This is a genomic window from Pseudomonas sp. CH61 (genome assembly GCF_059429415.1).
Map to the genome: position 1 here is coordinate 3552792 of NZ_CM182098.1, position 55690 is coordinate 3608481.

Annotated in this window: 59 protein-coding genes (2 of these 59 only partly in view); 16 read left to right on the plus strand and 43 right to left on the minus strand. The window is 57.1% G+C overall.

Annotation, left to right across the window (positions count from 1 at the left end):
• On the minus strand, positions 1 to 923 hold the 5' portion of the coding sequence (locus AC5SEM_RS15800) for an MFS transporter (RefSeq protein ID WP_495470768.1). The gene continues 211 nt to the left of window position 1, outside the view; the window shows 923 of its 1134 coding nt (coding positions 1-923); it begins with the start codon at positions 921 to 923; the stop codon falls past the left edge of the window.
• A gap of 99 nt (positions 924 to 1022) precedes the next feature.
• On the opposite strand from AC5SEM_RS15800, the gene AC5SEM_RS15805 reads away from it, so the two are divergent.
• The 3 genes from AC5SEM_RS15805 to AC5SEM_RS15815 all read left to right on the plus strand — a co-directional run bounded on the left by AC5SEM_RS15805 (position 1023) and on the right by AC5SEM_RS15815 (position 4582).
• Positions 1023 to 1787, plus strand: coding sequence for an AraC family transcriptional regulator (locus AC5SEM_RS15805; RefSeq protein ID WP_495470769.1), 765 nt, complete (start codon positions 1023 to 1025; stop codon positions 1785 to 1787).
• A gap of 96 nt (positions 1788 to 1883) precedes the next feature.
• Positions 1884 to 2993: an HlyD family secretion protein gene (locus AC5SEM_RS15810; protein ID WP_495470770.1), complete on the plus strand. Its 1110-nt coding sequence runs from the start codon at positions 1884 to 1886 to the stop codon at positions 2991 to 2993.
• The gene (locus AC5SEM_RS15815; RefSeq protein WP_495470771.1) at positions 2990 to 4582 is read left to right on the plus strand and encodes a DHA2 family efflux MFS transporter permease subunit; all 1593 of its coding nucleotides are present in this window, start codon (positions 2990 to 2992) and stop codon (positions 4580 to 4582) included. The genes AC5SEM_RS15810 and AC5SEM_RS15815 overlap by 4 nt, the downstream gene beginning before the upstream one ends.
• Positions 4583 to 4720: 138 nt before the next feature.
• On the opposite strand, the gene AC5SEM_RS15820 is transcribed toward AC5SEM_RS15815, so the two are convergent.
• Positions 4721 to 5161: a carboxymuconolactone decarboxylase family protein gene (locus tag AC5SEM_RS15820; RefSeq protein ID WP_495470772.1), complete on the minus strand. Its 441-nt coding sequence runs from the start codon at positions 5159 to 5161 to the stop codon at positions 4721 to 4723.
• 188 nt (positions 5162 to 5349) lie between these two features.
• Between AC5SEM_RS15820 and AC5SEM_RS15825 the strand changes: the two genes are divergently transcribed.
• On the plus strand, positions 5350 to 5649 hold the full coding sequence (locus AC5SEM_RS15825) for a hypothetical protein (RefSeq protein WP_495470773.1): 300 nt from the start codon (positions 5350 to 5352) through the stop codon (positions 5647 to 5649).
• Positions 5650 to 5791: 142 nt separating this feature from the next.
• On the opposite strand, the gene AC5SEM_RS15830 is transcribed toward AC5SEM_RS15825, so the two are convergent.
• The 3 genes from AC5SEM_RS15830 to AC5SEM_RS15840 all read right to left on the minus strand — a co-directional run bounded on the left by AC5SEM_RS15830 (position 5792) and on the right by AC5SEM_RS15840 (position 9031).
• Entirely contained in the window at positions 5792 to 7363 is a 1572-nt protein-coding gene (locus AC5SEM_RS15830) for a sensor domain-containing diguanylate cyclase (RefSeq protein WP_495470774.1), read from the minus strand.
• A gap of 177 nt (positions 7364 to 7540) precedes the next feature.
• Positions 7541 to 8314: an aldolase gene (locus AC5SEM_RS15835; RefSeq protein ID WP_123595098.1), complete on the minus strand. Its 774-nt coding sequence runs from the start codon at positions 8312 to 8314 to the stop codon at positions 7541 to 7543.
• A 12-nt stretch (positions 8315 to 8326) separates the two neighbouring features.
• On the minus strand, positions 8327 to 9031 hold the full coding sequence (locus AC5SEM_RS15840; protein ID WP_116030696.1) for a haloacid dehalogenase type II: 705 nt from the start codon (positions 9029 to 9031) through the stop codon (positions 8327 to 8329).
• A gap of 109 nt (positions 9032 to 9140) precedes the next feature.
• Here AC5SEM_RS15840 and AC5SEM_RS15845 point away from each other — a divergent pair, with 109 nt between their 5' ends.
• A complete protein-coding gene (locus AC5SEM_RS15845; protein ID WP_116030697.1) occupies positions 9141 to 9998 on the plus strand; it encodes a LysR substrate-binding domain-containing protein in 858 nt (285 codons plus the stop codon).
• Between the two features lie 16 nt (positions 9999 to 10014).
• On the opposite strand, the gene AC5SEM_RS15850 is transcribed toward AC5SEM_RS15845, so the two are convergent.
• The 4 genes from AC5SEM_RS15850 to AC5SEM_RS15865 all read right to left on the minus strand — a co-directional run bounded on the left by AC5SEM_RS15850 (position 10015) and on the right by AC5SEM_RS15865 (position 12566).
• On the minus strand, positions 10015 to 10536 hold the full coding sequence (locus AC5SEM_RS15850) for a hypothetical protein (protein ID WP_137218726.1): 522 nt from the start codon (positions 10534 to 10536) through the stop codon (positions 10015 to 10017).
• The gene (locus AC5SEM_RS15855; RefSeq protein WP_137218725.1) at positions 10536 to 11264 is read right to left on the minus strand and encodes an alpha/beta hydrolase; all 729 of its coding nucleotides are present in this window, start codon (positions 11262 to 11264) and stop codon (positions 10536 to 10538) included. Before AC5SEM_RS15855 ends, AC5SEM_RS15850 begins: the two co-directional genes overlap by 1 nt.
• Positions 11265 to 11267: 3 nt before the next feature.
• Complete coding sequence (locus AC5SEM_RS15860; RefSeq protein WP_495470775.1) at positions 11268 to 11765, minus strand: PAAR domain-containing protein; 498 nt, start codon at positions 11763 to 11765, stop codon at positions 11268 to 11270.
• 135 nt (positions 11766 to 11900) lie between these two features.
• Positions 11901 to 12566 (minus strand): ribonuclease T2, encoded by a 666-nt coding sequence (locus AC5SEM_RS15865; RefSeq protein WP_123595092.1) that lies wholly within the window; start codon positions 12564 to 12566, stop codon positions 11901 to 11903.
• Positions 12567 to 12731: 165 nt separating this feature from the next.
• On the opposite strand from AC5SEM_RS15865, the gene AC5SEM_RS15870 reads away from it, so the two are divergent.
• Positions 12732 to 13202, plus strand: coding sequence for a hypothetical protein (locus AC5SEM_RS15870; protein ID WP_495470776.1), 471 nt, complete (start codon positions 12732 to 12734; stop codon positions 13200 to 13202).
• A gap of 9 nt (positions 13203 to 13211) precedes the next feature.
• Here the strand turns inward: AC5SEM_RS15870 and AC5SEM_RS15875 are convergent, their stop codons facing one another.
• Positions 13212 to 14063, minus strand: a complete 852-nt coding sequence (locus AC5SEM_RS15875; RefSeq protein ID WP_495470777.1) for a LysR family transcriptional regulator — start codon at positions 14061 to 14063, stop codon at positions 13212 to 13214.
• 101 nt (positions 14064 to 14164) lie between these two features.
• Here AC5SEM_RS15875 and AC5SEM_RS15880 point away from each other — a divergent pair, with 101 nt between their 5' ends.
• Both AC5SEM_RS15880 and AC5SEM_RS15885 read left to right on the plus strand, forming a co-directional pair.
• Positions 14165 to 14806 carry an FMN-dependent NADH-azoreductase gene (locus tag AC5SEM_RS15880; protein ID WP_495470778.1) on the plus strand — a complete coding sequence of 214 codons (642 nt, stop codon included), beginning with the start codon at positions 14165 to 14167 and terminating at the stop codon, positions 14804 to 14806.
• 104 nt (positions 14807 to 14910) lie between these two features.
• On the plus strand, positions 14911 to 15702 hold the full coding sequence (locus tag AC5SEM_RS15885) for a transporter substrate-binding domain-containing protein (protein ID WP_495470779.1): 792 nt from the start codon (positions 14911 to 14913) through the stop codon (positions 15700 to 15702).
• Between the two features lie 3 nt (positions 15703 to 15705).
• On the opposite strand, the gene AC5SEM_RS15890 is transcribed toward AC5SEM_RS15885, so the two are convergent.
• Positions 15706 to 15918, minus strand: a complete 213-nt coding sequence (locus AC5SEM_RS15890) for a hypothetical protein (protein WP_016984584.1) — start codon at positions 15916 to 15918, stop codon at positions 15706 to 15708.
• 134 nt (positions 15919 to 16052) lie between these two features.
• On the opposite strand from AC5SEM_RS15890, the gene AC5SEM_RS15895 reads away from it, so the two are divergent.
• A complete protein-coding gene (locus AC5SEM_RS15895) occupies positions 16053 to 16463 on the plus strand; it encodes a DUF7079 family protein (protein WP_495470780.1) in 411 nt (136 codons plus the stop codon).
• A 76-nt stretch (positions 16464 to 16539) separates the two neighbouring features.
• Here AC5SEM_RS15895 and AC5SEM_RS15900 read toward each other — a convergent pair whose 3' ends face one another.
• The gene (locus tag AC5SEM_RS15900; RefSeq protein WP_495470781.1) at positions 16540 to 17040 is read right to left on the minus strand and encodes an Lrp/AsnC family transcriptional regulator; all 501 of its coding nucleotides are present in this window, start codon (positions 17038 to 17040) and stop codon (positions 16540 to 16542) included.
• Positions 17041 to 17159: 119 nt separating this feature from the next.
• Between AC5SEM_RS15900 and AC5SEM_RS15905 the strand changes: the two genes are divergently transcribed.
• From AC5SEM_RS15905 to AC5SEM_RS15915, 3 genes are all read left to right on the plus strand, one after another.
• The gene (locus tag AC5SEM_RS15905) at positions 17160 to 18194 is read left to right on the plus strand and encodes a histone deacetylase family protein (RefSeq protein ID WP_495470782.1); all 1035 of its coding nucleotides are present in this window, start codon (positions 17160 to 17162) and stop codon (positions 18192 to 18194) included.
• 50 nt (positions 18195 to 18244) lie between these two features.
• Complete coding sequence (gene ocd, locus AC5SEM_RS15910) at positions 18245 to 19297, plus strand: ornithine cyclodeaminase (RefSeq protein ID WP_495470783.1); 1053 nt, start codon at positions 18245 to 18247, stop codon at positions 19295 to 19297.
• Positions 19298 to 19425: 128 nt separating this feature from the next.
• Positions 19426 to 20841: an amino acid permease gene (locus AC5SEM_RS15915; RefSeq protein WP_495470784.1), complete on the plus strand. Its 1416-nt coding sequence runs from the start codon at positions 19426 to 19428 to the stop codon at positions 20839 to 20841.
• Positions 20842 to 20927: 86 nt separating this feature from the next.
• Here AC5SEM_RS15915 and AC5SEM_RS15920 read toward each other — a convergent pair whose 3' ends face one another.
• Both AC5SEM_RS15920 and AC5SEM_RS15925 read right to left on the minus strand, forming a co-directional pair.
• A complete protein-coding gene (locus AC5SEM_RS15920; protein ID WP_064120708.1) occupies positions 20928 to 21290 on the minus strand; it encodes a DUF6124 family protein in 363 nt (120 codons plus the stop codon).
• A 562-nt stretch (positions 21291 to 21852) separates the two neighbouring features.
• Positions 21853 to 22503: a hypothetical protein gene (locus tag AC5SEM_RS15925; RefSeq protein ID WP_495470785.1), complete on the minus strand. Its 651-nt coding sequence runs from the start codon at positions 22501 to 22503 to the stop codon at positions 21853 to 21855.
• Between the two features lie 198 nt (positions 22504 to 22701).
• On the opposite strand from AC5SEM_RS15925, the gene AC5SEM_RS15930 reads away from it, so the two are divergent.
• The 3 genes from AC5SEM_RS15930 to AC5SEM_RS15940 all read left to right on the plus strand — a co-directional run bounded on the left by AC5SEM_RS15930 (position 22702) and on the right by AC5SEM_RS15940 (position 26939).
• On the plus strand, positions 22702 to 23316 hold the full coding sequence (locus AC5SEM_RS15930) for a hypothetical protein (protein ID WP_495470786.1): 615 nt from the start codon (positions 22702 to 22704) through the stop codon (positions 23314 to 23316).
• A gap of 318 nt (positions 23317 to 23634) precedes the next feature.
• Positions 23635 to 25686 (plus strand): ATP-binding protein, encoded by a 2052-nt coding sequence (locus AC5SEM_RS15935; RefSeq protein WP_495470787.1) that lies wholly within the window; start codon positions 23635 to 23637, stop codon positions 25684 to 25686.
• A complete protein-coding gene (locus AC5SEM_RS15940) occupies positions 25683 to 26939 on the plus strand; it encodes a PP_RS20740 family protein (RefSeq protein ID WP_495470788.1) in 1257 nt (418 codons plus the stop codon). The genes AC5SEM_RS15935 and AC5SEM_RS15940 overlap by 4 nt, the downstream gene beginning before the upstream one ends.
• Before the next feature lie 6 nt (positions 26940 to 26945).
• Here AC5SEM_RS15940 and AC5SEM_RS15945 read toward each other — a convergent pair whose 3' ends face one another.
• Entirely contained in the window at positions 26946 to 28034 is a 1089-nt protein-coding gene (locus tag AC5SEM_RS15945) for a DNA cytosine methyltransferase (RefSeq protein WP_495470789.1), read from the minus strand.
• A gap of 868 nt (positions 28035 to 28902) precedes the next feature.
• Between AC5SEM_RS15945 and AC5SEM_RS15950 the strand changes: the two genes are divergently transcribed.
• Positions 28903 to 29118 carry a hypothetical protein gene (locus tag AC5SEM_RS15950; protein WP_495470790.1) on the plus strand — a complete coding sequence of 72 codons (216 nt, stop codon included), beginning with the start codon at positions 28903 to 28905 and terminating at the stop codon, positions 29116 to 29118.
• A 265-nt stretch (positions 29119 to 29383) separates the two neighbouring features.
• Here the strand turns inward: AC5SEM_RS15950 and AC5SEM_RS15955 are convergent, their stop codons facing one another.
• From AC5SEM_RS15955 to AC5SEM_RS16090, 28 genes are all read right to left on the minus strand, one after another.
• Positions 29384 to 30247 carry a hypothetical protein gene (locus AC5SEM_RS15955; RefSeq protein ID WP_495470791.1) on the minus strand — a complete coding sequence of 288 codons (864 nt, stop codon included), beginning with the start codon at positions 30245 to 30247 and terminating at the stop codon, positions 29384 to 29386.
• Positions 30244 to 33714: a P-loop NTPase gene (locus tag AC5SEM_RS15960; RefSeq protein WP_495470792.1), complete on the minus strand. Its 3471-nt coding sequence runs from the start codon at positions 33712 to 33714 to the stop codon at positions 30244 to 30246. The genes AC5SEM_RS15955 and AC5SEM_RS15960 overlap by 4 nt, the downstream gene beginning before the upstream one ends.
• Positions 33715 to 34051: 337 nt before the next feature.
• On the minus strand, positions 34052 to 34594 hold the full coding sequence (locus tag AC5SEM_RS15965) for a lysis system spanin subunit (RefSeq protein WP_495470793.1): 543 nt from the start codon (positions 34592 to 34594) through the stop codon (positions 34052 to 34054).
• A complete protein-coding gene (locus tag AC5SEM_RS15970) occupies positions 34576 to 35139 on the minus strand; it encodes a glycoside hydrolase family 19 protein (protein ID WP_495470794.1) in 564 nt (187 codons plus the stop codon). The genes AC5SEM_RS15965 and AC5SEM_RS15970 overlap by 19 nt, the downstream gene beginning before the upstream one ends.
• Before the next feature lie 48 nt (positions 35140 to 35187).
• Positions 35188 to 36237 carry a phage late control D family protein gene (locus AC5SEM_RS15975; protein ID WP_495470795.1) on the minus strand — a complete coding sequence of 350 codons (1050 nt, stop codon included), beginning with the start codon at positions 36235 to 36237 and terminating at the stop codon, positions 35188 to 35190.
• Between the two features lie 98 nt (positions 36238 to 36335).
• A complete protein-coding gene (locus tag AC5SEM_RS15980; protein WP_495470796.1) occupies positions 36336 to 36542 on the minus strand; it encodes a tail protein X in 207 nt (68 codons plus the stop codon).
• On the minus strand, positions 36517 to 37362 hold the full coding sequence (locus tag AC5SEM_RS15985) for a phage tail protein (protein WP_212621914.1): 846 nt from the start codon (positions 37360 to 37362) through the stop codon (positions 36517 to 36519). Before AC5SEM_RS15985 ends, AC5SEM_RS15980 begins: the two co-directional genes overlap by 26 nt.
• Before the next feature lie 9 nt (positions 37363 to 37371).
• Entirely contained in the window at positions 37372 to 40053 is a 2682-nt protein-coding gene (locus tag AC5SEM_RS15990; protein ID WP_495470797.1) for a phage tail tape measure protein, read from the minus strand.
• A 150-nt stretch (positions 40054 to 40203) separates the two neighbouring features.
• On the minus strand, positions 40204 to 40803 hold the full coding sequence (locus tag AC5SEM_RS15995; RefSeq protein WP_495470798.1) for a phage tail assembly protein: 600 nt from the start codon (positions 40801 to 40803) through the stop codon (positions 40204 to 40206).
• Positions 40804 to 40816: 13 nt separating this feature from the next.
• A complete protein-coding gene (locus AC5SEM_RS16000) occupies positions 40817 to 41320 on the minus strand; it encodes a phage major tail tube protein (RefSeq protein ID WP_102902301.1) in 504 nt (167 codons plus the stop codon).
• Positions 41321 to 41333: 13 nt separating this feature from the next.
• On the minus strand, positions 41334 to 42500 hold the full coding sequence (locus tag AC5SEM_RS16005) for a phage tail sheath subtilisin-like domain-containing protein (RefSeq protein ID WP_495470799.1): 1167 nt from the start codon (positions 42498 to 42500) through the stop codon (positions 41334 to 41336).
• 103 nt (positions 42501 to 42603) lie between these two features.
• Positions 42604 to 42819 (minus strand): hypothetical protein, encoded by a 216-nt coding sequence (locus AC5SEM_RS16010; protein ID WP_495470800.1) that lies wholly within the window; start codon positions 42817 to 42819, stop codon positions 42604 to 42606.
• Positions 42820 to 42830: 11 nt separating this feature from the next.
• Positions 42831 to 44708 (minus strand): phage tail-collar fiber domain-containing protein, encoded by a 1878-nt coding sequence (locus AC5SEM_RS16015; protein ID WP_495470801.1) that lies wholly within the window; start codon positions 44706 to 44708, stop codon positions 42831 to 42833.
• A complete protein-coding gene (locus AC5SEM_RS16020) occupies positions 44701 to 45309 on the minus strand; it encodes a phage tail protein I (RefSeq protein WP_483878983.1) in 609 nt (202 codons plus the stop codon). The genes AC5SEM_RS16015 and AC5SEM_RS16020 overlap by 8 nt, the downstream gene beginning before the upstream one ends.
• Before the next feature lies 1 nt (position 45310).
• On the minus strand, positions 45311 to 46192 hold the full coding sequence (locus AC5SEM_RS16025) for a baseplate assembly protein (RefSeq protein ID WP_495470802.1): 882 nt from the start codon (positions 46190 to 46192) through the stop codon (positions 45311 to 45313).
• Positions 46189 to 46515 carry a GPW/gp25 family protein gene (locus AC5SEM_RS16030; protein ID WP_460065318.1) on the minus strand — a complete coding sequence of 109 codons (327 nt, stop codon included), beginning with the start codon at positions 46513 to 46515 and terminating at the stop codon, positions 46189 to 46191. The genes AC5SEM_RS16025 and AC5SEM_RS16030 overlap by 4 nt, the downstream gene beginning before the upstream one ends.
• Positions 46516 to 46520: 5 nt before the next feature.
• Positions 46521 to 46769, minus strand: coding sequence for a hypothetical protein (locus AC5SEM_RS16035; protein ID WP_495470803.1), 249 nt, complete (start codon positions 46767 to 46769; stop codon positions 46521 to 46523).
• A 52-nt stretch (positions 46770 to 46821) separates the two neighbouring features.
• On the minus strand, positions 46822 to 47388 hold the full coding sequence (locus AC5SEM_RS16040; protein ID WP_495470804.1) for a phage baseplate assembly protein V: 567 nt from the start codon (positions 47386 to 47388) through the stop codon (positions 46822 to 46824).
• Entirely contained in the window at positions 47385 to 47897 is a 513-nt protein-coding gene (locus AC5SEM_RS16045) for a hypothetical protein (RefSeq protein WP_495470805.1), read from the minus strand. Before AC5SEM_RS16045 ends, AC5SEM_RS16040 begins: the two co-directional genes overlap by 4 nt.
• Positions 47890 to 48555 carry a hypothetical protein gene (locus AC5SEM_RS16050; RefSeq protein ID WP_495470806.1) on the minus strand — a complete coding sequence of 222 codons (666 nt, stop codon included), beginning with the start codon at positions 48553 to 48555 and terminating at the stop codon, positions 47890 to 47892. The genes AC5SEM_RS16045 and AC5SEM_RS16050 overlap by 8 nt, the downstream gene beginning before the upstream one ends.
• A complete protein-coding gene (locus tag AC5SEM_RS16055; RefSeq protein WP_034155914.1) occupies positions 48552 to 48872 on the minus strand; it encodes a head-tail joining protein in 321 nt (106 codons plus the stop codon). Before AC5SEM_RS16055 ends, AC5SEM_RS16050 begins: the two co-directional genes overlap by 4 nt.
• A 2-nt stretch (positions 48873 to 48874) precedes the next feature.
• Positions 48875 to 49870 (minus strand): major capsid protein, encoded by a 996-nt coding sequence (locus AC5SEM_RS16060; protein ID WP_064364585.1) that lies wholly within the window; start codon positions 49868 to 49870, stop codon positions 48875 to 48877.
• A gap of 61 nt (positions 49871 to 49931) precedes the next feature.
• Positions 49932 to 50276: a head decoration protein gene (locus AC5SEM_RS16065; protein ID WP_495470807.1), complete on the minus strand. Its 345-nt coding sequence runs from the start codon at positions 50274 to 50276 to the stop codon at positions 49932 to 49934.
• Entirely contained in the window at positions 50273 to 51427 is a 1155-nt protein-coding gene (locus AC5SEM_RS16070; RefSeq protein WP_495470808.1) for a head maturation protease, ClpP-related, read from the minus strand. The genes AC5SEM_RS16065 and AC5SEM_RS16070 overlap by 4 nt, the downstream gene beginning before the upstream one ends.
• Positions 51424 to 52905, minus strand: coding sequence for a phage portal protein (locus tag AC5SEM_RS16075; protein ID WP_495470809.1), 1482 nt, complete (start codon positions 52903 to 52905; stop codon positions 51424 to 51426). The genes AC5SEM_RS16070 and AC5SEM_RS16075 overlap by 4 nt, the downstream gene beginning before the upstream one ends.
• Positions 52905 to 53111, minus strand: a complete 207-nt coding sequence (locus AC5SEM_RS16080; RefSeq protein ID WP_008087653.1) for a phage head-tail joining protein — start codon at positions 53109 to 53111, stop codon at positions 52905 to 52907. Before AC5SEM_RS16080 ends, AC5SEM_RS16075 begins: the two co-directional genes overlap by 1 nt.
• 1 nt (position 53112) lies before the next feature.
• Positions 53113 to 55137 (minus strand): phage terminase large subunit family protein, encoded by a 2025-nt coding sequence (locus tag AC5SEM_RS16085; RefSeq protein WP_495470810.1) that lies wholly within the window; start codon positions 55135 to 55137, stop codon positions 53113 to 53115.
• A gap of 4 nt (positions 55138 to 55141) precedes the next feature.
• Positions 55142 to 55690: the 3' portion of a terminase small subunit gene (locus tag AC5SEM_RS16090; protein WP_495470811.1), read on the minus strand. 54 nt of this gene lie beyond the right edge of the window; 549 of the gene's 603 nt are visible here — the last part of the coding sequence; its start codon lies beyond the right edge, outside the window — the gene reads right to left on this strand; it ends in the stop codon at positions 55142 to 55144.

Below are 55690 nucleotides of genomic sequence, written 5' to 3' on the forward strand. Positions count from 1 at the left end.
CCAAACGCCAACACCACCAGCAACATCGGCAGGACAAACGCGACACTGTTCTGCAGCGACCACACGCCCACACCACCGAGCAACGCGGTGCCACCCGCGAGGCGAATCAACTGCAATGCCTTGAACCCGGCCGTCAATAAACGCCGGTTGAACCATGCTCCAAAACCTGAGCCCAGCGCGAGGATCACGCCGCTGTAACCGAACACACTGGCGTCCACCTCCAGCCGCTGAAACATGAACGGAGCGAGGCTGTAATAACTGAACAACGCCACGTTGAACGAGGCGATCCACAGCGCCGAGCGCCAGATTCCCGGGTCACGCAGCATGCGCCCAAGGGTTTCGAACAAACCGACATGGCCGGTTGGCGCTGTCCGGGTTTCCGCCAGGGTGTAGCAGCTCCACAGCCACAACAGCGTTGCCAGTAACAGCAACGCGCCAAGCACACCGCGATAACCGAAAGCCTGAACCAGACTGGCCCCCGTGAACAAGCCAATCGCCGGACTGGCCGCCAGCGCGATGCCCACCAACGAAAACACCTGGGCCAGTTCGGCGCCCTTGAAGCGGTCGCGCAACACGGTTTGCGTAACCACCGAGCCCACCGCCGCACCGAACGCCGCCAACATCTGCGCCAGTAACAAGCCGTTGAAACTGCTGACCCGCAGGCCGAAAAGCGTGGCAATTGCATAGGTTGCCAAGCCCGCGAGCATCGCCGGGCGCCGACCGATGCGATCACACAAACGCCCCCACACCACTACCCCGACGGCAAACGCGAGGAAATACACCGACAACGTCTGCGCCGCCGCTTGCGGGCCAACGTTAAACACACGCCCGATATCGCCGAGCGCCGGGCTGTAAAGGGTTTGTGCGATCTGCGGAAACATCAGCAGCGCAATCGCCAGCCACAGGAAATGTCTGTTGTTCATTGTTCATCACTCCTCGCATTAAGCCGCCGAGGAGTTTAAGAATCGGTGAGTGGCGTATTATCCGAATCCTGCCAATTTATCGATGAAATCGGACAACCCATGGCTTGGCTCGACGCCCACGCAACCTTTGACGCTGATCGCTTTCAGGCACCGGTGATCGGTATCGCCTCGACCCTGGGTGATCACGACTCCGGTTTGCACCGTCATCAACGCGGGCAACTGCTGTACACGCGACAAGGCTGCACGCGAATTACCCTGGCGCAGCAATTGTGTCTGCTGCCGCCGTCGCGGGCCGCGTGGATTCCGCCAGGGGTCAGCCATCGCGCGGTGATGCAGCAGAGTGTCGATTACCGCTCCATCTACTTGATTCCCGAACTGTGCGCTGCACTGCCGCAGCAGGTCTGCGTGATCGAAGTCAGCCCGTTGTTGCGTGCGGTGCTGGAACCGATGGCGCTGGCGGATTTCGCCAGCGATTGGCAGCAAGGCAAATTTGCCCACTTGCTCGGCCTGTGCCTGAGCGAAATCGCTGACGCGGCGCAGCAACCGACGCTGTTGCCGTTACCTCAGGACAAGCGCCTGGCACCACTGCTGAAAACGCCCGAACGTCTGCCTCCGGAGCTGCAAGTGCTGGAGCAGCAGATCGGCGCCAGCAGCCGCACCATTGGGCGAATTTTCCAGCGCGAAACCGGCATGAGTTATCAGCAATGGCGCCAGCAGTGGCGCTTGATGCGCGCGATGGAATTGCTCGCCACCGGACGCAGCCTGAGTTACTGCGCTTTCGAAACGGGTTTTGCCAGCGACAGCGCCTTCATCGCCTTCTTCAAATCCATGACCGGCCACACACCGGGCCACTGGCTCAAGTGAACAACTGACGATCGGCGCCAGAAATCATTTGCGACTAAATATTACCTGCGTCATATTACAGCCGTAATAACGACCCGTTCACGCAGGTAACCCGCCATGACCAGCATGCCCACCCTCGAACCTGTTGTGGTGAAGACCAAGCCGCCCCTGCTTAGACGATTGCTGCTTGCCGGCGCCGGATTGCTCGCGCTGATCTTCGCCGGCGTGTACGCCGTGCATTGGTGGGGCGCCGGGCGTTTTCTCGAAGAAACCGACGATGCCTATATTGGTGGCGATGTCACGGTGATCGGGCCGAAAGTCGCCGGTTACATCGATGAAGTGCTGGTCAGCGACAACCAGCCTGTGAAGGCCGGCGATGTGTTGATCCGTCTCGACGCCCGTGACTATCGCGCCAACCTCGCCAAGGCCGAAGGTGCCGTCGCCGCCGAAGAAGCGCTGCTGGCCAACCTCGACGCCACCGAACAACTGCAACAAGCGGTGATCGGCCAGGCCCGCGCCGGCATCGACGCCGCCGGCGCAGAAACCGCGCGTTCGCGGGATGACAACGCGCGCTACAAACGCTTGGTGACCACCAATGCTGTGTCCGTGGAAAGCGCACAACGCGCCGACGCCACCTTCAAAACCGCACAAGCCCTGAGCGCCCGCGCCCAGGCCGAACTGCTTGCCGCGCAACGCCAACTGGCGGTGATCGACACCCAAAAACAACAGGCCCGCGCCGCCCTCCAGCAAGCCCGCGCCGAACGTGATCTGGCGCAGTTGAATGTCGGCTACACCGAACTTCGCGCGCCGGTCGATGGAGTGATCGGCAATCGCCGCGCACGGGTCGGCGCCTATGCCCAGGCCGGTTCACAGCAGTTGTCAGTGGTGCCGGCCAGCGGTTTGTGGGTCGATGCCAACTTCAAGGAAGACCAACTGGCGCGGATGAAACCCGGGCAACGTGTGAGCATCCGCGCCGACGTGCTGTCCGGTCAGGAATTCCACGGTCGCCTCGACAGCCTCGCCCCCGCCACTGGTTCGCAATTCAGTGTGCTGCCGCCGGAAAACGCCACCGGCAACTTCACCAAAATCGTCCAGCGTGTGCCAGTACGAATCCTCCTCGACCCGGCTGATGGCGTGCTCGGTCACTTGCGTCCGGGCCTGTCGGTAACGGCGGAAGTCGACACCCGCGCGCAACCGGAAACCAGCGCCGTGGCCGTCGCGCCATGAGCACCGCCCTCGCCGCCCCTGCACAGCCATTCAACGCGGCGGACATGGCGACCGCGACCAAGGTATTCGCCTTCGCAACCATGTGCATTGGCATGTTCATCGCGCTGCTGGATATCCAGATCGTCTCGGCGTCGCTGCGCGATATCGGCGGTGGACTCTCCGCCGGCACCGACGAAACCGCGTGGGTGCAGACCAGTTACCTGATCGCCGAAATCATCGTGATTCCGCTGTCGGGCTGGCTGTCACGGGTGTTCTCGACGCGTTGGTTGTTCTGCGCTTCGGCGGTCGGTTTCACCCTCGCCAGCCTGCTCTGCGGCATGGCCTGGAACATCCAGAGCATGATCGCCTTCCGCGCCCTGCAAGGTTTTCTCGGCGGCTCGATGATTCCGCTGGTGTTTACTACGGCGTTCTTTTTCTTCACCGGTAAACAGCGGGTGATCGCTGCGGCGACCATCGGTGCGGTCGCGTCATTGGCACCGACATTAGGGCCGGTGATCGGTGGCTGGATCACTGATATTTCCTCGTGGCACTGGTTGTTCTACATCAACCTGGTGCCGGGGATTTTCGTTGCCGTAGCGGTGCCGATGCTGGTGAAAATCGACCAACCGGAATTGTCCCTGCTCAAAGGCGCGGACTATCTGAGCATGGTCTTTCTCGCGCTGTTTCTCGGCTGTCTGGAATACACCCTCGAAGAAGGTCCGCGCTGGAACTGGTTCAGCGACCAGACCATTCTGACCACGGCGTGGATCAGTGGGCTGGCGGGATTGGCGTTCATTGGCCGCACCTTGCACGTGGCCAATCCGATCGTCGATCTGCGTGCTTTGAAGGATCGCAATTTCGCCCTCGGCTGCTTCTTCTCGTTCGTTACTGGCATTGGTCTGTTCGCAACGATCTACCTGACGCCGCTGTTCCTCGGCCGGGTGCGCGGCTACAGCGCGCTGGACATTGGTCTGGCGGTTTTCTCCACTGGCGTGTTCCAGATCATGGCGATTCCGCTGTATGCCTTTCTGGCCAATCGCGTCGATCTGCGCTGGATCATGATGGTCGGTCTGGGTTTGTTTGCGGTGTCGATGTGGGAGTTCAGCCCGATCACCCACGACTGGGGTGCCGGCGAGTTGATGCTGCCGCAAGCGTTGCGCGGGATTGCCCAGCAACTGGCGGTGCCGCCGGCGGTGACGTTGACCTTGGGTGGGTTGGCGCCGGCACGTTTGAAGCATGCGTCGGGGCTGTTCAATCTGATGCGCAATCTTGGCGGGGCGATTGGTATTGCGGCGTGCGCGACCATTCTCAATGACCGCACCAACCTGCACTTCACGCGATTGGCCGAGCATCTGAACAGCAGCAATGAAGCGATGAATCAGTGGCTGGCGCAGGTCGGCGGCAACCTGGCGAATCTGGGCCAGAGCGGCGACGTCGGCGTCACCGCCAGCCTGCGCCAGTTGTGGTTGCTGACTTACCGCGAGGCGCAAACCCAGACCTACGGCGACACGTTTTTGATGATCGGCGTGTGCTTCGTCATCGCCACCGCGATGGTGCCCTTGATGCGCAAGGTGCAACCACCGGCGGCGCCGAGTGCGGATGGGCATTGATCCCTATTTTTGCAGACATCCACTTCCCCCTGTAGGAGTGAGCCTGCTCGCGATAGCGGTGTGTTAGCGAAGCAAATGTCGACTGACACATCGCCATCGCGAGCAGGCTCACTCCTACAGGGATTTGTGTGTGTTTACTCAGGCTTGTGGGGTTTTGCGGAATCCCACGGCCAAACGATTCCAGCTGTTGATCGTGCTGATCGCCACGGTCAGGTCGACCATTTCTTTCGGCGTGAACTGCGCCGCGACCACTTCGTAATCTTCATCCGGCGCGTGGGTCAGGCTCAGTTGCGTCAGCGATTCAGTCCACAGCAACGCAGCGCGTTCACGGTCGCTGAAGAACGGCGCTTCACGCCATGCCGTCACCGCGAACAAACGGCGCGGAGTTTCGCCACCCTTGATCGCATCGGTGGTGTGCATGTCGATGCAGAACGCGCAGCCGTTGATTTGCGAAGCGCGCAGCTTGACCAGTTCGATCAGGTTTTTTTCCAGCGGCAGTTTGGACACCGCGGTTTCCAGCGCGATCATCGCTTTCAGGGCATCTGGGGAGGCGGTGTAGAAATCGGTACGAGGTTGCATGGTGGCTCCGGGCAGCAAGTGAATGTGTGGCTACGTTAGCCCTCACGCCCGGTTCGACAAATAGCCAATATTCCAGAAGATCAGGAGGCCACTTCGGTTTTCCCGGCTGACCACTCGTCAGCCAATCGGCACCAAGGGTTCTGCGCATCAGACCAATATCAGGTACATGCCCTTTCTGGAGACCGATCATGATCACGCGCAAACTCACCTCGTTACTGCTCGCCGGCCTGCTGGTCACGGCATCGGCCGCCAGCTTCGCCGCCAACGATGGCGCTGACGCCACCGGCACCAAATCCGGAGGCCCGACCAGCACCACCACGCCGCCAGACAACACCCCGGGCGCGCCTTCGGGGGGTAGCGGTTCTTCGGGTATGGGATCCGGGACCGGCACCAATGGCGGGGCCAGCGGTTCCGGTTCCGGGGCTGGCGGCGGAACAGGTTCGGCGGGTGGCGGGACTGGCGGTGCGGGCGGTGGCACCGGCGGCTGAACGAACAAGAGCCATCCCAAATAAGCACGCTATCCAATGTAGGAGTGAGCCTGCTCGCGATGGCGGTTTGTCAGTTATGCAACTGTGTGCTGACACACCGACATCGCGAGCAGGCTCACTCCTACAGGGTACAACGTGTAGTTCAGCGATCAGAGCGCATCAGTTCGGCCAGGCCGCTGTCCAGCGACAACACTGCCGCGCGATTGCGCCCGGCATTTTTCGCCTGATACAGCGCCGCATCGGCGCGCTGGATAAACACTTCCGGGCTGTCATTGCCGCTCGGGATAAACGAATAACAGCCCAGACTCACCGTCAGATACCCGGTTGGCGAGCCGCTGTGGATGATGTGCTTGTCGATCACGCTGCGGCGGATCTGCCCGGCAATCGCCAGCGCGCCGTTGATATCGGTGTCCGGCAACAGCACCGCAAACTCCTCGCCACCGTAGCGTACCGCCAGATCGGACTTGCGCTGGCAGCACGTCTGCAGCACTTGGGCGACCTGCGTCAGACAATGATCGCCAGCGACATGACCATAGGCATCGTTGTAGCGTTTGAAGAAATCGATATCGAGCATGATCAGACTGACCGGACTGACCTGCCGCGCGCCACGAGCGAATTCAACCTCCAGCGAACGCTCGAACAAACGTCGATTGGCCAGCCCGGTCAGGCTGTCATGGGTCGCGATCTGCTCCAGCGTACGCTGGGCCTTGCGCAGGTTTTTTTCGATCCGTTCACCATCGCGCACCTGATGAATGAACACCCAGCCAAACAGGCCGATGCCGAGAATCACCAAGGCGACGATCACACTCGACTGGAATGCGCGTGCGTACCAGCCGTCGAGAATCGTGTCGCGCGAGGTCGCCGCCGACACCACCAACGGATACGCCGACAAGCGTCGATAGCCGTACAAACGCACCACGCCATCGACCACCGAGTTGATCATCGCCGTGCCGGCCGCCGCCTCAGGCAGTAACGTGCGATAAATCCGCCCTTGCGCCAGCGAGGTGCCGATCAGGTTTTCATCAAACGGACGGCGGGCGAGCAAGGTGCCGTCGCTCAGACCGAGAAACATGATGCCTTGGTCATCGAGGCTGAAACTTTCGAAGAAGCGGTCAAAGTACGACATCTTGATCCCGGCCAGCAGCACACCCTGGAAATTGCCGGCGTGATCATTGACGCGTTTGGAAATCGGGATGATCCACTCGCCGTTTTCACGGCTGCGAATCGCCGGGCCGATGTGCGCCAGCGTCGAGGCGTTCTGCTGGTGAAACTTGAAGTACTCGCGATCGGCCACGCCATTGCCACGGGGCAGATCGGCAAACGAGGTAATCACCCATTGGCCTTCGCGATCGAACAGGAACACCCCGTGCAACTGATCGAGTTGCTGCACCCGTCGGGCAAAAGTTCTTTGTAAACGCGGTTTCTGCGCGGCGCCGTAGCCGTCGTCCTGAATCCAGTCAACCAGGCTGGTCATCACCAGATCGGCGGCGAGAAAGGTGTCCTCGGCCTGCTGCGCCATGGCCCGGGTCAGGTTGCTCGACGCCATTTTCGCCACCGCCAGATCCTGGCGTCGCGACTGCTCCAGTTGCAGGTAGAGCAAACCGGACAGGCACAACCCCACCGCAACGATAAACAGCACCGCCGCTTTGCGCAGCGGCAGGCGTTTAAGGGTGCCTCCGGGGGCCTGATGCGGATCGTGAATAGGGATAGGCAAAAGCAAGTCCTGGGCAGGTACGACAAGGGCGCCAGCGGGGAAACCCTTATGTTTGTGAGCGTAGCCCACCGGAATCTACGGGGCAAACGTCCCGCTTCCGCCCAGGTATATCGGCGCACAACGAGTTTGGATGATCGCTGTTCGCCGATTTATTTTCGATTGCCTCTTTCGGGTTAGTCAGTTGTGAAGGGCCAGGCGCCGCATCGCACTGTGCAAATGCGCCCGCGCACTTTGCGGGTCGCCCTCGCGCATCTGCTCATAGGCCCGTTGCGCAATGGCGTGGGGCAGCGGTTTCAATTGCCGTTGCGTGGCCATCGCCAGCAGTTGCACCTGGGCGGCGCGCTCCAGGTAATAGAGGTCGTCCCAGGCTTCGGCGATGGTCGGGGCGGCGACGATCACGCCGTGGTTTTTCAGGAACAGAATGTCGGCGTCGCCCATGACCCCGGCGATACGGTCGCCTTCGGACGCGTCCAGCGCCAGGCCGTTGTAGTCCTCATCCACCGCCGTGCGCCCGTAGAACTTCAGTGCGGTTTGCCCCAGCCACAACAGCGGCGGACCTTGCAGCAGACACAGCGCCGTGGCGTGGGGCATGTGGGTGTGGAAGGCGACTTTCACCCGTGGCAGCTGTTGGTGCAGGCGCGCGTGGATATAAAACGCCGTGGCTTCCGGTTGGCCTTTGCCTTCAACCACGTTGCCGTCAAAGTCGCAGACCAGCAGATTCTGCGCGGTCACTTCGGCGAAGGCATAGCCGTAGGGATTGACCAGAAACAGATCGTCATGCCCCGGCAGCATCGCCGAAAAGTGATTGCAAATGCCCTCCTCCAGGCCATGCAGCGCGGCCAGTTGAAAGCACGCCGCCAGCTCGGTGCGCGCGGTGATGATCGCCTCGCTGTCGAGGTTCAGCGCTGTCAGGCGTGAGGCCCGCGCACTGGCAGTCAGGGTGTGAGCCATGACGATTCTCCGTTACCAACCAAGGGATTTGAACAGCGGCAACACTTGATCGAGGCGGTTGAGGATTGCGTCGGGGCGATAGTCCGGCAGTAACTGGCGACCGGTGCCGCGATCGATCCACACACAGCGAAAGCCCATGTCCCGCGCGGCCGTGTGGTCGAGCATCGGGCTGGCGCAGATGTGCACCACTTCTGCGCGGCTGACGCCCAACTGCTCATGAGCGTAGTCGAACAGCCGTGGCGCCGGTTTGTAGGCGCCGGCCTGTTGCGCGGTGATCACCCGGTCGATGTGCCCGCCGAGTTGCGCGACGTTGCCGGCGATGATGTCGTCGTCGGTGTTGGACACGATGCACAGTTTGAAACCCATGTTTTTCAATTCACGCAGGGTCTCGACCACCTCGGCAAACGGCGGCATTTTCGGGATGGCGGCGGCCAGACGCTGGCTGTCGCCGGGCAGGCTGGGCAAGCCCAATTCTTCCAGGGCCATTTGCAGGCCGAGGGTGCTCAGCTCGCGGAAAGAGCGGTGTGGCGGCGTTTGTTCGAGGCGATGTTCATGGCGATCATAGACTTCAATCAGATGAGCGACATCGACCTGATGCTCGCCCTTCTCACTGAGGATTTCGCCGACCACAGCTTTAAGGCCTTCGTCCCATTGAATCAACGTGCCGTAGCAATCGAAGGTCAGCCACTGCGGGCGCGGGGTGTGAGTCATTGTCATTGGTCGAATCCTCCGTCGTGAGGACTTCAGCTTATGAGTGCCCGGTGATAGTGTGAAATTAAATAAATAGCCAATCGTCAGTTGAAAAACCACTATCGAGAGCACCGCCATGCTGGACCTGGAATTGCTGAAAACCTTTGTCTGCGTGGTCGACGAAGGCAGCTTCACCCGCGCCGCCGATCGCGTGCACCGCACCCAATCGACGGTCAGCCAGCAGGTACGCAAACTCGAAGACCTCGTCGGCCACGCCCTGCTGCTGCGCGACCGTACCGGGTTGAATGTCGCCGTCACCGAGCACGGCGAATTGTTGATTCACTACGCGCGCCGTTTGCTCGCGCTGTCCGCCGAAGCCACTGAAGCCTTGGCCAGCGACCTCGACCTGGAAATCCTGCGTATCGGCATGCCGGAAGACTTCGACGCGCGGCGCATGGCGCTGATTCTCGCCGGCTTCACCCGCAGCCATCCGCAAGCACGGTTGGAAACCCTCAGCGGCATGAGCCTCGATCTGCGCCAGCGCCTCGATGCCGGCGACATCGACATCGCCCTGATCAAACGCGAACCCGACAGCGGCCCGGCGTGGGCGACCTGGCCGGAGCGGCTGGTGTGGGTCAAAGGCGCGGAGTTCGATTCGTCCACCGGCGTGCTGCCGTTGGCGTTGTTTCCGCAGGGCTGCCTTTATCGGCAGCGCGCCATTCGTTTACTCGATGTTGCCCAGCGACCTTGGCGGGTGGCGTTCGGCAGTCACAGCCTGACCGGGATTCAAGCGGCAGTGGCATCGGGGTTGGGGGTGTCCGTGCTGCCGGTGTCGGCGGTGTTGCCTGAGCATCAGGTGTGTACGGATTTGCCGGAACTCGCGCCGACGGAATTGGCGTTGGTTAGCCGTGATGGGGTTTTGAGTGGGTTGCAGCGTGGGTTGGTGGAGTTTTTGCGTGGGGAGTTGGGGGTGGATGCGGGGGAATTTGCCTGAAATCCCCCCGTTTTTATCATTGGGGTTTATTGATTTCCCGCAGCAGATCTGCGACGGGAATGTTCATGGTGTTTGAGTAGTAGGGTTTGTAGCCGTAGGCGGTGACGACGACTTTGCAGGGGATTTGTTGTTTGTTGGCGAGAAGGTGGTTCAGCTCTGACGCTGACAGATCTCTCTCCGTACTTCGGTCGCTGGAGGTTTCAGTGATAAATGTACTGGTTGAAAAGGAGAATTTGGAACTGCCGCTTTCGCGTATATCAGAATTCACCAGCCCCACCGCAGAAAACTGAATAGCTTTGCCAACCGAAAAATCGTGGTCATCCGCTAACGCGCACCTCAATGTCCCCGAAGCCATCCCTTGCCTTTCGCCTCGGCCAAACAGGTTCAGAACATCCACATCGGATTGATATTTGATGACATATAAAAGGGAACTCGACCTATCTACAGACACATAACTCAAATTTGCCGGAGGCTGTAAATGGTCCTTTGCACATCCCGAACAGACAGCCAGAACCACACAAAGGAAAAACCTGTACATCACGGAAACTCCTTCATGATTGAATCAAATAGCAAGTCACTTGCAGACTTACCACCAGCGATTGGGGCGTTTAGCAATCCCAGTGCGTTGGCATGATTCGTGTCGACATTTACGTTAAGTGACGGTCCGCAGGAGATAATCCATTTTTCCCCGAAGTCCGCGACCCCGTCTGATGGGTCTCTCTTGGAAGGTGTTGCCTTGATATTGATCCAATCAACCGAAACTGGCGCGGGACGTTCGCGATAAATGTCTGAGCCCAGCCACACCAAAGCCCCTTCACCCACAGGATCCAGAGTGATCAGCATCTGAACCTTGTAACCCCAATCCGACATTATTTTGGACAGGTGCGCACCATTCCAGCCGCCGAGGCTATGGCCGACGATATAGACGGGACAGCTTTTATACGGAATAAGGCTTAGCACGTGCCGTTGAATGTCCTGCTTTCCTCTGACTTCGTTGTAACCCAACCATTCCGATTTATATTTCCCTTCTCCCTTTAGTGTCTCGGTGCGCCTATCAAATGCGAGTCGGGCATCCTGGATGTTTTCATAAGGCCCCGAAAAATAATAACTCTCCTTATCTCCCGCACCTCCGATAAAAACCACAATCGCCTTGGTACTCTCCACCGGCACAGGCTTGTCACTGACATCCTTCTTATCCGTCAGCGCATGTTCCTTGTGCAGCCTGTAATTGTTGCCCTTCGCGCACGTTACCGTTTCAGCAGCCATGCCTCACTCCTCCAAAAACAACTTGATGGTTTCAGGCAGATGCGAGCTGACTTGGTGAGTAAATCCGTTCGCGTCAGACACTCCATGCTCCAGACGCCCGTCTGCGCGCTGAATAACGTAAGGATGCTCAGGCATGGGCTCACCGGTCACGTCATTGACCAGTTTCAACCTGTCAGTGAAATGCACCGGCATCGGCAGCAAGCCACTGAAGGGAGCCGATGTCATCGTGTCACCGATGATGACCGTGCCTGAACCGCCGATGACGACATTGCCGTGACCACCGGTGCTGTCCAGCGTCGCAGCGTTCAAGCCATTAATGAACACCGTCGACGCAATAGCGCCGGTAATCGGGCTACCGCAGGCGGATTTGTCAGTCATCCGCGCAGCCGCCAAGCCGTCGAAATTCACATTCGGGGAGCCACTGACAATGGGATTGGTGCCATGTCCCGGCAATGGGCAGGCGGTTGGATCGGTGACGCGGGCGGCGGGTTTTCCGCTCATGAACAGCTCCTTGCAATGTAATCTGGTCATCCTTTCGGGGATGCAAGCATGCGGGAGTTCGCCGGGTACTTCAAACCTTCAGACCAAAAAAGGCGCCCGATCGGGCGCCTTTTTGATACGTGGAAACCGCTCAGGTTAGCGCGACGGCGGCACCCGGATATCCCCCGCGCGACACTGGGTTTTCACACCCTTGCCACAGGCGCCGAACTGCAGATCCTTGCCCATGCACACGCGCACTTCCGACAGTTCCGGGCCGCTGCAAATGACCGCGATGCCATCGGCCGGAATCCCCGGGTTGGCTTTACGGAACAAGTCGGCGATTTCCTGGGCTTCGAAGTAATAGGAACTGCTGAACGGTTGCAGCTCATCGGGGATTTTCACCGCCGCCACGGCTTTGTCCGCTTCATCCAGGTAGCCCATTGCACCGAGGCCGCTGCAGGTGCCGTGCTTGGACCATTCGTGGTCGAGCAGTTTTTTGGTCGGGAACAGCGTCAGGCCCTGGCTGGTTTGCGCCGCGTTCAGCGTGGTCAGCGGCGGGCAGGATTCCGGCCAGCCGCCCTTGGCGTATTGCGGCCACAAACCGTGCAGCACGAAGCCATAGCCCTTGCCCGTGCACTGCGAGTCATCCTTGTGCGTAAGGCAAAAGGTCGGCGACCAGGACAACGCCAGCAGGTAGTAATCGAACACCCCCGCCACCGATTCCGCCTGGGCTTTGCTCGACTGCGATTGGCGCGCCGAACTCAAACCGATGCTACCGGCCGTCAGCGCAATCACTGCCAAAATTGTAAACAGCTTTTTCATCTACCCGCTCCTTGGGACGCCTGCGTCCGTGGTTTTCGATCCTGACCAGACTTGGCCAGCGCTGATTTCGACACGCTTGTGTTGCAAGCGCATGACGCAAGGCAACGCCGTACGCCGTTGAAAGGTCTACGATTAACAGGCAGACATCAAACCAAGGGATCCGAAATGAGTAAAGCAGACGAACTCGCCGCCAAACTCAGGCAAACCCGGCACACCCATGCGGATGCCGCGCTGGAGATCGATTGCTGGCCGGCGCAGGTGTACGACCTGTACCACCGCATCGAGACGTGGCTGCAGCCGGTCACCGAAGTCGGCCTGAAGATTCGCCGCAATCCGACCCACGTTTGCGAAACCTCACCCGATGGTGAATCCCACGATTACGCCATCGACCAACTGGTGATCGAAGCCAATCATCAAACCCTGACATTTGATCCCATCGCACGGTTTACCGAGGATGGCGCAGGCCGGGTGCAGATCATCCCGTCAGCCACGGACACCTATCTGCTGCGTACCGTGGATGAACACGGTGAAAGCCATTGGTGGGTGCAGTCGATTGAAACAGGCCAGCAACTGGATGCCATCGCGCTGACCGAAAACAATCTTTTGCTGGCGGTGCAGGAAGGGCTCGGTCTCTAGCCCCGATTACTACCGCCGCGCCGAGCAAAACTCGACGATCACCTGCGTTAGCGCATCGATCATCTGCGGCTCAGCGTGCGGCGCGACAAACAAGCGGAACTGCGCATCCGGTAACACCGGCAAGCCCTGTTCCGCGCCGAGCGCCGTCAACCCCTGCCCCAACTGACTCACCGGCATCGGCGCCACGGCAAAGCCGGACAATGCCGCCGCGCGCAAGCCGGCGGTGCTCGAACACAGCATCGCGGTACGCTGGGCAATGCCCGCCTGAGCCAAACGCGTCAGCGCCGCCTCACGATACGGACACGGCTCAGGAAACAGCGCCAGCGGCAAAGGCGTCGGTAGTTGCGTCACCGGTTGTGCAGCCCACGCCCACACCAGCGGTTCCTGCCAGAGCAATCGCCCCGACTCGCCGGTTTCGCACAGCGAGCCGATGACCATCTCCAGATCGCGCTGCTGCATCTGGCCCAGCAACGTCCCCGGAATATTCACCTGCACATCGAGCTCCATGCCTGGATGCTGCGCCGCGCAATCCTGCAACGCGCGCAACAACCGCGCCTCGACAAAATCCTCGGACACGCCAATCCGCATCCGCCCCTGAAACGGCGTGCGGGTGAGCTGCGCCCAGGCATCGCGATTCAACGCCAGAATCGTTCGCGCATAGGCAATCAAACGCTCGCCGTCGGCGGTGAGTTGCTGAGAACGAGTAGTGCGCTTGAGCAGCGGCTTGCCGACTTGTTCTTCGAGACGGCGCAGATGACCGCTGACCGCCGACTGCGTCAGATGCAGTTTTTCCGCAGCACGACTGAAGCCGTCCTCATCGACAACGGTGACAAAAGTCTTGAGCAACAGGGCGTCAAACATAGTGAGATACGTGATCAATGGCCGATTTATTCACGATTTATAGTTTGAAGCGCGCTATGTTGCAATGCCTCGCACTCACTCCCCGACTGCCGAGACTTAACGTGACCACCCTTCTGCACATCGAATGCTCACCGCGCAAACAACGCTCCGCGTCACTGCAAGTGGCCCGCAGCTTTATCGATCGCTATCTGCAGCATCATCCGCAGACCCACGTCGAAACCCTCGATCTATGGGGCACGCCGCTGCCGGAGTTCGGCGAAGAGGCAATGAACGCCAAGTACGCCGGCATCAATGGCACGCCGCTGACGACCGCCCAGCAATCGGCGTGGAATGAGCTCAAGCACCTCGCCGCGTATCTGCATCGTGCCGATCTGATTGTGCTGTCGGTGCCACTGTGGAATTTCAGCATTCCGTACAAGCTCAAGCACTTCATCGACCTGGTATCGCAGAAAGACATCCTCTTCAGTTTCGACCCAGAGCACGGTCTGCAAGGTTTGCTGAAAAACAAAATCGCCGTGGGCGCCTATGCCTGCGGAATGGATTTCTCGGCGCAATCGGCCACACCCGCCGAGCGCTTCGATTTTCAGAAGCCCTACGTCGCGGCATGGCTCGAATTTATCGGCATCAGCGATGTGCATGAGTTGAGCGTCGAGAAGACCATTCTCGGCGAAGAGGTCGACCGTGAGTCGCGGCTGGCGGCGTCACAACGGGCGCGGGATCTGGCCGATCATCTCGCCTGCTGAAGCGTTCAATACAGTCATCCGCCAATCAGCGACCCGTTCTGATGACACTCACTAAAGGCTTTTACTACACTGGGCAACCTTCCCTTTCAGAAGCCCCCAGCTCAATGACAATTCTAAAAAGCACGATGACTCTCTGCGGTGCGCTGACATTGGCCACCGCCGTTCAGGCCCAGGAACCCCCTTCACACCTCGACAGCATCCAGCAACAAGGCCAGTTGCGCGTGTGCACCACCGGCGACTACAAGCCCTACACTTTCAAACGCCCCGACGGCGATTTCGAAGGTATCGACATCACCATGGCCCGCTCGCTGGCCGACAGCCTCGGGGTCAAAGTCGAATGGGTGCAAACCACCTGGAAAACCCTGATGCCGGACATGCAGGCCGGCAAGTGCGACATCGGCATGGGCGGCATCTCGGTGACCCTCGAACGGCAGAAAAAAGCTTACTTCAGCAACACCCTCGACACCGACGGCAAGATCCCGCTGGTGCGCTGCGCCGATGTCAGCAAGTACCAGACGGTCGAGCAGATCAACCAGCCCGGCGTGCGTCTGGTCGAACCTGCCGGCGGCACCAACGAAGCCTTCGTCCACGCGTTCCTGCCCAAAGCGCAACTGGCCCTGCACGACAACGTGACGATCTTCCAGCAACTGCTCGATAACAAGGCCGACGTGATGATCACCGACGCCTCGGAAGCGCTGTATCAGCAGAAACTCAAACCGGGCTTGTGCGCGGTGAATCCGCATCAGTACATGCAGTACGGCGAGAAGGCTTACTTGCTGCCGCGCGATGACATCAGCTGGAAACTGTACGTCGATCAGTGGCTGCACTTGAGCAAAGTCACCGGCAAATATCAGCAAACCCTGAGCGAGTGGATTGCCGTCCCTGCCGCGCAGTAATCCTCAATCGTCATGCAACATCCCGGAGCTGTACTGATTGAGACTGCTGCCGATACTGTTACCGCCGAACTTCAAGGTATTGGCGTTGCGCCCCTCCGGCGACTGACAGTCGCTGGAGAAACAACTGGTGGTGGTCAAACCACCCGCGCCGGAACAGGCACTCAACACCGATACTGCAGCAGCAATCAACAGCACTTTGACAACATTAAGGCGCATGGCACGATTCCTCGGGTTGAACAGCGACGATCTTGTCTCAGCAGACTAGGCCTGCTTCGCACGCGGCAAGATGAAACTTTGCTGATCGACAGCGCGCGTTCAGAATCGACAACCTGCCTGACAAGGATCGCCACATGCAATCGGATCAGCGCTATTTAACGCTGGGAGGCCCAAGCTTGAAACGAGAGCTGAGTCCAGCCGACTTATACAAAATCCGCGCAGCCCTCTCCGACATCTTCGTCGACAGCGGCGTCGATTACCCCTACATCGCCCGCGAAGTCGAAGGCTACGACCCGGAGCAAGTTAAAGAAATTCTGTATGCCGAAGTTGCCGTCGTCTGTGCCGGGAACCTGGAATGCGTACTCCCGCCGGTCTGGACCGGTTTCGAACCCGATGCGTTGAACAGGGACATCGAGCAAATGCTGCTCGCAAACACGAACAGCTGGATTCGGCGGCAACTGCATAAGCTGCACACCGCGTGGTTGCGATTCAGCTATCGGCAAGTCTGGGCAGAGATTACCGCTCACTGCAAAGGCTGGAATTAATACAGCCCTGCGTGGCAATGGCACATCAACGACATACAACGCGTTTAAACTGAAAGATGATTGCCCCTCTGCCCGTTCAGCTCTTTCCCGGTTTAGGAATCGCAATCCGGCTCCCGGTCTTGACCTCGCGCAACGCCAGACTCGACTGAATCGAGGCAATCCCCACCTGACGCCTGAGCACCTGCTCGATGAAATCGCTGTAGCTATCAAGATCCTCGGCCAATACCTGCAACACATAATCTGCATCGCCAGTGATCTTGTGACAGGCCACCACCTGCGGCAATTGCGCAATCACCGCCTCGAAGGCGTCCGGCGCATGATCGGCATGGGTGGAAAAACGAATGTGCACGAACGCCATGATATCCAGTCCGAGCATTCGCCGATCAAGGTTGGCCTGATAACCCTTGATGACCCCTGCCTCCTCCATGCGCTTGCGCCGCCGCCAGCACGGCGTAAGGCTCAGCGACAGCCGCTCGCTGAGTTCAGCGTTGGAAATACTGGCGTCCTCCTGCAATAACTCAAGAATCGACAGGTCGGTCTCGTCGAGGCTGATGCGTTTGGATATTTTTTTCTGCATGACGCCATTCCTGAGTAAAAACGCCCGAATAATCGACTGAATCACGAACACAAAGCAAAGAAAGCGCAACCAAGCCGGAACAGAATATTTGCACTGGCTAACAATAACGGATGCGCAGAATGTTTACAGTTTTCAGTGATTCCCACCGTTTGCACCACGGCACCGAATTGAAAGACGGCGTGCTCAAACCATCGTTCGAACAACCGAGTCGGGCCGACACCGTGCATAACCGCGTGAAACAGGTCGGCCTCGGCCAGATCGTCGAACCGCGCGCGTTTGACCGCTCGTGCTATGTCAACGCACACAGCGAGCGCTACGTCAGTTTTCTCGAAACTGCCTGGAGCGAATGGTGCGCCACCGGTCGCACTCACGACGCCTTGCCGCTGGTGTGGCCGGTGCGCGATCTGGCCGGTGAAGAGGTGCCGACATTCATCGACGGCAAGCTCGGCTTCTATGCCATGGATGCCGGCTCACCGATTACCGCGACGACCTGGCAAGCGGTGAAAACCAGCGCCGATATTGCCCTCACTGGTCTGGCCCTGCTCGATGAAGGCCACGACAGCGCCTTCGCCCTGTGCCGCCCGCCCGGCCATCACGCCGCGCGCGAATACATGGGCGGTTATTGCTACCTCAACAACGCCGCGATTGCCGCGCAACAAGCCATCACTCAGGGCGCCAAACGTGTCGCGGTGCTCGACGTCGACTTCCATCACGGCAACGGCACGCAGAACATTTTTTACCAGCGCAGCGACGTCATGTTCGTCTCTCTGCACGGCGAACCGGCGGTGTCCTATCCGTACTTCTCGGGCTACAGCCACGAAGTCGGCGCGGGTGTCGGCGAGGGTTACAACCTCAACTATCCCCTGCCGAAAAACACCACGTGGGAGAGCTATCGCAACGCCCTGCTCCACGCCTGCAAAAAGCTCCAGCAATTCGCCCCTGAAGTGCTGGTGATTTCCCTCGGTGTCGACACGTTCAAGGACGATCCCATCAGCCACTTCCTGCTGGAAAGCGATGACTTCATCGGCATCGGTGAACTGATCGCCAGCGTCGGCTGCCCGACTCTGTTCGTCATGGAGGGCGGCTACATGGTCGATGAAATCGGCATCAATGCCGTCAACGTGCTGCACGGTTTCGAGAGCCAACGCAGCTGAGCCAGCCCGCGCTCTACAGCCTTTCAATATCTGGATCGGAGAACAAGAACATGACGCTTTTTATTGATGTCGATGATGCTGCACGCCTGTTCACCCAAGTCGGTATCCGCCGCGCCATCCGCGAAATGGCCGGCTACATCGAAGCGGACTACGCACGCTGGGCGCAGTTTGATAAATCGCCGCGCACGGCCAATCACTCGGCAGACGGCGTGATCGAGCTGATGCCGACCGACGACGGCCAGCAGTACTCGTTCAAATACGTCAACGGCCACCCGAACAACGGCCAGCAGAACTTGCTCACGGTCATGGCTTTCGGTCTGCTGGCGGATGTGCAGAGTGGCTATCCGACGCTACTCAGCGAACTGACCTTGACCACCGCCGTGCGTACCGCCGCAACCTCGGCGCTGGTGGCGAAATCGCTGGCTCGCCCCGGTGCGACCTCGATGGCTCTGATCGGCAGCGGTGCGCAAAGTGAATTTCAGGCACTGGCCTTCCATGAAATGTTGGGCATCACTGAAATCCGCATCTTCGATATCGATCACGAAGCGTCCCTCAAACTGAAGCACAACCTCGCAGCGTTCCCGGACATTGAAGTCATTCTGGCCAGCTCTGTGAAGGACGCGGTCAAAGGCGCGGACATCGTCACCACGGTCACCGCCGACAAAGCCTACGCAACCATTCTGACCCCCGAGATGATCGAGCCCGGCATGCACATCAACGCGGTCGGCGGTGACTGCCCGGGCAAAACCGAACTGCACGCCGACATCCTGCGCAACGCCCGGGTCATCGTCGAATTCGAGCCGCAAACGCGCATCGAGGGCGACATTCAGCAACTGGCAGCCGATTCCCCGGTGATCGAGTTTTTCCGCATTGTGCTGGGCGAAGTGGCCGGACGCGAAAACGATGCGCAGGTGACGGTGTTCGATTCGGTAGGTTTTGCTCTGGAAGATTTTTCCTCACTGCGCTACTTGAAAGACCTTGCGCAGGCGAAGCAAATCGGCCGGCGCATCCACCTGGTGCCGACGCCGGCCAACATCAAAAACCTCTTCCAACTGCTCGATCCGCAACCGGCCAAAACCTCGCGTCTGCGCACCGTCAGTTGATCGCTAACCGCCGCCCCCAAAGCCAGAGGGGGCGATACACCTTGTGATCAGCCGCTGCACCTCTAACAAGAACGCTCGACACCTACTTTCTGCCAAAACTCAAAAACATAAAATCAAGAGGTTTTGCAATGAAATCGACCCCTTCCGGGCTGCCTGAACAGCCCGCGCTGCAGCGCACGCTCAGCAATCGTCACATTCAGTTAATGGCCATGGGCGGCGCCATCGGCACCGGCCTGTTCATGGGCTCCGGAAAGATCATCGCCCTCTCCGGGACGTCGATCATCCTCATCTACATGATCATCGGCCTGTTCGTGTTTTTCGTCATGCGCGCCATGGGCGAAATGCTCCTGTCCAACCTCAACTTCAAAACCTTCGCCGACTTCGCCGGCGCCTACCTCGGCCCGCGCGCGGCGTTCTTCCTCGGCTGGTCGTACTGGCTGAGCTGGAGCGTGGCGGTGATCGGCGACGCCGTCGTGGTCGGCGGATTCTTCCAGTACTGGTTCCCCGACGTCCCGGCATGGATACCCGCCGTCGGCATGCTGGCGACCCTGTTCGCCCTCAACGTGCTGACCGTCAGGCTGTTCGGTGAAGTGGAATTCTGGTTCGCGATCATCAAGATCATTGCCGTCGTGACCCTGATCGGCGTCAGCACCGTGCTGATCGCCAGCTCGTTCGTCTCGCCCAGCGGCGTCACCGCGTCCCTGAGTCACCTGGTGGACAAACAAGCGGCATTCCCCAACGGCTTGTTCGGCTTCTTCGCCGGATTTCAAATGGCGATCTTCTCCTTCGCCGGCACCGAGCTGATCGGCACCGCCGCCGCCGAAACCCGATCACCAGAGAAGACCCTGCCCAAAGCGATCAACTCGATTCCGCTGCGGATCATCCTGTTCTACGTCCTGGCACTGACCTGCATTATCGCCGTGACCTCGTGGCAACAGGTCTCCCCAGTCAAAAGCCCCTTTGTCGAACTGTTCCTCGTCGCCGGATTTCCCGCAGCCGCCGGCATCGTCAACTTCGTGGTCCTGACCTCAGCGGCCTCCTCGGCCAACAGCGGCGTGTTCTCATCGAGCCGCATGCTGTTCGGGCTGGCCAATCAAGACAACGCCCCCGGCATATTCCGCCGACTGTCGAGCAACAGCGTGCCGCTGCTGAGCCTGGCGTTCACCACGCTGTTGATGCTGGTCGGCGTACTGGTGCTATTCATCGTGCCGGAAGTCATGACCGCGTTCACCATCGTCTCCACCGTGTCGGCGATTCTGGTGATCTTCACCTGGTCGACCATCCTCGCGTCTTACATCGCCTACCGGAAAAAACGCCCGGATCTGCATGCGAAGTCGGCTTACAAGATGCCCGGCGGTGTGCCGATGGCGTGGTTCTCGTTGGCGTTTTTGGGGTTTGTGCTGGGGTTGCTGGCGTTGCGGCCTGACACGCGGATTGCGCTGATGGTGATGCCGGGGTGGTTTGTCTGGTTGGCGATTGCTTATCAGCTGACGCGGTTGAGGAAGCCGAAATCTGCGGTTGAGTCGGCGGGGCAGTTTGGCTAGATCTGCAAGAGAAAGCCGTCACCTGGAAGTGACGGCTTTTTGTTATCAGTGAACGAGCATTTTACCAGCCCATGGCGGGACAGGCTTTACGCCTTCACCTCAACGTTATCCAACGCCTGATTCACCGCCAACTCCCCCAACATCACCACCTGCGCAATGCCCAGCGCGGTTTTGCGGTGCGAGGGGTCGAGTGCTGCGGCGAAGTTGTTGAGCATTTCCGAGGCGGAACTCAGCGTTTCACTGGCATTGGCTAGCAAGGATTCCGAGTCGTACTTGGGGTTGGCGAGGTACATGCGCTCGGGCTCGTTGACGCTGGCCATGATGTGGCCGGCGGGAAGGAGGTAGTGATCGAGCGCGCGCTCGGCGGCTTCGTGGAGTTTCTTGGGGTTGAGGGATTCGTAGGGGGATGCGGGATCGGTTTCTGGTGGGTTGGGCGTTACTTTGAACATAGATGGAACCTCTAGCGCGATTACTAAAAGAAGCCATCACCCACGCTACCAAACGATGGGTGGCGGCCATACGCGGGTTGGTAGACCGGTCGCACTAGAACCCGGCGCCCACGAATGGGCCCCACGCATGACCACCATGAAATCCGAGTCCTAGGGAAGCGACTGAAATTGGTGATGCGATGCATCTAGACACGAAGCGGGCTACCAAACCCGATCACTGGTTTTCAGTGACGTGGGGACGATAGAGCGTGCGGGCTAGACGCACAAGCCGGGGGATTCTGTCTTAGGTGTAGGGGGAGGCGCAAGGGAGTGTAGGCTTAGGACTGTAGCAACAGAACTCATTTAAACAGACGTGTTTTTTCTGTTTGGAAGGCTATACGAGCACGACGTCAGATCCAAACACGTATGGATAGAACCGTGCTCCGCTTTCAAGCGTTACCAGTCGCTCCGACGATGGATTGGTTCGACTAACGACATCATCCTCTATATCAAAGGCCTGTAGAAACATGGACTTTTTACTCCAGTTCAGCAGAGTGAACCGCTCCCGGAGTTGTACGCATGCTCATTGCTTGTTCTTCACGAGACGAGCGTGAATCTCATCAAGCAATAGTGGATGATTACCAACATACTGTAGCATTGAGTCCTTCATCCGTTCTGCTTCACTTACTGCGTGCGGCCCCCACAGCGATGCTTGTCCTGAATCAAATATCCCGTTCTTCGCTCCAAGGGTAAATTCGATCGTTGACTTAGTCAGGTTGACCGCTCGCTTCACAGACAAAAAAGCATCAGCAACCTCTGTATCCTCCAACCGGATATAGTCAACCTCCTTAAGATCATCAAGTGCAACGTCTAGCAGAGAGATGTGGTACTCCAGCATTGGTTTGCTCGGCACACCTCGTACAATATAATCACCTGCATCTGATATTACCTGACTGGCATAAGTAGCAACCCTGAAGGATTTGTTCATGTAGTCGTATGAATCGAGAAGCTTATCCTGCTTCTGCTGCAACACTCCTCGCTTAGAAATCCACACCGCTGCTAGGATTGCTCCAATACTGCCAACTGCCTGCACCCAAGCGGCCATGTCTTTGAGCGAGCCAACTGCGGCGAGGATAACTTTTAGTCCCCAGCCCAAGACTCCCAGGGAAATAAACCCCCATACTACCCAAACACTCGCAACCTTCATGCTCTCCGGCATTTCGATCCACTTCATTTTATTAGCCCCAATCCGATCAAAAAGGGTGGAGCATGCCTCGATATTAGAGATTCGTCCAGACTATGATTGCGACTGCAAGAACGCACAGATGAAATCTTTCGATGAAGTGGGCACCAAATCTTTGTCATACTTTCATCACTCACTCGGGAAGGCTAACACTGCCCCTCACCTAAATAGTAGGTTCGAAATAGCGCCATGTACGACGTTTCTGAAATGACATTTCAGCTCAGTAATGCGATGTCCATCGTTGAGCAGAAAATTAGGGCTGATTTTGCTACCGCCTTCAAAACCATTTACTGCAATGGTTTAGTACCTGAAGAGTTTCCAAGCCAATGCCCTCCCATTGACCAGATTTCCCTAGTAAGTGCTGACGATCTTAAACGGGTTCATCGCGAACGGGGCTTTTACGTCATCCTTTCGGATCGCGCAGTCGACGGAAACACCTGCAGCCTGAGCCGAGGAACACTTCGTGCGATTTACCGCGGCGAATGTGGACAGGTTCGTAAGCGCATTCAAAGTCACCTATTCAACGCGCAGTACAACGCAAAATACAATGAACGCTCTTCTCGCTACGTTGCCGACCCGAAGAACAGTGGAAGGTCATTCTATGAGCCTCACTGGCCTCACTGCCTGAAGCTCGATCATGGTGGGCAGAGTGGAGTCAACATTGATCAGCCACCGCACTGCGATTACAAGTGGTTTGTGCTTGTGCATCCAATGATCGATAGCTCACAACAGCTAAGGCAGATTGCCGAGCTCGCATTCGATGACGCGTTCGGGCATCCAGCCGGAAGTCGTGAACGGCGATGATTGGTGCGATAGCACGGAATATATAGATAGGGATTCGAGCCCTTTCTGGCGGCCCCATATACCGTATGAGGCCATGATTTACAGTCGCTTTCGGCGCTTTGCGCTCTATCGCGGCTCCACGTCTGCCCGAAGCGATTCACAGAGCACCAGCCCTATACACCGCCTGCTATCCGCGATTGATTGAGATTGGATGACTCCTCAATGCGGAGGATGATCCCGTTGAGGGAGAATCTGGCCTACTTATGCACTGTGCAACGTTAAAAAAAGTGTGTTTTACTCAGCTAAATACAGCTGTTTAGCGGCGATGAAAGGATAAAAATGATTCAGGATACGGATTTCACGCCCTTGGTTTCGCCTTCAAGCGACGATCTCATTCCCCTTATCGATAAGGGCGAAGATCTTAGCAAATGGCTGAGCGAAAAAGAGAACGAAGGGCAAATCGTTCGCACAAGACTGAAGGCCAGCGAGCGTGTAATTGCACGCGTCACTGATGGAATTTACCGCCAACCGGCATCCGCTCTCCGGGAGCTCATATCGAATGCGTGGGACGCTGATGCCAATAATGTAGAAATCATTACCGATGCTCCTCGTTTTTCGCGCATGTATATCAGAGACGATGGCGCAGGGATGTCGTACGCGACGCTGGCCCGCTTGCTTCACTCAATTGGGGGTAGTGCAAAACGTACAGAGATTGGACAAGAATTAGGCGTAACGGACAAGTTAGATAGCGAAAAAACTCCTGGCGGGCGACTACTTATAGGAAAAATAGGCATCGGTCTTTTTTCGATTAGTCAGCTTGCGCGCAGATTTCGAATTGTAACAAAAGTTGCCAATGAGAATTACCGACTAATTGCAGAGGTAAAAGTCCGCGCTTACTCTGAAGACTCTGACGACGAAAGCTCTCGCGATGAAGACGATAATTTTGTAAACGGCGAAGTCCTCATTACGCGCGAATTCGTTGAAGATCTAGCAGCTCATGGCACTGACATTATACTTGACACATTAAAGCCGCGCGTCAGAGATATGCTGCGCAGTGCCGATCGTTGGAGAGCGCTTAAAGAAAAAGAAACAGCATTAGCTACAGGCGACCTAGAAACAGCGCAAAGTATCAGAGTAGAAGTTCCAAAATATCATTCCGGCTGGATTGAAAATCTTCCAAAGAAAAGAAGTGACCCTACAGTCCTTACAAATATTCCAAAATTCCCATGGGGACCCAACGTCCCAGCCAAATCACGCATGTCGTTTTTGATAGACGCCATCGAGAAGGAATCTAGCCGCACTGAGAGACCTGATCTTGCAAGCACGCTCGATACATATTTAGAGACTTTATGGACGCTATCGCTCTCGGTACCGGTCGAGTATGTTGAAAAGCACCCATTTGAACTAACGGATGATTCTGGCGTAAACATCTATTGGCTTTCAAATGAAAATCGCGGGCAAGCCGTGGAGGTAAAATTAAACCCCGGCCAAACTGTTCGCGATGCGATAAAAGAGCAAATCCCAGGCCACCCTGAACTTTCCGAAGGAAAAACTTCTCCAAGTGGTGGATTCAAGGTAACGATAGACGGATTTGAATTAAAACGACCGATTAGATTTAAACATCCAGCAAACGATACAAAAAAAGCCAACAACCCCATGCTATTTGTTGGCCGCTACGCACCGAACTTGGCCAGCATAAAAAGCGATGTTCGAGGTGGAAACTTATCACTTGAAGCATACTTATTCTGGAACTCTAAAATTATTCCAAAGGAAAACAACGGTGCACTTGTTCGAATCAGGGGCGCAAGCAGCGGTGTTTTTGATACAACCTTCTTCAAATACCAAGTATCCGAACAGACGCGACTTAGACAGATAACAACAGAGCTTTTCATTAGAAGCGGGCTGGATGCCGCACTAAACATAGACCGAGAATCTTTTAATTTTTCACATCCTCATGTGCAATTGGTCAGCCAATGGCTACACAAATCAATTCGCCAGTTAACTAACAAGCATAAAGACCTTAGCAAGCGAGCACGAACCGAAAAAAATGAATTTCAAGCAGAGCTGGTTCGCGACGCATTGACCGTTCATTCTGAAACGATATGGAATTCACGCCGTATTGGTGATCCACTTCCTGAAATTGCCGTAGCTCAAGATAGAGCAAGTGCAGAAAAATCTCGCTCAGACGGACTTATGACGATCGTACGAGAAGATATAACTTCCTTGAAAGGGGCAATGCCCGCAGCAGAACGAAAAGACAAGGAAGCGCAAGCTAAAGCTCTCATGCGTGTCCTCGACGCATATGGAATGTTAGATGATCGCCCTTATGACGAACAACAACACATTATCGATGCAATTTTCAAAGTTTTCTACGCGGCAAATATCAAATGACTGAACTTAATGCAATGCCAGGATCCGCATTCGAAACCGAAGAAGAAAACTTTGAAGATATTTACGGAGAAGAAGATGAGGCAATTGATGACCAAGCAACTTTAAATCGCTTTCATCGACGTGACTATAGCCCTTGGCACCACCCAGTTAAGCAAATCGTCCGCTCTTATCAATGGGCAGCCTTAACGGAAAGGTTCATTCAAGCGCGCCCTCAAGCAAATGCTTCTGATGCATTGACTTATTTTACACTACCTGGGGCGGATCTTTTCGATGTTCAAACTCTCTCAAACATCTGCGAACCATTAGGAGTAAAAATTCAGTACTTTGGATTTAACTCTGCATTTCCAGAAGAAGAAGCCGAAGGAACTAACGATTCGTCAGATGCACCATGGGTAACTGCAGAGTCTGCGCTAAGGCAGGCGGGGCGCATTACGTCAGACGCCGTTGTATTGTCTGATCGGCTAGAGGACATTGCAAACACTTCCTCTCAGGCATCTCTTGAACTTGGAAAGCGCCCGCCATTCGACATCATAAATATTGATGCGTGCGATCATCTTGCATATAGCCCAAAGGGCCGACCTCAAAGCATGTTTGATGCACTTCAACACTTACTGAGCCATCAATTAAGGGCTAAATCTCCTTGGCTTCTTTTCATTACAACGAGAGTACAACCGGATTTAATCGGAGCTCCAGGCGCTTGCTTTCAACAAGCCATTAATGACAATTTATCCATCAGCAACAGCGGCTTCGGTGCAGCTTTGGCAGAATGTCTAACGTTAGATGAAGATCGTTTTACTGAAGAGCTATCATCCTGCTGGAATATACATAACGAGCGTTTTCTAAAACTTTACACAGTTGGCTTAGGCAAATACCTACTTCAATTTTTTCACGGCCAGCCTTCACTGCCTGCGAATGTTGAACTTGCAAGCGTCTATTCTTACCGAGTATATGGTGACCAGGCGGATATGCTGGCACTCGCCTTCCGAGTAACACCAGATCCGATGCGCGTTTTTTTGCCTATGACTGGTGGATCTTTTGTCATACCCGACCTAGAGCCACGGCGCGCAACAAAAGTAGCACGCCAAGCAACTAAAATTCAGGATTTGGATAAGGCAATAGCTGAGGATGAGGAAGTTCGGCAGAAAGCCATCAGCGGTACTGTCAAATTACTAGAAGGGGCTAGATTCGATATAAATGGCTGGTGCGAGTGGCTGGCTAAGCACAGCCAGCGCCCACTAGCAGTCTCACTTTAACAGGCTTTAATCACTGCCGCGGCTAACGGAACGCAGAGACAGCTTAACCGCGGCAGCTACACTTTGAGCTAAAGGTGGAGGCACAGCATTAGAAACCTGCTCAACTTGCTCAGACAAATTTCCTTTTAATACAAAATCAATCGGAAACCCTTGAAGTATCATTGCTTCAAATATACTCAAACGTCGCTTACCGTCTGGATGAACGTGTATTTCCCGATTCCCAAACGCGACGGTAGGACTCGCTTTATCCCAAACTAATCGCTTAAAGCTTCTTCCTTCTGAGTAATTCGACTCCGGGTTTAAAAATCGAGCTGATTTCGGCTGCATCGTCCAGTGATTCGGATGAACTGGTATATCTGAAGGTGTCAGGCTTCTGTTAAAGAAAACAGGCTCAGCAAGATGAGAAATAGCCTCCCTAACTGTTTTCAAACCTGTTTTCTCTAAAGGTTTCACGGGCAAATAGCCCTGCCCCTTACGCATAGCCGACAAAATAATTCGACGACGATTTTGAGGAACACCAAAATTGAGAGCGCAGAGCTCTTTCTCTGTAACGTCAAAACCAAGGTCGATAAGGCCATCCACCAATGCCTTATAAGTGTCAGCATGCTTCTTATCTCTAATCCCCAATACATTTTCCAAGACTACAAACTCAACTGTGTAGTCTTCTTGAAGTCTTTTCACAATATCTAAGTAGAGGCGGGGAAGTTTATTTCTCGGGTCATCCGCTTGAGACGTAGTATTGGCTCGTGAAAAACCTTGACAAGGTGGACCTCCAATTAAACCGATCCGCGCTCTACTACCTACCTTTTCTGAAACAAGGTCATGCACACCTTCAGGCTGCAATTCGATAAGATCCCCTGCAACGCTATGTGTTTGTGGGAAATTAGCTTTATGTGTGCATACTGCAGCTGCAGAAATATCAATTGCTAGGGGAATCTGAAAACCTTCTTGGTGAAATCCCCAGTCTAGGCCTCCGGCGCCACAGAACAAGCTGATAACTTCCGGATACTCACTATCAACAGTAACGGACTGCATTGGCGGAGTGGACTCAAGCTCGGGAGCTTCATGACAACGTGCTGCGCTAGCTGAGGACATTTATTTCGCCTTTGAAGATAAGTACAGGTGATTCTGGGATTAACGTGGACAACTTGATGAAGGTGCACCGAGGACGAGCCCCGAACCTATGGGAATCACCACATAGGTATCAAACGAGGCAGTATATCAGCTTGTCTCTTCGCTTCGCCTATCAAAGCTCTCCTTTTTGACGCGGCTGTGAGAGCGCTAGCTGAAGCAACTCTACCCGCTGAAGGCGTCCCATCTGGAATATCCGCCTGGGTCCAATACGGGCCGGGTCAGGTAATGTGCGCTCGACTCTCCCAGTGCAGCAGCGCTCACGACTTCGTTGCCGCTTTAAGCATGCTCAACGCACTCCCATCCATATCGGGGCTCTGTCGCTCGAACGTTAAAACGCTGCTCCCGCCACATGGCTTGCGCTCTTTCACCAGGAGCAAGGATTTCGTTATGCGGACATGGTTCGCAGGGAATGGCGACCGCATCGGGCGAGAGATTGTGCAGCCTCAATCAATACTCGAGTTGAGAAGGTCGCGGGCAAATACGGGCCAGACCATGATATTCAATCGATTTGTCTCGCCACATCCGCAAGCAAGAGCACGTAGTAACTACGCATAAGCCTCCGTCCTATCCCAATCCTGATAAACTCCCTCGCCTTAGCCCCTCTGATCCAGATTCCCCCAATGTCTCTACAATCCGCCCCACTCTCCCGCCGCTTCTCCGTCGCCCCGATGATGGATTGGGCGTAGCCCTCCTCCAACGTACCAGCCAGCTTGGCCCACCCGCCGTAATCTCTTTGCTTTGTAGCAATTTCTAAGCAAGCCGCCATTACTGCCTGACAAAGGCAATACCGGTACTATGCTTGTATTTTTTCTCGAAAGGAGTCGATGCTATGTCAGACAAATATTCGTTATCCGACGTCTTGGAAAGGATGTACCAGAATCAGCTCGCTCTGGAAGCAGCCCTGATGGAACTAACGCTTCACGCAGAACGACAGGGTCTGGCAGAAGTCGGAGGCAACGTGCGGGGGGCCTTGTGGGCGATCGGAGAAAATTCCGGGCACATCAAGCAGGGTTTGGCCAAGCTCAAGGGGAGGAGCAAGGGCTAGGCTTTTCTCGTCTAGCTGGACTCCAGATAATTTCTGGAACTATCCCGTGGTCGCTGTAGCCCCAACTATCACTTGTTTAGGGGAAAAAACGTCGCTAGCGGAGTAATGAGGCAAAATGAATTGCGTCATGCGGATCACACCGTAAATTTGAGAAGTGCACCGTGCTTAAGGTTAATCAATCAATTGCGATCTCTCATTCTAACACTATCAGTTCATTCCCTTACGATTAGCGCGACCACGTAACAACGTGATCGCGCTTACGATATCAACTCAAGGCACGCAGCTCAGATAATACTTGCTGAACGTTGACCAGTCGCTCCCCTGCTTTTTCTCGTAAAAATAACATAGCAGCAGTGACCGTTCCTTCACTCGAACTACAGAGGACCTCACCGAGCTCTTTAGAAACGACAGGTAAGGAGCTAGCCATTATACTCAAAACATCGTTTTCGATTCGTATGGTAAGATTTCGTTTTATCGACTCTTCGTCTACGGACGCCAATACAATTTTTCGCCAAGCATCTAAATGCGATGCACGCAACTCCATAGCCGATAACCCGTCGTAACCAAATCGTTGCATAGCCTGCTCCGCATATTCATCAAAAACATATGCATCCCAGTTCCTATCCAGGGTTCTTTGAAATTCAGCTATCAAATCATCTCGATCATCTCTTTTATCGAAACAATCACATGCTGCTATAGCACTCTCTAAAATTTCTTTTAGATCATAAGCTAACGCTTCGAAGCATGTCTTCCAGTGCGCAGAAGTAGAAGGTGAGCCGGTTTCGCATTTTGACAACAACCAAACCGTGGCTATCCGCACCGTTTTAATATCTCGTTTTTTATCGAACACGAGATTATGACTAGCCCAAGTACGAAGCGCATGCAAATGTGGGATGAGAGTCCCACTACTCTCATTTAAAGGAGGTAGTTTTCTTAGAAAGCCAAAGGCTCCTCTTCCTGATTCGAAGACTAATACGTAACCCCAAGCAACCAATCTCATAAATGATAGCTCGTCGCTATCGCCTTTAGGAGGATTTACGGTAATTTCCGGAAAAACCTCTTTACCAACAATAGAAGTCAACCGACGTTTGAAATCTAAGTATAAGTTATGAATTTCTGCGAAGTTCATGTGCGGACTCCATGTCGCGAAAGCGGATCAGCTATTGGGCCTAAATAATTAAAAGCGATATTGAAGTTTGATATTTCACGACCAACAGCTAAGTCCTCACCCGCAAAATCACGCCCTAACAGATCAATATTCTGAGACAGCTGATAGACAGACACGGTCCAATGGCCATCACCCCTATCTCGTATCACACGTCCCTTATAACCACGCCCCGGCTCCTCCGACTCTAGCAAAAATCGACGAACCACACGCGAAAAATCCTCAAACTCGGTATCAGAAGATAGCTCTTTAAATAAATCCCTAGCCTGCTCCGCGCTACCAGATATCCATTCAAATACAGCTTCTAACAAACGAAAATTATTGCGTTGATTATCCCCTGCTAGGACATTAAGATCGCGAACCAGCGATAGAATTTCGTCTCTAAACTTTCTATCGCGAGGAATAACCGCCTTATCCTTCTGGAATATAAATGCATTAGTTTTACCCACCCAAAGCAATTGAATCAACAACTGCAACGGCCTTATATCTGTCAAAACAACATCGAGCCTTTCTCGCAGGAAGTTTACGGCAGCTGGAACGCGCGCAATCAAAGAACCAGGTATGGTCTCTTTTCGATTATTGAACAGACCCGAGCACATAGATCTAGCTTTTAAATAGTAGGCGACGGATGGGTTAGTTTGCTCAAGACTATGAAAAGCCTCGTCTGCTAGCTCAACTACTCCTAACTCCTCAGCCACTCTCAACTTCCGCTCCTTAAACTTGCTAGCAGAATAGTCATTGAAACTTTCAGTATCAGCCTGATCAAATATAGAGAATACGTCGGCACGCAACTCCATTTCATGAGCCAACGTAGACTTCCGATGCTTGAGAATATCGATGGGCGTCCACAACGCGATGTCAAAAGGGTAGTGATTATTAGCTACAGATATCGCTGTCGCGATTGCCGTTTTGGCAGCTAAATAATGTGACCAAACTACTTCCTCAGTAGCCCCTTGCCTAGCTAGACCTACCGCTAAATATCCGTAAATTGAAGCGTGTTCAACCGCTAAGCTCTGCCGAGTTTTTTTGCTGGCTCGCAAAACTCGCTCGTCGATTTCATGACGGGCCTTCTCCACTATTTGGCGAGCCTCATTTAATATCAAGTCTCGTTGCTCAGCGGTTAGCGAGTTTCCGTCGTGACGTTCGTTATTATCTGAAAACTGGACTGCTGCCCTGCGAAAAACCGACTCTTGAAGCATAATACTTGCGTCAACAACATCATGACGCTCTCGCAAGTCAGTAAGTGCATTTGCCACATCCAAATACCCAGACTGATATGCTTTCTTTCTGGGACCTTCTTTTTGCATTTTCCCCAGCAAATCCAAAAGAAACGATATTTCTGACCTACCGTCGGCGCCCGAGCGTCTTACTGATGAGATTAATTGGAGCAAGCAATTTATCTCTTTACTGCGATCAGCCAATCTACGCCTACATATCAATTCTGCTTCGAGCCTTAGCCTAGGTTGAACTAGATATTCATTACCCTCAGCATCGGCCACGTGCCATCTGAATAGATCCAGCTCTTCAAAGAGATAAGCAATTTGAACATAATTAAGAGCTTGATCAGCGCCACTTAAAGCTCTAAGCAGTAGGTTCAACGGTACTGGACAGTCTAGCCTCCCTGCGACCATCACTAAGTCAATTAATTTACCCGCAGCGTCCAACCCAGCCTCGGCATATTCAGGTGCTTCGTCTTCAAAGATCGAAGTGGTGTCCTTTCCAATCCCTAGCGCAATTAACTGCTGAGCCAAAACCAACTCCGGCCTACTTGTAAACGGTATGCTTCTTGCCTTAATCCTAACTACTTTCTCTGCATTTCGGGCTTCTTCAGTAATACCATCTATAATCCTGGCTCTACTCATCGACAAGTGCCGATAAAGCAAAGCAAAAACGTTTTTCTCATGGTGTGAGAAATCAATATTTTTACTTTGCTTGGGAGCGTATCTTCGAATTAACCTTTCAAGCTTTTCGATTTCAGAGCTGGTTGTTTCAGCATATGCCTCAACGAATCCGCGATTACTTTTCCTAATCCCTTCTACTTTGTAAGCAGATCCAACTACAATACATTTCCTACCGCGACTTTTTAGACTATTGGCTAAGTCTCGATATCGATCAGGGACTAAGTTAGCATCACATATAACAACGACACATGAAGCCCCAGCCTTTTCTGCCTCGGCTATGAAATCTTCGACATCGCTTGCATTTGGTATCCTATTTCGCGCATAGAGAACAGGAAGTTTATGGTCTGACCTTAATACTGCAGCCATTCTTGCTAATGCTACAGACTTGCCAGTACCTGACTGCCCGTGAAGCACTATACAACTAAGTAGTTTCCCAAAACTCTTCAGGTAATTTCGAAATGTTCGATCGAGCGTATGCTCAAAAATCCGTGTAATGGCATATCCTTTCCGTACGCCATCAATCTGAGTTCTGACGCCGCCGAACCCACCATGAAAACGCCTAAAGTCTTCTTCTAAGGCAGGGCCGATTAAAGGATAGCTTTGCTCGAGCCAAGAGTCATCGATAATAGTAGCGGCCGCCTCTACCCTTAAACGGAGTGATGGCGGAACTTGAAAAAATCTCCCTTCACTAAGCGTAATTGTTTCTGTGCTTCTTTGCTCCACTAGACCCAACTGGTCGTCTGACTCTGAATCTGAGTTAACTAGAAGCGCTAGGAGAATTTCACTTAATGAGCGCAGGTCGTTTATGATCTGACCTCGCTCCAACATAACCCCATAGAAGACAGAGTCAACTGGAGGCATACCAAGCCATAGAATTAATGTACTTTCTTGTGCAGAAAGAGGGGCAAGCATTTCGTCAACGTCTAGCCAGTCTCGACCCTCCTTATAACCTTCAACAACCAAAAGCCCTAGCGGAGTTACAGTTTCCGGCACTCTGCTGAGCAACGGATTAGCATGAATATTTTTTCGTTGCATCAGCTCAAACTTGTTCACCGGGACACTGTAGTTACCCTCTAACTCATTTGACTTACCGAACAGATAATGGACTGGTGGACGCGACCGGCTTCTAGCCACTCTGGCATAATGATCCTTTGATAGAATCGTTTCAGGCATCCTACCCCTGGACTCTAACCGTCGTGATATTTGAGGATCAATGGAAGTTGTAAAAACTGCACTCCATGCAACTTGAAATATTATTTCCAGCGACTCAGGTAAAACATTTCTTTCAAACCTCTCGGCCAACCATTCATAGCTTCCCCGAGATAATTTCTTTGACTTAATTATTTCCAACCAACTACTAGAATCATCAAGAGGCAACTCGACGTGATCGAGAAATTTTTTCAGTACCGGGTCTCCTTTTCCCCCTCCAGAAAAGTCCTGACCTAAAAATAGGACCAAAGGCTTCTCACTTTCGACAGCCTCTGAAATCAACGCTTCAGCGCCTTTGCCACCATAGATTCCGTCTATCAAACTATATCCCTCAAATAATAACCGCAAACTCGCTGACGTAGATTTAAAAACAAAACAAACGTTATCGCAAAAACCGAAACCGCAAATACCCCAAAATAGTTTCTACCCATTATCCCGTGCAGCACTCGGTCACTTCACCGGAGGATGGCAATAAGCCACCCGATCTTAATGAGATCCCTTGATAATTTCTACTTTATCCGCAAGGACGTCGGCAAAATGAATCAGATTCGCAAGCGTATTGCGTTTAGCGCATGAACCTCTCAACGGTAAAAAGCTAGGAGATCCAGTCAGCTAACTTCGAGAGCTAAGGACCTCCCCATGAGGCTGTAGTCGGACCTTACCTGATCTGTGTAATTTCCAGAACGTAGGCCTGGCATGCAGCCAAAGCTATCAATCCTTCGTCGCCGTCATCGGTGACGCCGATAATTCTTTGAGCATGCGCTGGGTCAAGTTCGGCTCTTGTGGAGCCATGAACCACGCCGCCGGTGGCGGTGGTGGCTGACACCGATCCGTTGCCGGCGCCGGTGGTGGCATCGAGTAGGACTGACAGGCGCAGATCAGCAGTGGCAAGGCGGTCGCGCAGGCGACCTTGATCACGTTGGGCATCGCTCAAAGCTCGGTAATGGGATTGTTCGCTGGTAGCTAGGTGCTGCTCGAGCGCAAGGCGCTTGTCCTGTTCGGCACGCTGTTGCGCGGCCGAGGCCAGATTCAGTTGGTTGAGGGTTTCGGTGTGGAGTCGGGCCTGCTCTGCGAGCTGTTTGCCGTAGCGCCAATCCTGTACTTGCCAGGTAATGGACGCAGAACCACCGACCAAGACGACCAGCAGCACGCCTTTTGCCATTAGCCGATACGGCGCCGGGATCAGTTCGCCGAGACGCATAGCACCGCCATCGCCCGCCCCCACAACTCCAACCGGTCCTGCAGGCCATTGAGGCCGCCGTTGATCCTGCGGGTGATCGTGTTGAATTCATTTTGATCGGCCAGCGCGTTCAGCCCATTCACGGACCAGAACCATGCGGCCGACTCGGCGGCCCACTGCGGCAGCTCCAGCAGTTCAGGCGTGCGCAGCAATCGCTCGTCACCGAACAGCGCCAAGCTGCAGCGCAGGTAGTTGTCGTGGCCAGTGACCTGGATCAGGCCGCGACCGCGATAGCGCTGGCCATCACCATCTGCTGCCGGCGTGTTGCCCAGTTTTGCCGCCAGGTTGCCGGTGTCGTATTTACTCAGGTACTGGTCGCCGCCCAGTTCCCGGACGTACTGCAGCTGGCACGACTCGTGGCCGACTTGCGCCAGGAACGCGGCTTGGCGTTTCGGCGTGTTGATCTGCCGATGGGCCATGGCCGCGTTGAGGGCGGATACAAAAACGCCCGCTTGGCGGCGGGCGTTGGGCATGATGCTTTGCAGCTGTTGTTCAGTGATGGACATACAAACTCCAGACGTAAAAAACCGCACTCAGGCGGCGATGGGATGCGGTTATTGCTTCTCGATGTTCACCACCTTGAGGGGTGGTTTTGGCCCTTTCTTTTTCTTGCCCTTGGATTTACCGGCTTTGCCGGCATTGCATTCGACCGTGGTCGACCAGCCCGACTGGGTGAACACCTGCTCGACCGAATCCGCCAGATACTCGCCATCGAGCCCGACCTTGAAACCCTTAGCGATGATAGGCCGCTCGGCAAAGATGTCCGTTCGGCCGGGCATCTCCAGCCGCACATCGGCTGTCGAGCGGTTGAACGCTGACAGACGGGCCTTGGCTGCCGCTTCAGCAGCACCCTTGTCTGGGTAGATATGACGGTCGGTATGCACTGCCGGCAGGCCGTCAGGAGCGTCATCGTTGTCGATGGTGACCACCGCCAACTTGCCGTTCTTTTTGTCCTGATGCTTGGTGGCGACTGCCTTGTGCGAGTTGCGATCGCCTAGACTGAATTGCCAACGGCTAAGATCACTGCGGGTCAGCGTGATAGCGCCAAATGCTTTGCCGCTGGCCGTCTGGCCACCTTGGCGCGGCATCACCAACAGCTTTCCGTCCGCCACCTTGGCCGTGCAGTCGTATTGCTTGGCCAGACGGGTGATGAAATTAAAATCGGACTCATTGAGCTGGTCGACCCGGGCGACTTTTGTCGACACCGGACACACCGGCTTCCAGCCATTGCGCGCGGCCACGTCAGCCACGATCTTCGACAACGGCACGCCTTCCCAGCTTCCGCTACGGATGGTTTTGCCACTGCCACGCACGTCGCTGGCCTTACCCTTGATCACGATCGTGTCCGGCGGGCCTGACACCTCGACCGTGTCGACGGTGTAACTGCCCATACGCGTCAAGGTCGTTTCGGCATAGCCCAGGTAGATCTCGATTGAGCTGCCACGCCGTGGCAATTGCACTTGCCCATCACGGTCGTCGATTCGCAACTCAAACTCGTCGGACTCCATGCCCGGCTTGTCAGAGGTGCGCAGCAACAACAGCCGATCATTGATCTTCGCCGTGACGTCGGCCCCATCGGCGACAATTCGAAACATCGGAGTCATGGTTTTTTTCCAATAAAAAACCCGCACAAGGCGGGCCAGAAAAACAAGGTGTCGTTACGCGTAACGCGACGCGGCGCCGGCGAAGGCCTCTCCCCGGGTCAATCCCACAAGCTGACGCCTTCATTGGTCGGGCTGGGCAGATCCGGCAGGACGATGATCACGCCCAACCGGAACGGCTGAGGCTCATCAGCCAATCCCTGATTGGCATTGAGCACGGCCTCGACGCTGCCATTCAGATGGCCGTAAACGTTGTTGCAAATGACATCGAGCATGTCGCCCTCAGACGTCCTGCATGTCGTCGCCATAGCGCTCAAACTCCAGAGTGAAGCCCTGTTTGCGAGCAATCCCGCCGTGCAGCAGCGCGGACTGTTCCTCGTTGATGTTTTTCAGGCACCACGTCCCGATCACCTCGCCATAGCCCGTGGTCAGGGTCAGCGGTTGCAGCCTGGCCCCGATGGAACGCAACGTGTCGAGCTGCTTTAAACCGCCTTTGAAGCCCGGATAGATCGTGCCCTTGAGCGTCAACTTTTCATCGCCCATACCGATGGCCTGCTTCGCCGGGCGGCGCGTCAGCCGCTCCTGCGAAGCCCAGCGGAATTCGGTCGAACGGCTCAGCTCGTCGAACGCTGCCGTGTCCAGGTTGAAGTAATACGGCTCAATCTTCGGATCGCGCGGCTGAATGATCATCAGATGCGGGAACGGCTTCACCGCCTCCGGCGCCGGCGTGGCCTCCACGGCAAATGAACTGGTGGGCACGATGTTGGCCAGCGACGGACTGACCTTGCCGGCAACGTTGTTGATCGCCGTGGCCGCCTTGCCCGCCTGCTCCTTCAACGTGCCCAGCCGATCCTGCACTTCAGCCGCCGCCCGGGTGGCGCGGCCGTACACCGCTACCACCTGACCGACCTTGGCCTGAGCCGCGTCGACGCCGCGCATCACTCGCTGAAGTTTGGCGCCGATGGCCGGACCAACAAACGGGATGTTTTCCAGCTCGGACGCGGCGCCGGTCAGTTCGCGGATCGCGCCATTGACCGGGGACAGCATGCCATCCGCGCTACGCCGCCCGGTTTCCGCTGCATCCACCAGATACTTCAGACTTGATTGCATCTGCTCCATGTAAGCCATGAAACCTCCTTAGACATGGGGTTCGTCGTACAGCTTGGCGGCGTTACTCCTCGCCGCGTCCGCCATCATTCGCTGCATGTGCGGCATCAGATCCTGCGCCAAAGCTTGCGGGTCCTTGACGTCGCCCTGCACGGTCACCGGCATGCTCAGTGAATACTGAAACTGCTGATCCACCTTGGCCGACTCCGGCTTCGCCGGCTCCTTGGGCTGGATGGCCAGCGCCGCCGACTTGAGCGGCGCCGTCACTGCCATCGAGCGCGCGACATCCCCCAGCACTGGGCCTTGCTGGCCCGCTGACGCCATCATGAGCGGCGTGGTCGGCACCGGCGCCTTTGCCGTTTGCTCGGGCTTTTCATCCTCACCACCGAACAGCGACTTACCCAACGACCCGCCCAGCGCCGCACCGCCCTGACTGCCCAGGTAAGCACCGATCATGCCGCCGATCGCGGTGCCGATGATCGGCACAACCGAACCAATGGCGGCGCCTGCTGCTGCACCGGCCATGGTGCCGGCCAGGTTGCCGGCAGCCGAACCGTAACCTTCGGCTTTTTCGTCCTTGGTCTTGGCGTTTTGAAAGGTTTCAAGCGCCATCGCGCCGGACTCCAGCAGCGTGCCGCCAGGAATGACCTTGGCCGCCTTGCTGACCTTACCGACGGTTTCGGCGACGACGCCAAGCTTGGACAATGCCCCACTTGGAACGGAAGGGACTGATGACGCCGGGATCGAAACAGGGGGACGCGAAGCCGGAACGGGTGGCCGTGAAACCGGAACAGATGGACGTGAAACCGGAACAGGTGGACGTGGCACAGATGGGCGAGGACCTCTCGAACTCGGCAATGACCGGCGCCGAGCGCTGCGCCTTGACCCACGCCCACGTCGGCGCGATTCGCCCGACGCATCCACACCGCCACCCATAGCGCCGGCATTGACGACGAAAACCTTCTTGACGCCGTCGTTACCTGCACCACTTTCAGTACCAAGGCCACCGCCTGTTGCCGCGTCCTTCACCCGCGAAACAACATCCAGGCCAGTCGCTACCAGATCAAGTTCTCCGGGGTTTTTATTTGGGGCTTCGCTCCCATTCCTGCCACCGCGTGACCCACGCGCAAGGTTTAGCAACCCCTTGCCGATCTTGATCGTGCTGAAGATACCTTTTAAGGCGATCAGCCCCGCCCCGACCGTGGCGATACCGGCAACCACCCCGGGCGCGCTATCCGTCAGCGACGTAATGCCTTTAGTAACCTTGGTCAACGACTCGGCCACGGTGTCCGTCACCGGGCGCAGCGCATCACCGATGCTGCGCATGGCGTCATCCATCGACTGGGCCATTTCCGCCCATTTCTGCGATGACGACTCGCGCCGCTCGGCGAGGTTCTTGTCGAGGATCCCGGTCGCGTCACGCGAATCGTTTTTGAGCTGGCTGTACAGCGCCTTGTTCTGCATGTAGGCCGACAGTGCGGCCTTGACCTGCATGTCGGCGAACAGGTCGCCGGTGCGCAGGGATTCTTCCAGCGAGGCCATCATGGCCTTGGCCTTATCGGGATTGGCTTCCTTGCTGATTTTTGACGTCGCTTCGGCCATGGCCGCCGCACGCTTCGGATCGGTCGCCTGAATGTATTTCTGAGCCAGCGACATGCTGGTCTCAAGCGTCGACATACCGTTTTGCAAACCGGTCTGCATCGATCCCTTGTAATCAATCCCGGCTTTTTCGTAAGCCTTGACCGTATCAGTCGAGCCGATTTTGCCCATCCAGTTTTTCAGGTTGTTGGCCGCTTCGTCCGAACTGCCGGCCTGTTTCATCTGCACCTGCAGCATGGCACCCAGTTGGGTCACCGCATCCAAGCCGGTGATTCCGTTGCTGGCCATGTTGGCCAGCAGTTCCGGGAACCACTTGGCCATATCGGCCGCTTCAAAGCTGCCCGCCTGACCTTGGTAGGCGATCGCTTCCAGCGCCTGCTGCATCTGCTTGGGGTCGGTGATCTTGGCGTTCTGCCCTAGGGCGTTGATCATCTTCGCCGTGTCGACGCCGCTGGATCCCTGCCCCACGACAAACTTGGCCGCGACAGGCGCGTATTCCAGCGCCTTGCTCAAGTCCATACCGGCGCCGACCAACTGATTGACCACGTCGGCCACATCGTTGCGCGCCATGCCGGTATCGCGTGACGTGTCGATGATCTTGCGCGACATCTCCTGCTCTTGCGGCTTGTTGGCAATGCCGGCCTTGATCGCGATGTCACGGACAATCGCGCCAAAATCAGCGCTGACCTTGGCCGGCACCGCCATGGCACCGACACCGACCACCGCCGCACCGACGGCGCCCTTCATGCCCTTTACGCCAGAATCAATCTGCTGATGACCCTTGGCTTTCAGCTCGGCTTTGTTGGCCGTCTGCCCCATCGAGCGATAGGCTTTTTCCAGCCGGCCGACCTCGACCCCCTGCTTTTTCAAGCTGTCGAGGTTCGAGTTCAAACGGCTGAGTAATTTGGACGCACCGGCCGCGCCGGTGTCGTGAGCCTTTTTCCATTCTTCACGCAGGCGGATGGTGTCGCCAATCGTGCGCTGCAGCACGCGCGCTTTGTTGCCTTCTGCCTCAAGGCGCTTGATGCGCCCGGTCACGTCCTTGAACGCGGCGCCGACCGTTGAACTGACGGCACCGCCGATCACCAGCCCGAGGGCGAGTTTGTTTGCCATGTCGTGGCCCTCATGTGCCCAGCACTACCGATGGCGGCTCAATCCGTGAGCCACCACACCATATCCGCGAACGGCATCGACTGGATCTCAGCGGCGGAAAATCCGGTTTCCGCCGCCAGACGTTTCGCCGCCGACTTGATAACGCTGGGGTTAAAGCCCGTCGTCGTTGTCCATGCGAAAATAGCCGGCCTGCAAGCGGTTAAAATCCACCAGCTTCAGCCCCTCCAGATCCGCCACACGCGCACCGGACAATGCAGCAAACAACACCAGCTCGCGCTGCTCATCATCGCCACCCACTTCACGGTTAGCCGCCCGCACGTCGCCCACGGTCGGCGAACGCAAGGCCAGCTTGTCGACGGTCACGCCGTTGATTTCACTCGGACACGACAGCGTTACCAGCACCTGATCGGTGGTCAGCGACAACCACGTCGGCATCAAGGCCGAATAATCGGTTTTCGGTACCAGGTGCGAATACGCCGTCTGCACGCGGCGATAATCCGTCAGCTTGAGGCCTTCCAGATCCTTCAGTCCGACTTCGGCGAGACCTGCGAACAGCATCAGTTCGCGCTGTTCATCATCACCGTTGGCAGCACGATCAGCCGCGCGCACCTCACGCACGGTCGGGTTACGCAGGTTCAACGTCTCGACGTCGACGCTATTGGCTTGGCTTGGCCGGGTCAGCGTTACAACAGCGCCGAGCGCACTGAGCGACAGCCAGGCCGGCAGGTTTTTAGCGATTACTTGAGTCATCTGGATCTATTCCTTACATGCCGAGTGCTTGGCGCACTTCGAGCAGTTGGTCTTTGCCGTCGATCACCTGAATGCCGGCGACCATGTCGATTTCGTACATGAGGCGCCCGTCAATTTCGAGCTTGTAGTACGTGACCGAAACGGCGTGTTTGATCTCGGCCGCATCACCGGCTTTCCAGTCACCGAGATCGACCTCTTTGAGGCGACCGCGCAGAGTGGCAACGACCGCTGTCACCGCGCCCTTTTGGCCCTTGAAGGCACCTCGGAACGTGGCGTTGAACGCCGTGCCGTCAGCAAGGCCGAAGTACTTCAGCGACTCGCGGCGCACACCCTTGGTGACAAACGAGGCTTCCATTTTTTCAAGCCCCTGATCCATATCGATGGGGCCAGCCATGCCGCCGCCACGATATTCGTCGGTCTTGGTGGTCAGCTTGGGTAGCGTCAGGCTCGGCACGTCGCCGGAAAAGTTCACGCCGTCGACGAACAGGTTGGTGTTGTACAAAGTCTGAGGAATCATTTGCTACGCCCCCTTAGGCTGCTTCAAGCACTTCGGTCATCCACTGATCGGTGACTTCGAAAAGGAAATTCGGGTTCTCTGCCGGCGGCACGTCGGTGAAACGGATGCGCCAATACACCTTGCCCTGGGCGATCTGGCTGGCCGTGTTCAGTTCGGTGTCGGCGAACACTTCAAAGTTGATGATTGCGCCCTGAGCTTTCAGGTCGCGCATGAACGCATCCAGACCGTTGGTGACATCGGTCACGTAGGTCTTGGTGATCGAACGGTCGACGGCCCACTTGTGCCCCGCCTGCACCGCATCCATGAGGATGAACAGCGTGCGAACGCGGGTAACGAAGGCCCACTTCGGATCGCTCGACAGCGTGCGGTTGCCCCACAGGCGATAACCGTCATCGCGAATGATCGTGGTGATATTGGCGTTGTTGAGCAGGTTGGCCCGGCAGGTCTCGTCGCCGTCCAGGTACTCGACCGCGCGGCCCGTGCCAGTGATGCCGGTCAACTCCTTGTTCGATGGCGAAGCCCAGAAACCGTATTCAGCATCCGTCCAGGCGAACAGCCCCGCCGCCCAAGCCGAGCCGGGCGCGTCGACGGTCTTGCTGGTGATGGTGTCCCAATACTTGACGCCCGGGTCGACCATGAACAGGTTGCGACTGCCGAAGTTCTCGGCGTAGGCAATAGCGGCCTCGTCGGTCGTACCCGGGCCGTCGATGATGCCGATAGCGCGCAGCTTCTGCGCCACGCTGTCGAGCGCCGTGGCCACCGCCTGAGTCGCGGTGTGGCCCGGGGCGATCAGCAATCGCGGCTGGGCGTTGAACAGGCTTTTGCCGTCGAGCAGCGCCTGCAGGCCAGTACGCTGCCCCGACTCCAGCACGCCGCCGATGATCGCCGAGGTTTGCAGCGCAGGATCTTCCAGCTTGGCCACGCCGATGGCGACGATCACCGCCTTGGCTTTGACGTAGATAGCCTGACAGGCCTTGGTGATCGCCGAGTCGGCGCCGAAGGCGGCAATGGCTTCGCGCTCGGTAGTGATCAACTTCAGTTCGCCAGCCTTGGCCGTACCGCCGCCGAGAACACCAGGCGTGAAGGTGTCACACAGACCGATAATCGACGACGACGGCAGCGAGATGGTGCGCGCGCCAGTGTCGACCGACGTGGTCGTGACGCCGTGGAAAAAACTCATAAGGGTCAGTCTCCAGAAACGAAAAAGCCCCGCATAAGCGAGGCTGTGAGGGTGTTCGTGTTACGCGTAACGGAAAAGAAAACGCCCCGTCAGTGCGGGGCGTCTACTGCGGCTCTACGGACTCAATCGGCGGCGCAAAATCTTGACGCATGCCCTTAAGCGACTCCTGCCCCAACGGGATTTGCGCGTCGTGATAGGCCACAAATCGCGGATCATCCCACTCAATTTCTCCTTGATTGGGGTACAACTCGGCATCCTGAGAGCAACCAAAAACCGCGACCACCTTTTGCAGACTTTCATCTTCAAATTGCACAAACATCCGATCACCTCTTAAAAATCGTAAGACGAGGCGGTTGCCATGAACGTAGGCGTTCCGCCAATCGTCGAAGTTGCATAGCGAATCGTTTGCGGCGTCCTGATATGCAAGCGATCAAAAGGCACTGTCTGCTGCCCTCCCGCCGGAACGGAGCCGTTATTTGTTTTTTGCCCGACGCTCGCGTCAGACGCAAAAAGACTCAATGATACGGATGCCGCAGTGCCTGACGTTACCGTTGAAGAACCACCGATCATCCGGGCGTTTTTCGGCAACCCTGCCACCACGGCAGTAATGGCGCCCGTCTGCACTGTTGTATTAAGAATTGAAATACTGGGGCAGTCGACGTGACGATCATATTGCTCGCAAACGGCAAAAATACCCGTGGTTTGCGTGGGCAAAATGGACACCAGCGCCGAAGCTGTGAAACCGGCCGGCATGTAGAGGCCAGCATAGAGATTGGGCAAAACCGCTGTCACTGCGTTGACAGCCAACAGCCCGCTCACTCCCGAAGCCGGGTTATAAATCGCGTACAACCCAACATAACCATTTGCTGGGGCCGCGCCGGTATCCATCCCACCCAGACCTACAGCGGCCAGATTGATCGGCTTATTGAAGTTGTTAAGCCGGTAGGAGCCGGCAGCGTCCTCGACAATCAGTTCATCTGCCGTAAAGTTAGCCGTCGCAGATGCAGCGGTCACAAGCAGCGACGCGTTTCTCGCGGTGCCCGCCACCGGACCATTACTGCGCAGCTTTTGCACCTCCAGCAGCAGTGCCGCAACGTCGATGTTCCCCTGATTGATCGGCGCGTTCCACGCCTTAATGCACCACATGACCGCCGAGTTGCGCGGACGGACAACGCCCGTTTGCACTGAGAACTGCGTCGCTGTTGATTGAGTGACGTAAAAACTTTGGTTGCCCAGCTCGTCGAACTCGGTGTTGTTCCAGATATTGCCAGGGCTTGGCGTACCAGAGTTACTTGCCACACCTCGAATACTTGAACCGAGCTGATTACTGCCAATTGCTCGCCCAGCATCCACCCCGCGCCCATGATCCCAGCCGCGCAGGAACTCGCCGCGCGATTCCGGCAGGCGGAAATTGCCGGCGCCCTCGTCTCCCTTGTTGAAGGCCGTGCCGAGGAACGCCGCCAAATCGGGATAGACCGCAACGCTCTTCACACTGCCGTCCAGCTCCAGAAAACCGGGCGCTGCCTTGTTCAGCGGAAACGCTACCGTTGCACCAACTGGCAGGGCCGAGGCCTGGGCAATCATCGCCTCGATTTCTGTCTTGGTGTATGTGTCCTTGATACCCATCCCGGCGAGTGTTTCCGGGTTATCACCGGAGACGAAAACCCCGCGATCGTTGACCTTGACGCGAGTGTATTGCCCCGCCGCCTTGTTCTTCGGCAGCACTTCCAGAATGGCCGCGTCGACGTAGGCACGCGAGGCCAGCACAATCGCCGGGTCAATCTTGAGCTGAATGTTGCCGGTGCTGGTGACAATGAAGTTCATCCGCACGATCTGCGTGCGACCCGAGCCTTGCGACAGTAGCGGCTTGAAGCTCGGCGCACAGTTGGCCACCGCCACCAGATCGCCGTCCGCATCGTAGAGGCCGATTTCGCGAATCCACTTACCGCCCTCATCGGCTGGAATGATCTGCTCGGCGATGATCACCGCCGGGTTGACCGGGTCGATCTTCAGTTGGTTGAGCGGCTTGCGGCGCCACTCGTTGATCAGCTTGGTTTGCGACGCGCTGGGGATCGGCTCGGTGCCATTGGCATCACCCACGCCCATTTGCGTGATCAGCCAGGGAATGCCGAGCGCGTCGGCGTTCGCCTGCTTGGCCATCCCCACGTTCGTGAGGATCGCGAAAAACTGCGAATTCGCATCAATCATAATAAACGTCCAGGGTATCAATGGTGTGTTCGCGACCAACCACGCCAAAGCTGCCAGTGACCTCAATGTCACGCATGACGGGCGGGTAAACGTCGATTTCGTCGCCTTCGTAGAGGGACACGGCGATATTCAAATCGCCTTGAGTTTCCAGGCTGATCGCCAGCCCGGTCAGTTGCCGGGTGACGGGCTTGGCATCGTCAATCAGGCGCTCAAGCTCCTGATACATTTCTTCGGTGATGCCGGTATCCAGCACTCCGACCTTCAGCGCGAAGGTGCCCGGCACGCCCTCGGGCACGGTCTGGAACCACTCGACGATCTCGATCAGATAGCCCAGCGGCTCGACCACGCGACGCAGCGCGCCGATGGTCCCCTTGTGTTTATGGATGTAGTACGACGCCTTGATGGCCGCGCGCTTGGTCGCCTCAGACCATCGGTAGTCCCAGCGATCGACCGACCACGCCCACGCCAGATGCGGCAGCAGATGCACCGGACAGGTGTCGGGGTTGTAGAGGTCGCGCAGTGGGACAATCGTCTTTTCGAAAAAAGCGGCCTCCATGGCCCGTTCCAGTTGCGTACTGTTGAGCGGTAATAAACTTTTCATATCATCCCGCCAGCCTCACGTTGTAGCGCGTGCAGAACGCCGCTTGCGCCTTGGTCGGGGCCAAGTCCTGCCAACCGACCAACTCAACCCGAGCAACGCCGGCAACGTGCAACTGAGCGTCAATAGCGGAACGTGCGACCTCGACGCCCAGCCGCTTGCGTGGATTGATCCAGGCTGCCAATCGGCTTTTCGCTTCGGCCAAACTGGCATCCGCTTCTGGGCCGGCGCTGGCCATGTGCAAAATGGCGTCAATCTCGTAACGGATCACCTCTGCACTCTGTACGGTCACCCGATCACCAAGTGGACGGACGTCATCGTCATTTAACGCAGCGGCTACTGTCGCTAGCAGCTCCGGCGGTGCTTCGCCTTCTCCGTCCAATCCAAGCACTGTGACCGTGACGTAACAGGGCTTCGGGCTTTCGGCCGTGGCGTCTGCCACCAGCCCAGAAGCGTTACGCGCATGCAGGATGTAGCTGTTGCGCGGACCGGCCGTAGTCAGCCCTTCATAGGCCAACTGGATGCGTTCGCGAAACGGGTCGTCGTCTTCCATGACCTTGGGCACCGGCGGCACCGCCAGCAGATCCTCGGCCTGAATGACCAGGCGCTGCAAATTGACGTTGGCCCCCAAGTGATCGAGGTCGCTGCGAATGGCGTGCGCCAGCAATAGCGCTTTGCCGGCGTCATTGACCCGGGCGCGGTTGCCGACCTTGTTGTAAGCCCCAACCTCAAGCACTTTGACCACGGGATCGCTTTCCAGCGCGGCCGTCCAGTTGCCACCCATGTACCCACGAAAGACGCCTAAACCGTCCTGATAAACCTCTTCGAAGTCCAGAGGCTCCAGCACGGTCGGCGCCGGCAGCGACGACAGATCAACGGTACTCATACAGCCACCTCCAACGTGACGCCGTCGCCCAGGTACTTCCCGACGATTTGCAAATTGATTTGCCCGCCAATGACGGAAATGACCCGCACCTGATCCAACTTCAAACGCGGCTCCCAGCGCTCCAGAGCGCGGGCAACCTCAGCCTGTACGGCGCTTTTCCAGCCCTCGTTAACGGGCAAATCGACAAACCGCCGCAGCTTGCTGCCGTACTCCATGCGGTGCCGGCGACTGCCCAGGGGCGTGCTCAAGATGTCGGCAATGGATTGCCGTAGATGCTCGATGCCGGATATGGGTAGGCCGGTCTGGCGATCCATTCCGATCATCGATGTCACTCCTTGAACGGCTCGTATTCTTTGCTGGCTTTCAGGAACTTGATCGCCTCGATGTCGGAGGCCGGTACCACGACCGTCGCCTTCTCGACCGGATAGGCACGGTCAGTACCGGGCACGATCAACAGTCGCGACGTGTAGAGCTTGTCGCGGAATTTCAAGGACTCAGGCGATGAGAACGCTGAGGATGACAATGCCGGTTCCGAGGACGTTTGCGCATCGGTTGAGGTCGCATCGATCTTGGCCATGTGTTTCTCCAGGCAAGAAAAAGCCCGCACTGGGCGGGCTGTGGTGAATGAATTAATGCGTGTGGTGATTGCTGTTGCCGGTGGCATCAATGATTGCGCCGGCGCTGGTGATGCCCTTGGTAACGTGCAGCGCGCCGTCGATCATCACCGCCGCTTTCAGGTTGATGTTGCCGGTGGTCACGTTCACCGCGCTATCGGTCACGACCGCTTCCGTGCTCGCCACTTTGATGGTGACCGTGCCGCTCGGCAGGGCAATGGTGTAGCTCTTGGCCTGCCAGTCGTAGATCAGCGAGCCACCATCATCAAAACGCCAGACCTCGACATGGTCGCGATTATCCGGCGGCGGTCCGGCATTGCCATACAGGCCCGGGACAAACGTGCCTTGCGACACGTCACCGCTGGGACTGATCAAACTGCCCTGTTCGCCCAAAGACGGTGCCCGCCAGTGCCGGGCCTTGCCGGCGGCGATGCTGTGCCAGCGCACCCAGGCGCTGACCCATTCACTGCCGTCCGACACGCGACATACCGGCGGCGAAGCGGACAGGTCCACCGCGACCACGTAGCAAGCCTTTACCGCCCCCGCGATCATGCGGTCATGCTGGGCGCTGGCATAACTCATGGCAGATCCTCGGGCCTGAATCGCCCGTCACCCGGCTCAATGTCCAGGACCAACGTTCCTGGCGGTTCGTCCGACCATGGCCATTCCTCAACGCCGAGATAAACCTGCTGAGTCCACTCCACCAGCCACACGGTGTATCCGTCCAGGTGCGGCTGGGTCCAGTCCTGCAGCGATTGCACAAACTCGGCGGGTTCAACTGCCAACCCCCACGTCTGCGCGCGCAGCAGCACCGCCAACTGCGTCGCCAATTGCACGGCCTGCTGATGATGGTGCGGCTTGATCGGGTCAACGATGATCCGAGCCTCGAACTTGCAAACCAGCGAGGTTTCGCCGGTGCCGATATCGGTACCCGGCTCGATCTCAGCCACCTCAAGGAAGACCGCTGGCAACAGCACGCGATCCTTAATGTCTGGCCAGGCCGTGACGGCCTGCACGCCAGGCAAGTGGGTACGCAGATGCTGTTCTACCGCCCGATAAAGCTGGTCCAAACTGAAGGGTTCGTCAGACATTGCCGATCCTCTTGAGGTATTTCTGCAGCTCAAAGTTGAGTTCCTGTTTGAGGATCTCCAGCAGGCGCTCATCCGCCTTTTTGACCCAGCTGTCGAAGTGCGGCCGGGCTTGCTCCAGCGATACCTTGGCCTTGGCCAGCGGGAAACGACTGCCGTTTTCGGCGACCCAACCCGAACTCGGCCCGCGACCAGGTGACACCGTGCTGTCGGGGTAGTCATCCGCGTTGAAATGCTTGCTGGCTGTGCGGATCCAGATGTCGGGCTTGTTGCCGTAGACCTTCTTGAGAAAGGCACCTTCATAACGCCGCCCCGCCACCGACACACCGCTCCCGGTCTGCCGCGCCCGGCCGATCCGGCTGGATTCGATGGCGTTCAAACCGAACCACAGTTTGCCGCTCGCGGCACCGCCGGAAACCGGATAGCTGCGCAACCGCTGACGCACCGCTGCAACAGCAATGCGCTCTGACCGGCTGACGGCTCGGGCAATGTGCGTGCGCAACCAGCCCAACGTCTTGTTGATTGCGCGTCGATGCGCCGCAGCGGCCGCTTTCGGCACCACCTTGGCAAAGTCCTGGAACGCCTGAAAATCTGCGGCCGAGGACCGGATAGAAATCATCCCGCCCCCGGCCGAGGGTTTGAAATAGCTGCCGACGCTCACGGCCGCAACCTCAGAATCAGGGCGACCAGCCCGTCACCGCTCGGTTCGAGCTGGATCAGGTCGTAGTCACCGCCGCCATCCAAGGCAGGCAGGTCAACGCTGACCAGCATGCCCTGTTCCAGACCTTGCGAATCGCTGACGCGGATCTCGAAGCGAGGCTCGCGCAACCCGGTATTGAGCTTGCCGAACTTGGGTTGCAGCCAGGGCGCGGCAAACATGCCGAGCACTGGCTCTTCGCGACCCTCGATCCGTGCGGTGTCGCCGAGCGTTTCGAACACCACCGCGTCAACCTCGGCGATCAGATCGCGAAAGCCCATGGTCAGAGTTCCAGCAGGATCTGGGCGCGCGGTCGAGTGCACAGGTGCAGCGGGTTGGACTGAGCTTCACCGGCCATACCTTTGTTGAAGGGCAGCGGCTCGATCATGCTGTAGTACGGGATGCCTTGGGTGTTGACCGTTTCCATGTAGTCGGCCGGTGCAAACACCGAGATGTATAGATCTGGAACGCCTTCAGGAACCAGCAGCGCCTTGTCGTCATGGACAAAAGACACGCCGGCGACCTTGCCACGGTAACGCTCCCAGATGATGCCGCCGAACTCGAAACTTTCCCGGGCGTCACCACGCAGCGCTGCCGCTTGCTGACTGTTGAGGTAGGTCTCTTTGACCGACTTGTGAACAATCAGCTTGTTCCAGAAGTTCTTGCCGCAGAAAGCGCGCGAACCGGTACTGGTCACGCTGCCGAGCGCGTCTTCCTGCATGTCCAGCGCTTCACCGCACTTGACCCGCAGTTCCGTGCCCGCATCCGCCAGCCCCATGGACAACTTTTGGCGCTCTACACCGAAGCGATCATAGAGATCCAGCAGCACGGTTTTGCCATCGGCATCGAGGATCTGGCCATTCAGTGCGCCCATACGCTGGAATTCGTGCGTGGCGTCCAACTGGCGCCGCGCCTTAGCCAGACGCGCATTGACCACGTCCTGCACCGCCTGCAGCTCAGTGCGAGTGCCGAAGGCGCGGATGCCTTGGATCTCATCCGCCTTGATGGTGAAACGCTCCGGCAAGTGCACGGTGTTGAACGGGATCAGGTTGCGCTTGCTCGCAGCAACCACCAGGCCAGAACCACCGCGCTCACCGGCCGGCACCAGTGCCAGGGTGTCACCGTCCTTTTCAATCTGCACGGTCAGGGTGGTAATGCCCTCCTCGCGGAACAGGCCCAAGGCGCTGATGCGCCCTGGCAGGTACGGTTGATCATTGAGCGCAGCGGTCAGCGAGGTAACGGTAAATGCTTCGTCGTCAAAAATGGCGATATCGGCCATGGGTACTCTCCAGAAACGAAAAATCCCGCACGCGGCGGGATGCATACAAAGAAGGATCGACTTAGCGGACGATCACGAAATGAGTGGCGAGTGCTTTCTCGGCGGACAGATCGAGGCCGATCAAATGTGCTTCGCTGACTTCGGCCAACCGCACCACGGCGCGGCCGCGACGAACAACATCAGATTCGCCAAGCGGGCCGTAGAGAATGGCGACAGCATTTTCGGTGCCGTCCTCAGCAGTCGGTTCGTAGGCTGCGAATTCACCGGAGGCGGTCACCAGCCCAAGGATTTGCCCCGGCCACAACGCTGGACCGGCCGCGACGTTGATCGCTTCGCGCGAAATTGTGCCGGCACCTTCGGACAGCAGGAATTCACCTGCGTGCATCGGTTCCTGTTTGATGGTCATGCTCGTGCTCCTTTCGCGCTTTGCGCGGTTCCAGTTTGGGCCGCTTGTCGAGCAGCCCAAATCGAGTTGGGGTCAGGTTGTTTGGCCAGCACCTTGGGCGCCAGGTCGTCCGCCAGCGGCAGACTGTTGTCGATTTCAAAGCCCTTACCGCTGGTGACAATTTTGTCGAACAGACGCGCCCGCACCGCCGGCGCATCCAGACCTGCCGCGACATACTCGGCGCTGAATTCAGGCAGCCGCGCGGCCACGCAGAGGTCGTTAATCGCCTTGGCGCGTGCCAGACCGGCCAGAACAATTTCTTCGCTTTCGAGCTTGGTCGAACTGAGTAGCGACTCGACCAAGTTGCTGATGCCCGCTGCCGTGCAGCGCTGGGTGATCATCAGTGCCAACTTGGCCGAGTCGACTACAGGCGGTACCAGCGGAGGTTCTACAGGTTCAAGTTCGGGATCCGACTCAGGTGGCTCGTCGAGCTGCGCCACCAGCTCAGCGGGAGCGTGCTGGAACCGTTGCAAGACCGCGCCTTGGCCTAGGCAGGCTTTGACCTTGATGCCGTCGCCGACTTCGTCTGCAAGACCAAGCGCCACCGCTTCGTTAGCAGTCAGCCAGGTTTCAGCATCAACCATTCGCCGCAGCTCGGCGTCATCGATGTCCGGCGCCTTGGCCTTATACGCCGCGAGGATCGCCTCCAAGGTTTGATCCAATACATCAGCGACCCGGCGGAAATCTTCAGCGTCACCGCCTGTATAGGTATAGGGGTTATGAATCATCAACATGGCGTTCGCCGCGATGACTACGCGGTGTGCACCGCACACTGCCACGCTGGCCGCACTCGCTGCCAGTGCATCGATCCGGCCAGTGCAGCGCTCGCCCAGCCGCGACAGCGCGTTGTGCATGGCCAGCCCGTCGAACAGGTCACCGCCGATACTGTTGAACGCGGCGACCACCGGCGACACACCGTCGTCCATGGCGCGCAGATCCTGCACGAACTGATTGGCAGTGATGCCCCACGCGCCGATCTCGCCATAGACAAAGACTTCGATCACTCGCTCGGTGGACTCGCCGCTTGCATGAACGGCGTACCAAGTCTTGTCCTTGACCTCGACGCGTTTGCCGGCGCGGTTGTAAATACGCGGTTTCGCGCGCTTGCTCATGGTTGCTCCTTGTCGTCGGTGTCTTCGACGGCATCCAGGGTGTTGTAGTTGAGGCCCAGCTCTGTGGCCCGCTTCAGATCGGCGGCGTTTTCCAGATCGACCGTTTCGGCGTCGTAGCCGGTACGCAGGACCATCTCGCTGCGCGACGAAAAACCGGCTCTCACCTCCATCGCTCGCGCCTGCACGTCCTGCACCGGCTGGATGTAAGCCCAGCCTTGTGGCACCCAGCGGGTGCGCAGGTATTGGCGGCGCTTCTGTGCGTAATCGTCCAGCACCAAGACACCCGACAGCACCGCCATATCCATCCACGCAGCCCGTACCGGGCGGCAAAGTTGATGCACATACACGCTGAACTGCAGTTGTTCCAGGCGACGCCGAAACTCGTTGAGCATCACCCGCAGCGCTCGGTCGTTGATACCGCGCATGTCGCCGGTGAGGATCTCGTAAGGCGTGCCAGACCCCGCTGCCGCAGCCATCAGTTGCTGACGCATGAAGTCTGGGTAGTTGTTGCCAGCGTCTGGCGGTTTGGAGAACTCAACCTCCTCTCCTGCCCCCAGCTCCTGCATCGTGCCGGGTTCGAGCGCGACCATCGGAGTGAAGCCATCGCGATCCAGATCGAGCGGCTGACCGGTCACCGGATCTCTGGGAAGCGGTCCCGAGTCCGGCGCCGGACGTTTGATGAAACCGGCGAATAGGTTGGCCACTTCCTGACGAAACAGCACCGCGTCGTCGTAGTTGTCCAGACTGCGCAGGCGCTTGAGCACCGGCGACAATCGCGGCACACCGCGCAACTGTCCCGGCTCAACCGGTTCGAAGATGTGCAGCACTTGGGCAGCGGGCACGCGGACCAATTGGTTGTAGCCGGCGTTCAGCGAGGCTGCATCGCGCGGATGTGACAGGTACATCCAGTACGCCACCCGCTTGCCGCCTGGGGTGAATTCGATGCCAGCGCGGATGACGTTGCCGTTTTTGGTGGTCTCGAACTTGTCGTGCGGCACGAATTCCGGTGCGAGGATCTGCAGCTGCAGCGGAACGACCAAGCCTTCATCCAGACCGCGCGGCCGTAACCGCACGAAGCATTCGCCCGAGGTTTCAACCGTGCGCGCCACCAGCGCCTGCTGGCCGTAAAAGTCGGTGCGATCATCCGCATCCGATTCATCAACCCAATCCCCCCACAGCTCCTGCAGTAGTTTGCGCAACGCATCGTCGTCGGTCGTTGGCCTCGGAGTGATGCCCGTGCCGATCAGGTTGCTGACGCGCTTGTCGATGACGTTGAAGGCGTACGGGTCATTGCGAACCGCCGCCCGGGAGCGCGACCGCAGGTTGCGCAATGCCGGCGTGTTGATGCTGTTGATCCCGTTGTCGGGAGCGTCCCAGCCAGTGGAGCGGCGCCCTTCTCCAGCGCCTTCGTAACTAGCCTTGATATTGGACGGCAGAACGAATCCGTAACGGGTCAGGGTTGGAAACTGTCGGGCCATCAGACCCCCTTCCCTGCATGGTACAGCCGGACCACGCGTGAACGTGGCCCAGCTGCACTTGCCAACGACGAGCGTATTTCTTCCCGCGCCTTGAGCAGCTCATCGACCGTGCGGTATTCCACGGTGCGGTCGGTGTAGCGCACAGTTTTCTCACCGCGAGCAATGGCCGCCTCAACCGCGTCGAGGTGCTTTTTTGTAAAGGACATATCAGCGTCTCTTCAGATAGCCGCTGGTAGAGCTGCGGCGTTGAGGGGGTGCTGCCGGTCGCGCTTGCGTAACCGGTGCAGTGGGTGGTGGTGCGGGCTGGGCTTGGCGTACAGCAGCAGGCGCCGGTGTTTGCTCAACATCAAGTCGCTCGCCCTGAACAGGCTTGATGTTCAAGGCGTCATCGAACAAACCGGACTGGGCCAGGGCTTGTCGCACCCGGTCCCAATCGTGTTCCTGGTAGCGGTTGATGCCGAGGTAATGCGCCATGGCGAGGCAGTACACCATCAGGTCGAGCGCTTCGTTGCGCTCTGCCTTGCCCTTCACCCATTCGATGCGCTTGTGGCCGCGCACGTAGCGCACGACTTTGCGTTCGGCGACGCACTGGGCGAAGAATTCGTCCGGCAGGTCGTTGGCAAAGTGCAGCGATCCCGGACCGTCCGGGAATGGATAACGGTTGTAGATCCAGTCTTTGGCGGTGTCGGTGCCGACGAACCACAGCTCGGCGCCGTTGCGTTCGGTCTGGCCTTTCCACGTCACGTCAACCATGGACGGGCGCTGTGCAATCACCGGTCGGCCCGGCTTGCTCGCGCCCTTGATGGCGAAGATGTTGCGCCAGCGTCGAACGCGGCAGAACTGGTAGACCTCATCGGTGTGATGACCGCCGGAGTCGACGCCCACGGCGAGAATCGCCAGACCCACACCGCAGGGATGCCGGTAACGAGCTTTGAGTTTCTCGTCCAACACCGCCCAGGTGCGTTCGTCTGCCGGGTCGCCCCAGATGATTTGGTGGTCAACAACCCAGCGCTCCATGCCGACGCCGAAGCCCATCACCATCAACTCCAGACGGTTGGCTTGGACGTCGACGGCGCCGGTAAGCATCAGCACACCGACCGGCATCGCACCAAGGGTGTAGTTTTCCAGCCGCGCCCGAGCGATCAGTACTTCCGCCTTGGTCTGTTCGAGTGCGCTGTCCCAGACCTTCGCGAGACGGGTGTTGTAGAACACCTGCATTAGGCTCGTATCACCTTGAGCCTGGGCTTTTTTGGCGTCCTCAAACTCGATGGCAAGTGAAGCCCAGTCCATCCAGCCGGTTGGTGAATAAAGTGCGTTGAGATGAAAGCCAACGGTCTTTCCGTCACCAGCCGCATGGGCGCACCACTCGCCTCGGGCAAGCATGTCGCTCTTGTGGTATTCCTCGATCAGCACGTCGCATTCAGGGGCCGCGCACTCGTAATGAACATTGCTGAAGTCCTTGCTGTAATGCAGCCGCTCCCACTCCAGCACCTGCATGTGACCGCAGGTAGGACATGGCACGTAGTAATAGCGCTGGTCGCTGGACTCGAACAGGTCAGCGATCCGCGAGGCGCCTTTGATCGTCGGCGAGCTGGAGAAGTAGATCTTGGCGTTGCGACCGAAGTTGGTTGCCCGCGTCTCTGCCAGCTTGATGGGGTCACCCTCTTGGCCGACGTCGTTCTCCCAGCGGTCGACTTCGTCGCCGTAGATATAACGCGCCGACAGCTCCGAAAGGTTGGCCGCAGAACCGGCGGTGGTGACATACAGCGAGCCACCCTCGAATTCCTTGGTGTCCATCGTGTTGCGTGCGTCCCGCGAGCGGGTGGCCGCGACCCGCTCGCGCAGAACGGGAGTGGCCTTAATGGTCTTGCTGATTCGCCCCGAAACCCGCTTGGACAGGCCAAGGCTGGGGAGAAGCGCTAGGATGTTCGACGGCGCCATGTGGATCAGTCCACCCATCCAGTTAAGGGCGATCTGGGTTTTCATCAACTGCGAGGCCACCATGGTGACCACGCGTCTGCAGGGGTGAGCCGGCGACAGGCAGCGCATTGGCTCGCGGGCATAAGGTGTCCGTGAGGTGCGATACTGGCCGGGCTCAGGGGCACCGGTGTCACGCGGGATTCGCATGTACTCGTCGGCCCATTCATCAATCCAAAGATCTGGATCCGGGCGCAGTCCACGGAAATAAGCCTCACGATACACCTCTGCACCGTCAGGAAATTCCGTGTGCATAGGTTCAGTCCGTTGTCATGGCATGCTCAAGATCTGCTGAAGAGAGGCGCTCGGCTTCCTCCAGCGTTCGACGGAAGGTGGCTGTCAGGTGTTTTTCGATCAGCCAGGGATCGGTCATGGCGGCAAGGTCGTGGGAGAGTTGCGGCAGCGGACCGAACAGTTGGTCGCGCAGCAATCGGCCGGCGTTGTAGGCACCGGTTTCCACCGCCTCCTTGGAGACCAGCGAGCCTTGAGCTTTGCCCAGTTCGATCTCCGCCAGCTTGGCCATGTTGTGTTCACGCAGGGCGCGGGCCTTCTGGAAGTCGGGTTGCTTGCCATCGCTGGTGAGAACCTGCGGCGGCGCAGCCGTGGAAGTCGGCTCGACCGAGGTGGAGAGTTGGCTGTAAACGTCACGCTGAATCCGGTCTTGTTGGTGCCGATCAGCGACGGCGGTTTTGCTTGGGTCAGCGGTGTCGCGAATCAATGCTTCGCTGGCCTGTACGTCCACCAGTTTTCCGTTCGGCGACAGCACTAGGCGGTTGTTGTTTTTCAACCAGGTGATGTAGCTCGGCGC

Excerpts from the sequence above, each read along its gene's own strand:
- AC5SEM_RS15860 (WP_495470775.1), bottom strand. The coding sequence starts at position 11,765 with ATGAGCGGAAAACCCGCCGCCCGCGTCACCGATCCAACCGCCTGCCCA.
- AC5SEM_RS15855 (WP_137218725.1), bottom strand. The coding sequence starts at position 11,264 with ATGGCTGCTGAAACGGTAACGTGCGCGAAGGGCAACAATTACAGGCTG.
- AC5SEM_RS15850 (WP_137218726.1), bottom strand. The coding sequence starts at position 10,536 with ATGTACAGGTTTTTCCTTTGTGTGGTTCTGGCTGTCTGTTCGGGATGT.
- AC5SEM_RS15805 (WP_495470769.1), top strand. The coding sequence starts at position 1,023 with ATGGCTTGGCTCGACGCCCACGCAACCTTTGACGCTGATCGCTTTCAG.
- AC5SEM_RS15955 (WP_495470791.1), bottom strand. The coding sequence starts at position 30,247 with ATGAACTTCGCAGAAATTCATAACTTATACTTAGATTTCAAACGTCGG.
- AC5SEM_RS15975 (WP_495470795.1), bottom strand. The coding sequence starts at position 36,237 with ATGACTCCGATGTTTCGAATTGTCGCCGATGGGGCCGACGTCACGGCG.
- AC5SEM_RS15865 (WP_123595092.1), bottom strand. The coding sequence starts at position 12,566 with ATGAAAAAGCTGTTTACAATTTTGGCAGTGATTGCGCTGACGGCCGGT.
- AC5SEM_RS15835 (WP_123595098.1), bottom strand. The coding sequence starts at position 8,314 with ATGGCTCACACCCTGACTGCCAGTGCGCGGGCCTCACGCCTGACAGCG.
- AC5SEM_RS16005 (WP_495470799.1), bottom strand. The coding sequence starts at position 42,500 with ATGAGTTTTTTCCACGGCGTCACGACCACGTCGGTCGACACTGGCGCG.
- AC5SEM_RS15825 (WP_495470773.1), top strand. The coding sequence starts at position 5,350 with ATGATCACGCGCAAACTCACCTCGTTACTGCTCGCCGGCCTGCTGGTC.
- AC5SEM_RS16045 (WP_495470805.1), bottom strand. The coding sequence starts at position 47,897 with ATGTCTGACGAACCCTTCAGTTTGGACCAGCTTTATCGGGCGGTAGAA.
- AC5SEM_RS15810 (WP_495470770.1), top strand. The coding sequence starts at position 1,884 with ATGACCAGCATGCCCACCCTCGAACCTGTTGTGGTGAAGACCAAGCCG.
- AC5SEM_RS15970 (WP_495470794.1), bottom strand. The coding sequence starts at position 35,139 with ATGTCCATCACTGAACAACAGCTGCAAAGCATCATGCCCAACGCCCGC.
- AC5SEM_RS15930 (WP_495470786.1), top strand. The coding sequence starts at position 22,702 with ATGTACGACGTTTCTGAAATGACATTTCAGCTCAGTAATGCGATGTCC.
- AC5SEM_RS16065 (WP_495470807.1), bottom strand. The coding sequence starts at position 50,276 with ATGACCATCAAACAGGAACCGATGCACGCAGGTGAATTCCTGCTGTCC.
- AC5SEM_RS16040 (WP_495470804.1), bottom strand. The coding sequence starts at position 47,388 with ATGAGTTATGCCAGCGCCCAGCATGACCGCATGATCGCGGGGGCGGTA.
- AC5SEM_RS16080 (WP_008087653.1), bottom strand. The coding sequence starts at position 53,111 with ATGTCCTTTACAAAAAAGCACCTCGACGCGGTTGAGGCGGCCATTGCT.
- AC5SEM_RS15845 (WP_116030697.1), top strand. The coding sequence starts at position 9,141 with ATGCTGGACCTGGAATTGCTGAAAACCTTTGTCTGCGTGGTCGACGAA.
- AC5SEM_RS16000 (WP_102902301.1), bottom strand. The coding sequence starts at position 41,320 with ATGATTCCTCAGACTTTGTACAACACCAACCTGTTCGTCGACGGCGTG.
- ocd (WP_495470783.1), top strand. The coding sequence starts at position 18,245 with ATGACGCTTTTTATTGATGTCGATGATGCTGCACGCCTGTTCACCCAA.
- AC5SEM_RS15990 (WP_495470797.1), bottom strand. The coding sequence starts at position 40,053 with ATGGCAAACAAACTCGCCCTCGGGCTGGTGATCGGCGGTGCCGTCAGT.
- AC5SEM_RS15920 (WP_064120708.1), bottom strand. The coding sequence starts at position 21,290 with ATGTTCAAAGTAACGCCCAACCCACCAGAAACCGATCCCGCATCCCCC.
- AC5SEM_RS15870 (WP_495470776.1), top strand. The coding sequence starts at position 12,732 with ATGAGTAAAGCAGACGAACTCGCCGCCAAACTCAGGCAAACCCGGCAC.
- AC5SEM_RS16085 (WP_495470810.1), bottom strand. The coding sequence starts at position 55,137 with ATGCACACGGAATTTCCTGACGGTGCAGAGGTGTATCGTGAGGCTTAT.
- AC5SEM_RS15965 (WP_495470793.1), bottom strand. The coding sequence starts at position 34,594 with ATGCGTCTCGGCGAACTGATCCCGGCGCCGTATCGGCTAATGGCAAAA.
- AC5SEM_RS15950 (WP_495470790.1), top strand. The coding sequence starts at position 28,903 with ATGTCAGACAAATATTCGTTATCCGACGTCTTGGAAAGGATGTACCAG.
- AC5SEM_RS15905 (WP_495470782.1), top strand. The coding sequence starts at position 17,160 with ATGTTTACAGTTTTCAGTGATTCCCACCGTTTGCACCACGGCACCGAA.
- AC5SEM_RS16035 (WP_495470803.1), bottom strand. The coding sequence starts at position 46,769 with ATGGCCAAGATCGATGCGACCTCAACCGATGCGCAAACGTCCTCGGAA.
- AC5SEM_RS16070 (WP_495470808.1), bottom strand. The coding sequence starts at position 51,427 with ATGAGCAAGCGCGCGAAACCGCGTATTTACAACCGCGCCGGCAAACGC.
- AC5SEM_RS15995 (WP_495470798.1), bottom strand. The coding sequence starts at position 40,803 with ATGACTCAAGTAATCGCTAAAAACCTGCCGGCCTGGCTGTCGCTCAGT.
- AC5SEM_RS16020 (WP_483878983.1), bottom strand. The coding sequence starts at position 45,309 with ATGAAAAGTTTATTACCGCTCAACAGTACGCAACTGGAACGGGCCATG.
- AC5SEM_RS16075 (WP_495470809.1), bottom strand. The coding sequence starts at position 52,905 with ATGGCCCGACAGTTTCCAACCCTGACCCGTTACGGATTCGTTCTGCCG.
- AC5SEM_RS15925 (WP_495470785.1), bottom strand. The coding sequence starts at position 22,503 with ATGAAGTGGATCGAAATGCCGGAGAGCATGAAGGTTGCGAGTGTTTGG.
- AC5SEM_RS16060 (WP_064364585.1), bottom strand. The coding sequence starts at position 49,870 with ATGGCCGATATCGCCATTTTTGACGACGAAGCATTTACCGTTACCTCG.
- AC5SEM_RS15980 (WP_495470796.1), bottom strand. The coding sequence starts at position 36,542 with ATGGCGACGACATGCAGGACGTCTGAGGGCGACATGCTCGATGTCATT.
- AC5SEM_RS16015 (WP_495470801.1), bottom strand. The coding sequence starts at position 44,708 with ATGATTGATGCGAATTCGCAGTTTTTCGCGATCCTCACGAACGTGGGG.
- AC5SEM_RS15935 (WP_495470787.1), top strand. The coding sequence starts at position 23,635 with ATGATTCAGGATACGGATTTCACGCCCTTGGTTTCGCCTTCAAGCGAC.
- AC5SEM_RS15900 (WP_495470781.1), bottom strand. The coding sequence starts at position 17,040 with ATGCAGAAAAAAATATCCAAACGCATCAGCCTCGACGAGACCGACCTG.
- AC5SEM_RS15985 (WP_212621914.1), bottom strand. The coding sequence starts at position 37,362 with ATGGCTTACATGGAGCAGATGCAATCAAGTCTGAAGTATCTGGTGGAT.
- AC5SEM_RS15885 (WP_495470779.1), top strand. The coding sequence starts at position 14,911 with ATGACAATTCTAAAAAGCACGATGACTCTCTGCGGTGCGCTGACATTG.
- AC5SEM_RS16030 (WP_460065318.1), bottom strand. The coding sequence starts at position 46,515 with ATGATCGGAATGGATCGCCAGACCGGCCTACCCATATCCGGCATCGAG.
- AC5SEM_RS15890 (WP_016984584.1), bottom strand. The coding sequence starts at position 15,918 with ATGCGCCTTAATGTTGTCAAAGTGCTGTTGATTGCTGCTGCAGTATCG.
- AC5SEM_RS16025 (WP_495470802.1), bottom strand. The coding sequence starts at position 46,192 with ATGAGTACCGTTGATCTGTCGTCGCTGCCGGCGCCGACCGTGCTGGAG.
- AC5SEM_RS15875 (WP_495470777.1), bottom strand. The coding sequence starts at position 14,063 with ATGTTTGACGCCCTGTTGCTCAAGACTTTTGTCACCGTTGTCGATGAG.
- AC5SEM_RS16055 (WP_034155914.1), bottom strand. The coding sequence starts at position 48,872 with ATGGGCTTTCGCGATCTGATCGCCGAGGTTGACGCGGTGGTGTTCGAA.
- AC5SEM_RS15940 (WP_495470788.1), top strand. The coding sequence starts at position 25,683 with ATGACTGAACTTAATGCAATGCCAGGATCCGCATTCGAAACCGAAGAA.
- AC5SEM_RS16010 (WP_495470800.1), bottom strand. The coding sequence starts at position 42,819 with ATGTTTGTGCAATTTGAAGATGAAAGTCTGCAAAAGGTGGTCGCGGTT.
- AC5SEM_RS15840 (WP_116030696.1), bottom strand. The coding sequence starts at position 9,031 with ATGACAATGACTCACACCCCGCGCCCGCAGTGGCTGACCTTCGATTGC.
- AC5SEM_RS15820 (WP_495470772.1), bottom strand. The coding sequence starts at position 5,161 with ATGCAACCTCGTACCGATTTCTACACCGCCTCCCCAGATGCCCTGAAA.
- AC5SEM_RS15915 (WP_495470784.1), top strand. The coding sequence starts at position 19,426 with ATGAAATCGACCCCTTCCGGGCTGCCTGAACAGCCCGCGCTGCAGCGC.
- AC5SEM_RS15945 (WP_495470789.1), bottom strand. The coding sequence starts at position 28,034 with ATGTCCTCAGCTAGCGCAGCACGTTGTCATGAAGCTCCCGAGCTTGAG.
- AC5SEM_RS15895 (WP_495470780.1), top strand. The coding sequence starts at position 16,053 with ATGCAATCGGATCAGCGCTATTTAACGCTGGGAGGCCCAAGCTTGAAA.
- AC5SEM_RS15815 (WP_495470771.1), top strand. The coding sequence starts at position 2,990 with ATGAGCACCGCCCTCGCCGCCCCTGCACAGCCATTCAACGCGGCGGAC.